Origin of the sequence: Synechococcus sp. MU1625, assembly GCF_020514205.1 — a bacterium.
In the GTDB taxonomy this organism is placed as follows: Bacteria; Cyanobacteriota; Cyanobacteriia; order PCC-6307; family Cyanobiaceae; genus Parasynechococcus.
Genome location: NZ_VTLA01000009.1, coordinates 1 through 55156 on the forward strand (window position 1 = coordinate 1; position 55156 = coordinate 55156).

At 59.9% G+C, this 55156-nt stretch carries 61 protein-coding genes (1 of these 61 cut by a window edge); 25 read left to right on the forward strand and 36 right to left on the reverse strand.

Annotation, left to right across the window (positions count from 1 at the left end; translation table 11 throughout):
- Window positions 1–160: 160 nt before the first annotated feature.
- Window positions 161–1093, forward strand: coding sequence for a YihY/virulence factor BrkB family protein (locus tag FZX13_RS11555; RefSeq protein WP_226409688.1), 933 nt, complete (start codon window positions 161–163; stop codon window positions 1091–1093).
- Window positions 1094–1146: 53 nt separating this feature from the next.
- Window positions 1147–1503 (forward strand): hypothetical protein, encoded by a 357-nt coding sequence (locus tag FZX13_RS11560; RefSeq protein ID WP_226409689.1) that lies wholly within the window; start codon window positions 1147–1149, stop codon window positions 1501–1503.
- Here the strand turns inward: FZX13_RS11560 and FZX13_RS11565 are convergent.
- The 8 genes from FZX13_RS11565 to FZX13_RS11600 all read right to left on the reverse strand — a co-directional run bounded on the left by FZX13_RS11565 (window position 1473) and on the right by FZX13_RS11600 (window position 7187).
- Window positions 1473–1832, reverse strand: coding sequence for a DUF2834 domain-containing protein (locus FZX13_RS11565; RefSeq protein WP_226409690.1), 360 nt, complete (start codon window positions 1830–1832; stop codon window positions 1473–1475). The two genes, FZX13_RS11560 and FZX13_RS11565, sit on opposite strands and share 31 nt — an antisense overlap.
- Window positions 1825–2094, reverse strand: coding sequence for an exodeoxyribonuclease VII small subunit (gene xseB, locus FZX13_RS11570; protein WP_226409691.1), 270 nt, complete (start codon window positions 2092–2094; stop codon window positions 1825–1827). The genes FZX13_RS11565 and xseB overlap by 8 nt, the downstream gene beginning before the upstream one ends.
- The gene (gene xseA, locus FZX13_RS11575) at window positions 2094–3257 is read right to left on the reverse strand and encodes an exodeoxyribonuclease VII large subunit (protein WP_226409692.1); all 1164 of its coding nucleotides are present in this window, start codon (window positions 3255–3257) and stop codon (window positions 2094–2096) included. The genes xseB and xseA overlap by 1 nt, the downstream gene beginning before the upstream one ends.
- Window positions 3247–3423, reverse strand: coding sequence for a hypothetical protein (locus tag FZX13_RS11580; RefSeq protein ID WP_226409693.1), 177 nt, complete (start codon window positions 3421–3423; stop codon window positions 3247–3249). The genes xseA and FZX13_RS11580 overlap by 11 nt, the downstream gene beginning before the upstream one ends.
- A 111-nt stretch (window positions 3424–3534) precedes the next feature.
- Window positions 3535–3675 carry a chlorophyll a/b-binding protein gene (locus tag FZX13_RS11585; RefSeq protein WP_115022585.1) on the reverse strand — a complete coding sequence of 47 codons (141 nt, stop codon included), beginning with the start codon at window positions 3673–3675 and terminating at the stop codon, window positions 3535–3537.
- Between the two features lie 96 nt (window positions 3676–3771).
- Window positions 3772–6276 carry an ATP-dependent helicase HrpB gene (gene hrpB / locus FZX13_RS11590; protein ID WP_226409694.1) on the reverse strand — a complete coding sequence of 835 codons (2505 nt, stop codon included), beginning with the start codon at window positions 6274–6276 and terminating at the stop codon, window positions 3772–3774.
- Window positions 6277–6497: 221 nt separating this feature from the next.
- The gene (locus tag FZX13_RS11595) at window positions 6498–6881 is read right to left on the reverse strand and encodes a hypothetical protein (protein ID WP_115022581.1); all 384 of its coding nucleotides are present in this window, start codon (window positions 6879–6881) and stop codon (window positions 6498–6500) included.
- A 33-nt stretch (window positions 6882–6914) separates the two neighbouring features.
- Window positions 6915–7187, reverse strand: coding sequence for a DUF2973 domain-containing protein (locus FZX13_RS11600; protein WP_115022579.1), 273 nt, complete (start codon window positions 7185–7187; stop codon window positions 6915–6917).
- 140 nt (window positions 7188–7327) lie between these two features.
- Here FZX13_RS11600 and FZX13_RS11605 point away from each other — a divergent pair, with 140 nt between their 5' ends.
- Window positions 7328–8476 carry a trypsin-like peptidase domain-containing protein gene (locus FZX13_RS11605; RefSeq protein WP_226409695.1) on the forward strand — a complete coding sequence of 383 codons (1149 nt, stop codon included), beginning with the start codon at window positions 7328–7330 and terminating at the stop codon, window positions 8474–8476.
- 10 nt (window positions 8477–8486) lie between these two features.
- On the opposite strand, the gene FZX13_RS11610 is transcribed toward FZX13_RS11605, so the two are convergent.
- The gene (locus tag FZX13_RS11610; RefSeq protein ID WP_370630820.1) at window positions 8487–8669 is read right to left on the reverse strand and encodes a hypothetical protein; all 183 of its coding nucleotides are present in this window, start codon (window positions 8667–8669) and stop codon (window positions 8487–8489) included.
- A gap of 119 nt (window positions 8670–8788) precedes the next feature.
- Window positions 8789–10513, reverse strand: coding sequence for an ABC-F family ATP-binding cassette domain-containing protein (locus FZX13_RS11615; RefSeq protein WP_226409696.1), 1725 nt, complete (start codon window positions 10511–10513; stop codon window positions 8789–8791).
- A gap of 70 nt (window positions 10514–10583) precedes the next feature.
- Here FZX13_RS11615 and FZX13_RS11620 point away from each other — a divergent pair, with 70 nt between their 5' ends.
- Window positions 10584–10760, forward strand: a complete 177-nt coding sequence (locus FZX13_RS11620; RefSeq protein ID WP_226398652.1) for a hypothetical protein — start codon at window positions 10584–10586, stop codon at window positions 10758–10760.
- Here FZX13_RS11620 and FZX13_RS11625 read toward each other — a convergent pair.
- Together FZX13_RS11625 and FZX13_RS11630 are read right to left on the reverse strand one after the other, a co-directional pair.
- On the reverse strand, window positions 10738–10968 hold the full coding sequence (locus FZX13_RS11625; RefSeq protein WP_226409697.1) for a hypothetical protein: 231 nt from the start codon (window positions 10966–10968) through the stop codon (window positions 10738–10740). The genes FZX13_RS11620 and FZX13_RS11625 overlap by 23 nt on opposite strands.
- A 47-nt stretch (window positions 10969–11015) precedes the next feature.
- On the reverse strand, window positions 11016–11315 hold the full coding sequence (locus FZX13_RS11630) for a hypothetical protein (protein ID WP_226409698.1): 300 nt from the start codon (window positions 11313–11315) through the stop codon (window positions 11016–11018).
- 105 nt (window positions 11316–11420) lie between these two features.
- Between FZX13_RS11630 and FZX13_RS11635 the strand changes: the two genes are divergently transcribed.
- On the forward strand, window positions 11421–11714 hold the full coding sequence (locus FZX13_RS11635; RefSeq protein ID WP_226409699.1) for a hypothetical protein: 294 nt from the start codon (window positions 11421–11423) through the stop codon (window positions 11712–11714).
- Window positions 11715–11730: 16 nt separating this feature from the next.
- On the opposite strand, the gene FZX13_RS11640 is transcribed toward FZX13_RS11635, so the two are convergent.
- Genes FZX13_RS11640 through FZX13_RS11665 form a run of 6 tightly spaced genes read right to left on the reverse strand, consistent with a single transcriptional unit; the run spans window position 11731 to window position 19672 of the window.
- On the reverse strand, window positions 11731–12870 hold the full coding sequence (locus FZX13_RS11640) for an anhydro-N-acetylmuramic acid kinase (protein ID WP_226409700.1): 1140 nt from the start codon (window positions 12868–12870) through the stop codon (window positions 11731–11733).
- Between the two features lie 4 nt (window positions 12871–12874).
- Complete coding sequence (locus FZX13_RS11645; protein WP_115022567.1) at window positions 12875–13579, reverse strand: TrkA family potassium uptake protein; 705 nt, start codon at window positions 13577–13579, stop codon at window positions 12875–12877.
- A 24-nt stretch (window positions 13580–13603) separates the two neighbouring features.
- Window positions 13604–15019 carry a potassium transporter TrkG gene (locus FZX13_RS11650; protein WP_226409701.1) on the reverse strand — a complete coding sequence of 472 codons (1416 nt, stop codon included), beginning with the start codon at window positions 15017–15019 and terminating at the stop codon, window positions 13604–13606.
- A 29-nt stretch (window positions 15020–15048) separates the two neighbouring features.
- The gene (locus FZX13_RS11655; RefSeq protein WP_226409702.1) at window positions 15049–16866 is read right to left on the reverse strand and encodes an SLC13 family permease; all 1818 of its coding nucleotides are present in this window, start codon (window positions 16864–16866) and stop codon (window positions 15049–15051) included.
- The gene (hflX, locus tag FZX13_RS11660) at window positions 16854–18530 is read right to left on the reverse strand and encodes a GTPase HflX (protein WP_226409703.1); all 1677 of its coding nucleotides are present in this window, start codon (window positions 18528–18530) and stop codon (window positions 16854–16856) included. The genes FZX13_RS11655 and hflX overlap by 13 nt, the downstream gene beginning before the upstream one ends.
- The gene (locus tag FZX13_RS11665) at window positions 18527–19672 is read right to left on the reverse strand and encodes an NAD(P)/FAD-dependent oxidoreductase (protein WP_226409704.1); all 1146 of its coding nucleotides are present in this window, start codon (window positions 19670–19672) and stop codon (window positions 18527–18529) included. Before FZX13_RS11665 ends, hflX begins: the two co-directional genes overlap by 4 nt.
- A 67-nt stretch (window positions 19673–19739) precedes the next feature.
- On the opposite strand from FZX13_RS11665, the gene FZX13_RS11670 reads away from it, so the two are divergent.
- Together FZX13_RS11670 and FZX13_RS11675 are read left to right on the forward strand one after the other, a co-directional pair.
- The gene (locus tag FZX13_RS11670; RefSeq protein ID WP_115022657.1) at window positions 19740–20507 is read left to right on the forward strand and encodes a phosphoadenylyl-sulfate reductase; all 768 of its coding nucleotides are present in this window, start codon (window positions 19740–19742) and stop codon (window positions 20505–20507) included.
- The gene (locus FZX13_RS11675) at window positions 20508–21233 is read left to right on the forward strand and encodes a type III pantothenate kinase (protein ID WP_226409705.1); all 726 of its coding nucleotides are present in this window, start codon (window positions 20508–20510) and stop codon (window positions 21231–21233) included.
- Here FZX13_RS11675 and bcp read toward each other — a convergent pair.
- Entirely contained in the window at window positions 21211–21678 is a 468-nt protein-coding gene (bcp, locus tag FZX13_RS11680; protein WP_226409706.1) for a thioredoxin-dependent thiol peroxidase, read from the reverse strand. The genes FZX13_RS11675 and bcp overlap by 23 nt on opposite strands.
- Window positions 21679–21786: 108 nt before the next feature.
- Between bcp and FZX13_RS11685 the strand changes: the two genes are divergently transcribed.
- Window positions 21787–22284, forward strand: a complete 498-nt coding sequence (locus FZX13_RS11685) for a thymidylate synthase (protein WP_226409707.1) — start codon at window positions 21787–21789, stop codon at window positions 22282–22284.
- A 162-nt stretch (window positions 22285–22446) separates the two neighbouring features.
- Entirely contained in the window at window positions 22447–23109 is a 663-nt protein-coding gene (locus FZX13_RS11690) for an alpha/beta hydrolase (protein WP_226409708.1), read from the forward strand.
- 48 nt (window positions 23110–23157) lie between these two features.
- Here FZX13_RS11690 and FZX13_RS11695 read toward each other — a convergent pair whose 3' ends face one another.
- Window positions 23158–25323: an AAA family ATPase gene (locus tag FZX13_RS11695; RefSeq protein WP_226409709.1), complete on the reverse strand. Its 2166-nt coding sequence runs from the start codon at window positions 25321–25323 to the stop codon at window positions 23158–23160.
- A 156-nt stretch (window positions 25324–25479) separates the two neighbouring features.
- Here FZX13_RS11695 and FZX13_RS11700 point away from each other — a divergent pair, with 156 nt between their 5' ends.
- Genes FZX13_RS11700 through FZX13_RS11710 form a run of 3 tightly spaced genes read left to right on the forward strand, consistent with a single transcriptional unit; the run spans window position 25480 to window position 30287 of the window.
- A complete protein-coding gene (locus FZX13_RS11700; protein ID WP_166017711.1) occupies window positions 25480–26553 on the forward strand; it encodes an efflux RND transporter periplasmic adaptor subunit in 1074 nt (357 codons plus the stop codon).
- A 9-nt stretch (window positions 26554–26562) separates the two neighbouring features.
- Window positions 26563–29994: an efflux RND transporter permease subunit gene (locus FZX13_RS11705; RefSeq protein WP_226409710.1), complete on the forward strand. Its 3432-nt coding sequence runs from the start codon at window positions 26563–26565 to the stop codon at window positions 29992–29994.
- Entirely contained in the window at window positions 29994–30287 is a 294-nt protein-coding gene (locus FZX13_RS11710) for a hypothetical protein (protein ID WP_115022550.1), read from the forward strand. The genes FZX13_RS11705 and FZX13_RS11710 overlap by 1 nt, the downstream gene beginning before the upstream one ends.
- Window positions 30288–30359: 72 nt before the next feature.
- Here FZX13_RS11710 and FZX13_RS11715 read toward each other — a convergent pair whose 3' ends face one another.
- Window positions 30360–32018 (reverse strand): alpha-D-glucose phosphate-specific phosphoglucomutase, encoded by a 1659-nt coding sequence (locus tag FZX13_RS11715; protein WP_226409711.1) that lies wholly within the window; start codon window positions 32016–32018, stop codon window positions 30360–30362.
- A gap of 112 nt (window positions 32019–32130) precedes the next feature.
- On the opposite strand from FZX13_RS11715, the gene FZX13_RS11720 reads away from it, so the two are divergent.
- Both FZX13_RS11720 and FZX13_RS11725 read left to right on the forward strand, forming a co-directional pair.
- Entirely contained in the window at window positions 32131–32481 is a 351-nt protein-coding gene (locus FZX13_RS11720; protein ID WP_226409712.1) for a hypothetical protein, read from the forward strand.
- Window positions 32481–32738, forward strand: a complete 258-nt coding sequence (locus tag FZX13_RS11725) for a hypothetical protein (RefSeq protein ID WP_226409713.1) — start codon at window positions 32481–32483, stop codon at window positions 32736–32738. The genes FZX13_RS11720 and FZX13_RS11725 overlap by 1 nt, the downstream gene beginning before the upstream one ends.
- Before the next feature lie 13 nt (window positions 32739–32751).
- Here FZX13_RS11725 and FZX13_RS11730 read toward each other — a convergent pair whose 3' ends face one another.
- The 11 genes from FZX13_RS11730 to FZX13_RS11780 form a co-directional block, all read right to left on the reverse strand.
- The gene (locus FZX13_RS11730) at window positions 32752–33123 is read right to left on the reverse strand and encodes a hypothetical protein (RefSeq protein WP_226409714.1); all 372 of its coding nucleotides are present in this window, start codon (window positions 33121–33123) and stop codon (window positions 32752–32754) included.
- 200 nt (window positions 33124–33323) lie between these two features.
- Window positions 33324–35366: a methyltransferase domain-containing protein gene (locus FZX13_RS11735; RefSeq protein ID WP_226409715.1), complete on the reverse strand. Its 2043-nt coding sequence runs from the start codon at window positions 35364–35366 to the stop codon at window positions 33324–33326.
- A 166-nt stretch (window positions 35367–35532) separates the two neighbouring features.
- Window positions 35533–35916 (reverse strand): hypothetical protein, encoded by a 384-nt coding sequence (locus tag FZX13_RS11740; RefSeq protein WP_226409716.1) that lies wholly within the window; start codon window positions 35914–35916, stop codon window positions 35533–35535.
- Complete coding sequence (locus FZX13_RS11745) at window positions 35903–36679, reverse strand: hypothetical protein (RefSeq protein WP_226409717.1); 777 nt, start codon at window positions 36677–36679, stop codon at window positions 35903–35905. Before FZX13_RS11745 ends, FZX13_RS11740 begins: the two co-directional genes overlap by 14 nt.
- A 32-nt stretch (window positions 36680–36711) precedes the next feature.
- A complete protein-coding gene (locus FZX13_RS11750) occupies window positions 36712–38112 on the reverse strand; it encodes a phospholipase D-like domain-containing protein (protein ID WP_226409718.1) in 1401 nt (466 codons plus the stop codon).
- Between the two features lie 39 nt (window positions 38113–38151).
- Window positions 38152–38358 (reverse strand): hypothetical protein, encoded by a 207-nt coding sequence (locus tag FZX13_RS11755; protein ID WP_226409719.1) that lies wholly within the window; start codon window positions 38356–38358, stop codon window positions 38152–38154.
- Entirely contained in the window at window positions 38349–39428 is a 1080-nt protein-coding gene (locus tag FZX13_RS11760) for a DUF4912 domain-containing protein (protein WP_166017719.1), read from the reverse strand. The genes FZX13_RS11755 and FZX13_RS11760 overlap by 10 nt, the downstream gene beginning before the upstream one ends.
- Before the next feature lie 184 nt (window positions 39429–39612).
- Complete coding sequence (locus FZX13_RS11765) at window positions 39613–40383, reverse strand: phycobilisome rod-core linker polypeptide (RefSeq protein ID WP_370586228.1); 771 nt, start codon at window positions 40381–40383, stop codon at window positions 39613–39615.
- 108 nt (window positions 40384–40491) lie between these two features.
- A complete protein-coding gene (locus tag FZX13_RS11770; protein WP_226409720.1) occupies window positions 40492–41091 on the reverse strand; it encodes a phycobiliprotein lyase in 600 nt (199 codons plus the stop codon).
- Window positions 41092–41171: 80 nt separating this feature from the next.
- Window positions 41172–41510, reverse strand: coding sequence for a hypothetical protein (locus tag FZX13_RS11775; RefSeq protein ID WP_226409721.1), 339 nt, complete (start codon window positions 41508–41510; stop codon window positions 41172–41174).
- Complete coding sequence (locus FZX13_RS11780) at window positions 41510–42154, reverse strand: metalloregulator ArsR/SmtB family transcription factor (RefSeq protein ID WP_226409722.1); 645 nt, start codon at window positions 42152–42154, stop codon at window positions 41510–41512. Before FZX13_RS11780 ends, FZX13_RS11775 begins: the two co-directional genes overlap by 1 nt.
- Window positions 42155–42312: 158 nt before the next feature.
- Here FZX13_RS11780 and FZX13_RS11785 point away from each other — a divergent pair, with 158 nt between their 5' ends.
- Genes FZX13_RS11785 through FZX13_RS11805 form a run of 5 tightly spaced genes read left to right on the forward strand, consistent with a single transcriptional unit; the run spans window position 42313 to window position 47403 of the window.
- Window positions 42313–42669, forward strand: a complete 357-nt coding sequence (locus FZX13_RS11785; RefSeq protein ID WP_115022527.1) for a ferredoxin-thioredoxin reductase catalytic domain-containing protein — start codon at window positions 42313–42315, stop codon at window positions 42667–42669.
- 5 nt (window positions 42670–42674) lie between these two features.
- On the forward strand, window positions 42675–44114 hold the full coding sequence (gene sufB / locus FZX13_RS11790; RefSeq protein WP_226409723.1) for a Fe-S cluster assembly protein SufB: 1440 nt from the start codon (window positions 42675–42677) through the stop codon (window positions 44112–44114).
- A 42-nt stretch (window positions 44115–44156) separates the two neighbouring features.
- Window positions 44157–44945 (forward strand): Fe-S cluster assembly ATPase SufC, encoded by a 789-nt coding sequence (gene sufC / locus FZX13_RS11795; RefSeq protein ID WP_226409724.1) that lies wholly within the window; start codon window positions 44157–44159, stop codon window positions 44943–44945.
- 2 nt (window positions 44946–44947) lie between these two features.
- Entirely contained in the window at window positions 44948–46126 is a 1179-nt protein-coding gene (gene sufD / locus FZX13_RS11800) for a Fe-S cluster assembly protein SufD (protein ID WP_226409725.1), read from the forward strand.
- Window positions 46123–47403 carry a SufS family cysteine desulfurase gene (locus tag FZX13_RS11805; protein WP_226409726.1) on the forward strand — a complete coding sequence of 427 codons (1281 nt, stop codon included), beginning with the start codon at window positions 46123–46125 and terminating at the stop codon, window positions 47401–47403. Before sufD ends, FZX13_RS11805 begins: the two co-directional genes overlap by 4 nt.
- A 6-nt stretch (window positions 47404–47409) precedes the next feature.
- Here the strand turns inward: FZX13_RS11805 and FZX13_RS11810 are convergent, their stop codons facing one another.
- From FZX13_RS11810 to FZX13_RS11820, 3 genes are all read right to left on the reverse strand, one after another.
- Window positions 47410–47583 (reverse strand): hypothetical protein, encoded by a 174-nt coding sequence (locus FZX13_RS11810; RefSeq protein ID WP_226409727.1) that lies wholly within the window; start codon window positions 47581–47583, stop codon window positions 47410–47412.
- 142 nt (window positions 47584–47725) lie between these two features.
- Window positions 47726–48064 carry an MscL family protein gene (locus FZX13_RS11815; RefSeq protein WP_226409728.1) on the reverse strand — a complete coding sequence of 113 codons (339 nt, stop codon included), beginning with the start codon at window positions 48062–48064 and terminating at the stop codon, window positions 47726–47728.
- A 94-nt stretch (window positions 48065–48158) separates the two neighbouring features.
- On the reverse strand, window positions 48159–50072 hold the full coding sequence (locus tag FZX13_RS11820; RefSeq protein WP_226409729.1) for a prolyl oligopeptidase family serine peptidase: 1914 nt from the start codon (window positions 50070–50072) through the stop codon (window positions 48159–48161).
- A 49-nt stretch (window positions 50073–50121) separates the two neighbouring features.
- Between FZX13_RS11820 and def the strand changes: the two genes are divergently transcribed.
- From def to FZX13_RS11840, 4 genes are all read left to right on the forward strand, one after another.
- Complete coding sequence (gene def / locus FZX13_RS11825; RefSeq protein ID WP_226398629.1) at window positions 50122–50727, forward strand: peptide deformylase; 606 nt, start codon at window positions 50122–50124, stop codon at window positions 50725–50727.
- Between the two features lie 3 nt (window positions 50728–50730).
- Window positions 50731–50928 carry a hypothetical protein gene (locus FZX13_RS11830; protein ID WP_115022517.1) on the forward strand — a complete coding sequence of 66 codons (198 nt, stop codon included), beginning with the start codon at window positions 50731–50733 and terminating at the stop codon, window positions 50926–50928.
- A gap of 50 nt (window positions 50929–50978) precedes the next feature.
- On the forward strand, window positions 50979–51542 hold the full coding sequence (locus FZX13_RS11835) for a DUF3747 domain-containing protein (protein ID WP_226398628.1): 564 nt from the start codon (window positions 50979–50981) through the stop codon (window positions 51540–51542).
- An 85-nt stretch (window positions 51543–51627) separates the two neighbouring features.
- Window positions 51628–51777: a hypothetical protein gene (locus FZX13_RS11840; protein WP_186570651.1), complete on the forward strand. Its 150-nt coding sequence runs from the start codon at window positions 51628–51630 to the stop codon at window positions 51775–51777.
- On the opposite strand, the gene FZX13_RS11845 is transcribed toward FZX13_RS11840, so the two are convergent.
- Entirely contained in the window at window positions 51771–53318 is a 1548-nt protein-coding gene (locus FZX13_RS11845) for a YifB family Mg chelatase-like AAA ATPase (protein WP_226409730.1), read from the reverse strand. The two genes, FZX13_RS11840 and FZX13_RS11845, sit on opposite strands and share 7 nt — an antisense overlap.
- A 75-nt stretch (window positions 53319–53393) precedes the next feature.
- Here FZX13_RS11845 and FZX13_RS11850 point away from each other — a divergent pair, with 75 nt between their 5' ends.
- Window positions 53394–53735, forward strand: coding sequence for a histidine triad nucleotide-binding protein (locus FZX13_RS11850; RefSeq protein WP_115022512.1), 342 nt, complete (start codon window positions 53394–53396; stop codon window positions 53733–53735).
- 55 nt (window positions 53736–53790) lie between these two features.
- On the forward strand, window positions 53791–55156 hold the 5' portion of the coding sequence (locus tag FZX13_RS11855; RefSeq protein WP_226409731.1) for an ABC transporter ATP-binding protein/permease. 611 nt of this gene lie beyond the right edge of the window; the window shows 1366 of its 1977 coding nt (coding positions 1–1366); its start codon is at window positions 53791–53793; its stop codon lies beyond the right edge, outside the window.

The following is a 55156-nucleotide window of genomic DNA, read 5'->3' on the forward strand; positions in this document are numbered from 1 at the left end:
AGCCCCCTGAGAAAATAGCTCGATGCCAGGTAAAACATTCTCTTAATAGGTTGATGATTGGCTGATTGTTGTAGCAATCACCATTGCCAACCATGAAAAAGCCACCTCGATTGAGGTGGCTTTTTTGTTGTAAGGTTTTAGAAGTCTTCTGAGCGAATCTGTGTCTAGACGTTCGCTTGTTCGACAGTTGGGTGGGCGGATATGGAATGCCTGTCAGCGCTGGAACAACGCTGAATGTGTGGATTTGAGTGCTGCTTTTGCTTATTTCGTCCTTCAGTCTTTTTTCCCGCTGCTGCTCATCGCTTTGTCTGTGGCGGCCAGAGTGTTTGGTGAAACAGATAGTTTGGATAATGTTTTGGCGTCAGTTACCCAAGTCCTCCCACCTTCCGCAACCAATCTGGTGGATTCCACCCTGCGTGGGTTGGTGAATCAGGGATTTGGTGCAGGAATTCTTGGCGTTATTGTTTTGCTTCTCACTGCAAGTAATGCCTATTTAACATTGCAGCGCGGAGCTGATCGCCTTTGGTCAGATATTCTCCCGGAACCGGCAATTAACCTGCCTTGGTGGCAGCAAGTGGTGCAGTTCTGCAAAACGCGTGTTGAAGCTTTTTTGACCGTCTTTGTTATATCGATTCTGATCGTCTTTCAGCAATTGGCTCTCAGCGTCAGGCAGCTTCCCGAAGACATCCTTGGTGTTCTGAATGGTTTTATTCCTGGGTTGATGGCTCTTGTACGATCCAGTCCCATTCTTCCCCTTGGACGAATTCTTGTTCCAGCATTGATCTTGTCTTTGATGGCTCTGCTGCTGCAGATGGCCTTGCCCAGTCGCCGTGTTCCAAGAGCACCCTTGATCCCTGGCTCGTTGTTGATTGGCTTTGGGTTGGCATTACTCAACAAAATTTTGAGCTTGAGTATCGTTTCTCTTGGTAATCGATATCAGGCTTATGGCGTGATCGGTGGTGTTTTGGTTTTAACGCTTTGGGTTTGGTTGGTCGGTGTCATTCTTTATTTTGGCCAGTGTTTGAGTGTGGAATTAGCTGCAGTTCGTCTTGCTAAGCCTCGGCTCGGAGAACCGAACACCCTGACGCCTTGAACTTCGATACCCCTCTGCGAAGCTGATCCAACGGACCATTTCCGTTGAGGCAAATGAATCGACCGCCAGCAGTGTTGTGGATTGCAGTTGTCTTGCTGTTGCTGGTGCCAACAGCGGCTGGTCGTCTGTTGCTCGATCTCGCAGGCGGTCTGCTGCTCACGCTCTTGGCGCTGCCGTTGATCCTGTCCGGTCTGGGCTGGATTGGCTGGAAGCTGTTGCAGTCGAGAATGATCACCTGCACTGCTTGTGGGGCTACTGGTCTGAAGGGCGCTGGCGTTTGCTCGTTTTGCGGGACGCCTTATCCCAACGCTGCGGACAACACTGGAGTTTCAGCTGCCCAGTCCACACCCGCGAGGGATCTCACGATTGATGTGATCGCTCAGGACGTCGATGTCGATTCCGATTCCTGAGCCTGCAGCTGCCGTTCCCGAAGGAACAGAAAGAAGGGTGCAGCACAGGCAAAGGCAACGCCAAAGCTCAGAGGAATGGCCAGCCACCAGCCTTTGATCTTCTGGCGTGGACCCTCCACGCAGATCCACAGGGTGACCGCACTGGCCCCCACCAGCAGGTCGGCGCTCAAGGAGCGTGAGGCCGCTGTGCTGTTCGCATCGGCGATGAACCGAGCCAAATCGAAGGCCTGACCGCCACCTTCAGCAATGAACTCCAGATTGGCTTTCCACGGCAGGATCGCCCCCGCAAGTGAAAGGAGGAGATAGATCCAGGGCAGTGCCTTACGCATTGTTCGTGGGTTCAAGGGTTGTGGGGTCGAGTTCGACAATCGACTGTTCGACGCTGTCGAGCAGGGTCTGGCAACGGCTCAGGTAAATCTCACCGTGGAGAACCCGTTGCTGCAATTCCGCCAGGGGCACACTGTCGTTCTGCAGCTCAGCGAGCAGCAGATCAAGGGCCTGGATGGCTTCTTCATAGTTGAGGCCAGCGGCATCGCTGCGCCAGCCTTCCATGCGATCGCGTAACTCTTTGCTGGGTTGGCGCTTGCTCATCAGGAGGTGGTTTTTGGGGAACTGCGTTGGATCTGATCGACCCGGGCGTCAAGCGTTCCGTCGCTCATCCGAATGCTGAGCTGATCTCCGATCTTGACGGATTGAAGGTCCGGGATGGCATCGCCGGAAGCATTGCTGACCAGGGCGAGGCCCCGTTTCAGCCAGCGTTCTGGAGACAGCGCTTTGAGCAATAGTTGTTTCTGCGCCAGGTCCTGGCGATGGCGCCTGATCCGCTCGAGAGGAGATTGTTGCTGCAACAAAAGGGTCCGATCCTGAAGCCTTTGACGTTCGCGAAGGATTCGCCCCAGCAGTGCGTCCCTCAATCGGCTTTGGCGTTGTACAAGCCCCTGGCGTGCAGCATCGCGGTCGGGCAGGAGCGCCACAATTGCAGCCGTGGGGGTGGCTGCCCGATGGTCTGCAACCAGATCTGCGACGGTCAGATCGTCTTCGTGGCCGAGGCCCGTCACCACAGGTACGGGGTAGCGCGCCAGCACGCGGCAGAGCGCTTCGTCATCGAATACCGCCAGATCCTCCCGGCTTCCGCCGCCGCGCGCCAGCACCAGGGCTTGAATCCCTAGCTCAACCGATCGTTCGGCCAGCCCCTCCAGCGTGCTGACAATCTTGGAGGCCACTGCTCCCTGCACTGGAATCGGCACCACGATGAGTTGCGTCAGCGGCCAGCGTTCAGCGGCGGTGCGCAGCATGTCAGCCAGGGCGGAACTGGGCACACTTGTGAGCACCGCAATGGTTGAAGGTTGGCTCGGTAGCCGCCGCTCACGGCTGGGGTCAATCACTCCCTGCTCTTCCAGCAGCTGACGCACCCGTTCAAAGTCCCTCAGAACGGTGCTCAGGCTTGGGCGGATGTCCAGCACCTGAACGGTGAGGCTGGCCCTCGCTGTCCAGAAATTCAGCTTGCCCACCACAGTGACGCCGTCACCGTCCTTGGGTTTGTAGCTCAGCTGGGCCAGTTTCGAAGCCCACACCACGCCCGAAATGCTGGCGGTGCCGTCGGTGAGGGTCAGCCAGAGGTGGCCTTTCTTGAGTTGAGGCCGCGAGACTGTTGCCTCTAACAGAAAACGCGGCGCAAAGCCCCGTTCCAGCAGGCTTCCGATGGCTGTGTTCAGTTCAGCAACGGAGTAAGTCGGAAGGCGATCAACGCTCAAGGCGGCTGTAGGCGTAACCCCAGTAGATGCAGACAATGGCCGAAATGCTGGTTACGAGAATGCCCCAGTGCTGGTGAATCTGAGTGGCGCCGATCGTGCAGATCACCAAGGCGCTGCTGAGCAGCCTTGATCCATCGCGTCTGTTCTGAACGTAAAGCGGTGCCAACGACTGTCTCAGTGGAATGCATCCACTCTGATGCATCAGCGATGGCCGATACCGAGGCAACAAAAAACCCCCCGGTGAGTCGAGGGGTTCTCTGGGTCCGCGGTGCGGAAATCAGCCGAGGCCGATCTGGGACAGGATGCCCTGGCCGGTCAGGAGCTCGGTGCCGAGACCGATCACGATGCCCATCATGGCCAGACGACCATTCCAGGTTTCAGCGAAGTTGACGAAGCCGAAGCGTGCGTTGTCAGACATGGGGAAGGACCGATTTGGTTTGGTAACAATGTAACAAAGGTTGGAGTTTTGTTGCGTGTGCTAACGGCTACAGGAAGGGGGATCCATTTCCATTGTTTACGCCTGCCCTCCGCTTGACCTGCGTTTCGTGCGGGCGGTCGGCAGTGCCTGGCGGGGGTCGTCGGGCCAGGGGTGCTTGGGGTAGCGCCCTCGCATCTCGCGGCGCACGTCCTGATAGCTGCCTTGCCAGAAGCCTTTGAGATCCCGAGTGCGTTGCAGGGGACGACCTGCCGGTGAGAGCAGTTCCAGGGTGACGGGGATGCGACCATCCAGCACGTGGGGCCCGTCGTTACATCCGAACATCTCCTGCAATTTCACGGCAAGGATGACCTCGTCCCCTGTGTAAAGCAGTGTGGCCTGCCGGCCGGCTGGGATCGGGACGCGACGCGGCAAAAGCGCATCCAGCTGTTGTCTGAGGCTCCAGTCCAGATCGCCCCAGAGCGCTTCTTCCAGTGCTGCTGTGCTGATGTCGCCCCAACCCAGGCAGCCCTCCAGGGTTGGACCAAGCCAGGTGTCAGCCTGCTCCAGCAGCGTCGTGAGATCCCTGGCCGGCCATGGGCTGCCCACCTGCTGATGCATCCATTCCAGCCGTTGGCGCAGCTGGTGGGTGCTATCCGTCCAGGGCAGTGCGTCAAGGCTGGAGTTCTTCTGCAGCTGTTCGATGAGCAGGCTCCGGCATAGCGGCGCTGCTGGCGAAGGTTGTGGCGTGCGGCGCACCACCAATTCACCCAGTTTCAGCAGTCGTTCTGCGCGGATCCTCTGGCGTTCAGGATCCCAGCTGACTAAGTCCTGCCAATGGCCGTCTTGCTCAGCGATGGTCAGCAGGGTGCTCTGGCTCAGGGCCACTGCCATCTGGATGCGGGTGTCTCTGTCGCCCATGTCGACCCTGGCGATAGCCAGGGCCGGGCTCCCCTGAAGCGGATCCCAGGGAAGCAGCACGGCGCCGCGTCCCTGGCGCAACTGATAGCGACCGGTCTGGTCCGGTCGCTCTTGCGCTAGCCATTCCGGAAAGGCCGCCAGGATCAGATCGCCGGCGCTGACGGACGATCCCTGGTTCTGGGGTGACGGGCCAAGTCGCTTCAGTTGGCGGCGGAGCTGCTGGCTGAGCGTTCGCAGTGATGGATGGCGCTGGATGCTGTTGAGTCGGGCCTCGAGATCGCTACCGATTTGGCGGCGATCGAAGGGATCCCTTTCGCTGAGAATTGCCGCCAAATCACACCCCAGCTGGGGGGCGCCCTGTTCATGGGCCTCCAGCAGCAGCATGCCGAGACGGGGGTGAACGCCTAGGCCGCTGATCAATCGTCCCCGCTTGCTGATGCGGCCGTCTTGCTCCAGCAGGCCGAGCTGTTGCAGTCCGCGCTGTCCTTCCTGCATGGCGGCTGCAGGTGGTGGGTCCAGCCATGGCAGTAATTCGCCTAGTCCAGCGCCCCACTGGGCCAGTTCCATCAATACAGGTTGGGGATCCGCCAGCAGCAGTTCGGGAGGGTGGAACTGTGGTCGTCGCTGTTGCTCCGCGGGTGACCAGAGGCGGATGCAGCTGCCTGGGCACTGTCGGCCGGCTCGGCCCCTGCGCTGCTCGGCGCTGGCCAGGCTGGAGGCTGTCGTCTCCAGGCCTTCCATTTGGGTGTTGGGGTCGTAGCGCAGTTGACGGCTGAGGCCGCTGTCAATCACCAGCCGCACACCATCGATTGTGAGGGAGCTTTCGGCAATGGCACTGGCCAGGATGATGCTGCCGTCCTGGTTCGGATTGCAGCGCTGGAGGGCTGAACTTTGCTGTTGCAGTGGGAGTTGCCCATGCAGCACTTGAATGCGCCAGTTCTGTAGAGCCGCTGCTTCGGTCAGGGTCTGCCTGCAGCGTTCAATCTCCGCCAGTCCAGGCAGGAAGACCAGTACACCGCTTCCCTGAGGTTGCTCGAGGGCATGGTGCTCAATGGCGCGTAACACCTGTCGAGGCAGGGGTTCGTCCGGTCGTGGCGATTGGTGATGGGTCTCCACCGGATAACAGCGGCCTGGACTTTCCAGCACTGTCGCTTCGGGCAGGCGTTCTCTCAGGTCGGACAGATCCAGCGTGGCGGACATCAACATCAACGCCAGGTCTGGATTCAGCAGCGGACGCGCTTCGCGCAGCAGCGCGAGGGCCAGATCCGCATCACGCCCCCTCTCATGAAATTCATCGAAAATCACGCAGCCCACCCCATCCAGTGAGGGGTCGCTCTGCAGGCGCCTCAGGAAGAGGCCGTCGGTGATCACCTCCACCTGGGTGCGGCTGGATCGTTGCTGTTCCCCGCGTACCGCATAGCCGATGCGGGCACCCACGTCTTCTCCCAGACTCGTGGCGAGGCGGGCGGCGGCGGCCTTGGTGGCCAGCCGCCGCGGCTCAATCATCCAGATTTTTTGCTTCCCTGCGAAGACCCCCGGCCCTTCCGTCAGGGCCCCGATCAGCGCTAAGGGAACCCGTGTGGTCTTACCTGCCCCGGGTGGCGCCTGCAGCAGAACTGTTTGTCCCGGGCGAACTTCAGAGCAGATCCGCGCCAGCAGGGCGTCGATCGGGAACTGGCTCAAACCGGTGCTGCCGCTCGATTCATGGGACGAGATTCATCAGGCCCAACAGAAGCAGGCTGCTGATGGCGCCAACAGCGGCCAGCAGCCGCACAAGCGGGCCGATGGAAACAACAAGGGAGGCCATGAAGACTTTCTTAAAGGCCGAATTGATTCCGGTCTAGCCCCTTGGTTTTCGCCTCGCTGCATTCATTCGCACGCCTTTACAGAACCCCCGTGCTTGATCAGCGCACGTGGCGTGTTCCATCAACGGGGTGGTATTCCTCTCCAGTGAGCTCCTCAAACACGATCGCCGGGAGGCCGGTCTCGAACATGGTCTGCAGCGCTTCCTTGAGATAAGGGTTCCAGCCTCCGGTGCTCACCTGGCCGTGGCGCACGGTCCAGTCCCAGGTGCCCTGAAGGTCGCGGGGGATCCTGCCTTCCCGGTCACGGCGGGCGACCAGATCAAGAGATTCGACAAGTCCCACGGTGATGGGGTCCTTTCCGTAAGCGGGAGTCAGGCTCAATTCCAAGCGAACCGGATCTTCTTTCATCAGCCGAAGCCGAAACCGGGGGGGCAGCTTGATGCCCTTGATGACCGCGGCAACGATGCGTGTTCTCTGATCCACTCAGGCGACCCCTGTCGACTCCAAGCGCCCAATTTATTCAGTGCCGGGTCCAGCGGCCGTCGAGGTCTCGTCATCGTCACCGCCGAAGCGCACCGTCAGCAGGTCTTCTTCTGTAATGCGTCCCTCGCTGTCCAGCAGTTCTGGGTGGATGGTGACCTGGCCAGTGCGGTCGATGGGATCGCTGCTAGGGCCACTGCTGATCGGACCACTGGCAGCACGAAAACCCTTGCTCATGACGCGGAAGGCCTGCCAGAGCAGGGCCACAAACAATGCGCCGTAGAGCAGCGGAAACAGTGAACCGAGCATGACCCTCCACCCAACTGAATCTCTTCATTCTCACGCTATCGGGATCTCGGTTGCACGCGGTCACAGCTTTGACATCGCTGGTGGCTTTTTTTGCGTCTGCTCTGCGTAGCGTCCAGTCAGCCGATCGCCCTGCAGCTGTGATGACCTCTCAGTCCCGCTCGCTCGTTGCCTCCGCTCTGGCAGGAGGGTTGTTGTTGGCCGGTGTTGGATCGATCCCGTTCATCGTTGGCCCTCAGGAGGCTGAGGCGCGGCCAGCGATCCGTCGCGACTCGTTTGTGACCGCCGCTGTCAAGCGCAGTGGTGCAGCTGTGGTCACTCTGGAGACAGCTCGGACCGTGAATCAGTCCGGTGCTGCGGGGGTGCCGCCAGCCCTGATGCGGGACCCCCTGTTTCGCCATTTCTTTGGCATTCCACGCTCCACAGCACCGCGCTCCACAGCACCGCGCGCCAGGGTTCAGCGCGGCCAGGGGAGTGGGGTCATTTTCGATGCCAAGGGTCTGCTCCTGACCAATGCCCATGTGGTGGAGGGGGCGGATCAACTCACCGTGGGGCTTTCCGATGGGAGAAGGGTGCCTGCCCGGGTGGTGGGCAAAGACAGCCTTACGGATCTCGCGGTGGTGCGTCTGGAGGGGGCTGGACCCTGGCCAGTCGCTGATTTAGGCGATTCTGATCGGCTCAGCGTTGGCGACTGGGCGATTGCCGTTGGCAACCCCTTTGGCCTGGAGAGCACAGTGACATTAGGAATCATCAGCAACCTCAACCGCAACGTTGCTCAGCTCGGGATTTCGGGCAAGCGTCTGGATCTGATTCAGACCGACGCGGCGATCAATCCTGGTAATTCGGGCGGGGCGCTCCTCAATGCCGACGGGGAGGTGATCGGGATCAACACCCTGGTCCGATCAGGACCAGGGGCGGGTCTTGGTTTTGCCATTCCCAGCAATCGCGCCCGTGCCATTGCGGAACAGCTGGTGACCCGCGGCAAGGCCCGTCATCCGGTGATCGGCATTCGTCTTTCTCCAGTGCCTCGGCCCACGCCGACATCCCAGGTGCCCTCAGGAGCGGTCATTCGCTCTGTCCAGCCTGGGGGGCCAGCGGACCGCGCCGGGCTCAAGGTGGATGACGTGATCACGAGTTTTGATGGCAAGGCTGTTGCTGACCCTGCAGCCGTGGTCAGTGCCATCGATCGCCGCGGTGTGGGAGCCACGGTTGTGTTGGGGGTGCGTCGCGGCGAGGACCAGGTCAGGATCGAAGTCAAGCCGGTCGATCTGTCGGCCTTGCCCTCAAGCTGAAGTCTTGGCGTCAGACGTCGTCGGAGTCCCTTAGTTGTTCCACGCATTGGGTGATGCATTCGCCGTCGTCGAGCGAACAGGTGGTGATGCACTGGAAATAGGTTTCCACGGCGTCCCAGGTCTGCTCATGGGTTTCCGCGCCTTGGGCTGATGAACCGCCAACGGGTTCGGTGTTGCCGGGGCCGGAAACCATTCTCATCGGGGCTGGGGATCAGTTTTGTCAGCCTATGCAGACGAAAACACAAGGTAAAGAGAAATAAGTCTTCCTGCCTAAGGGTGTGTGAAGTTTTCGGTTAGGTGGCTCGATGCTCGTCAAGCCGCCTTTTTGCGCCGGGCATCTCGAGCTTTCTGCTTTTCCTTGTTGGCTTTCCGCTTGGCCTCTCGCTCCATGGCCAGTTCTTTCTCCTTGGCTTCAGCCCTTTCCTCCTCTTTTTTCTCGAGGTAGTAGTTGTAATCCCCCCGGTACATCACCAGTTCACCCTCCCGCAGTTCGACGATCCGGTTGGCCACGCGGGAGATGAAATAGCGGTCGTGGGAGACCAGTAGCGCGGCTCCTTCGTAGGCCATTAAGGCGTCCTCGAGCATCTGCTTGGCCGGGATATCGAGGTGATTGGTGGGCTCATCCAAGACCAGAAGATTGCAGGGGGTCAGCAGCATTAGCGCCAGTGCCAGGCGGGCTTTCTCGCCACCGCTGAGCTTCCCGACCTCCTTGAACACCGAGTCGTTGCTGAAGCAGAAACTGCCCAGCAGCGAACGAACCTGGGTCTGGGTCCAATCGGGGACCGCTTCGTACATCGTGTCAATCACGGTCTTGGAGAGATCCAGAGCTTCGGCTTGGTTCTGTTCGAAGTAGCCCGCAATGACGTTGTGCTCCCCCAGTCGGGCACTGCCTTCATCGGGAGGTTCCACCCCCATGACCAGGCGCAGCAGGGTGGACTTACCCGCACCGTTGGGACCAACGAAGGCGATGCGGTCGCCCCGTTCCACCTCCAGTTCAGCCCCCAGAAACAGGATCTTGTCTCCATAGCTGTGGGTGACGTTGTCGATCAGGGCAACCTGTGCCCCTGAGCGCGGAGCGGGCGGGAACTGGAAACTCGGCCCTGCCACAGATTCGATTGGTGCCTCCACCCGTTCCACCTTGTCCAGTTGCTTCTCACGGCTTTTGGCCTGGGTGCTGCGGGTAGCGCTGGCGCGAAAACGATCGATATAGGCCTGTTGGGTGGCGATGTCTTTCTGCTGGCGTTCGAAGGCCGCCTGCGTGGCCTCCCGTTCCATTTGTTTCTGCTCCAGGTGGGCGGTGTAGTTCCCCAGATAGCTGCGGGACACGCCCCTTTCGGTGGAGACAATTTGATTGCAGACCCGGTCGAGGAAGGTGCGGTCGTGGCTGATGACGACGAGGGCAGCGCTCTGCTCCAGCAGGTAGTTTTCAAGCCACTGGATGGTCTCGACATCCAGATGGTTGGTCGGTTCATCTAGCAGCAGCAGATCCGGCTCCTGAAGCAAAATTTTCCCCAGGGCGATCCGCATCTGCCAGCCCCCGGAATAGTCCTTCACCTGCAGCTCAGCGCCCTCAGGGGTAAAGCCGATCGTGGGCAGGAGCTTGTCGATCCGGGCGTCGAGTTCATAGCCATGCAGTGCTTCGAAACGGCTCTGCAGCTGTCCCAGTTGTTGGATCAGCTGATCCAGATGATCGGGATCTTCAGCAGCGCGTTCCGACGCCATCGCCTCTTCCACCTGCTGTTGGCGGTTCATCACTTCGGCGGCTTCACCAAAGGCTTGGAACAGCTCCTGGCGCACTGTGCGCTCCAGATCCACATCGAATTCCTGTTGGAGATAGGCGATGCGGGGTTCTCCCTGACGCACCACTTGGCCGCTGGTCGGTTCCTCGTGTCCGGCGATCAGACGCATCTGGGTGGATTTGCCGGCGCCGTTCACCCCCACCAGTCCGATCCGGTCTCCGGGTTTCACCTCCCAGGTCACCGCGCGAAGCACTTCCCCAGTGGGATAGATCTTGCTGACGTTTTCGAGTCGCAGCACCGGCGGAAGGCGTCCTTCCCCCCATCATCCCTGTCGGCACACTGGTGAAGGTTTCCGGAGGGTGCTCGCCATGCTGAAACTGGAGCAGCTGGCCGCTCTTGTGGTGGCCGCAGGCCTGGCGATCGTGAGTTACGTGCTGTTCTTTAGTTGGGCCGGTGGTGGCGGCTACGAACGCCGGCAGCGCGTCGAGCCCCAGGCTTTATTGAAGTCCGTCTCGCCCAACTTCAAAGACCGCCCCTCGCTTTAACCACCCAGCGGTTGCTGTCTTCATCGTTCAGGCTTGCCAGATGCTCGCGCACCTCTTGGGCTGTCACCGGCAGGCCCAGTTCGTCGCCCAGATTGCAGATGCTGTCCATGGCGCCGTTGGGGTCCTGGAGGGCTTGGCGGAACAGCGCCTGCGTCTGCGCAGGATTGCTGCTGATGCGGGCGTACAGCGATGCGGCGTTGGAAGACATCGCGGTTTGAGCAACTGTTCAAACGCTATTCAGGACCGAAGACCTTGTCAGGCGGCCTGTTCGATGCCGTCATCGTGCTGCCCAAGGGCAGAAGCGTCCTCCATGCTGCGGGCATCCATGCACAGCACCTTGCGCAATTGGGCGTAGTTAGCTGCCTGAGTGTTGCGCCCTTCCTGCGAGGCACCGTATTCAGCCCGCTGGAGCACATGGTGCAGGTGGGTCAGCAGGTAGGTGCTGATCACCGCTGACACCAGAACATCGCTGTTTTCGGCGCTGCGACGGGAGCGTCGCGACCGACTGCGTGATCCGGCAGGGCTGCGACGGGAGCGAGATGTGGCTTGTGTCATGGGGTTCTCCGAGGAGGACCAATGCCCCCACCATAGTCATGGATACTACCCTTGACCACCTCTGTACACTTTTCACTAACTGAGCCTCTTTCTGGGGATCCGGTCGTGCCCACCCGTCAGACCTCATCCAGTGGGAAGCCCAAGTCCCCAAGAATTCAGGTGGTTCTGCCTGAGGATCTTTGTGAACGCTTGACCGCTATGGCCGAGCTGGAATCCCGCACGGTGAGCAACATGGCGCGGGTGCTGATCCAGCAAGGGGTGCAGCGCCACGAGCAAGCTCTGGAGGCGTCTGCTCCCACCCCAACCCGCGAGGAACGCTTGCGGTCGGCTCTGGAATCGCAACAGCCCCGCCGTCTGCGGGGAGCCCCACGGCGCTTGCGCCTGCATCGGCCTGGCTAGGCCTAGGCCGCTCCGATCAGGCTGGATTCACCCGAACGCCCAGCACGGTCTCGCGACTGGCCCCTGTCACCGCAGGCACATTGCCGGGGTGATTCCGCTCGTGCCACCAGGCCAGCAGCGCGAAGACCAGGGCCTCTCTCGCCTCTGCCGGTACCCCGAGAGTGCTGCTCTCATCCACCTGGGCACCACGGCAGCGCCGGCGCAACTCGTTGATCAACACCGGGTTTTGGCTTCCACCTCCAGCGGTGATCAGTTCGATCGGTGCGATGCCGCGTGTCTGGCGCAGATGGTCCAGATCCTGGGCGACGATGGCTGCGGAGAAGGCCGTCAGGGTCGCGATGGTGTCGGCCTCTGAGGCTCCATCGAGCTGATCCAGCCGTCGGTTGAGGTCCTCCCGCCCGAAGCACTCCCTTCCGGTGGATTTCGGCGGTGCCATCTGGAAATACTCCTCCTGGAGCCAGAGCTGGATCCGGACCTCATCCGCTTGGCCCTGCGCTGCCATCGCTCCTCCCTTGTCGAAGCTTTTGGCCCCAGCGGTGAAGTGGCGTATGCCGAGGTCGATCAGGCTGTTCGCTGGTCCGCAGTCCCATCCCAAGACCGAGGCGTGGCGGTCCACGCCACTGCATGGGGGGATCAGGGTGAGGTTGGCAATTCCGCCCAGGTTCAGCAGCGCCCGCCAGCCCTCGGTGCTCCCCAAAAGCGCCGCATCCGCCCGAGGAACGAGGGGGGCTCCTTGCCCACCGAGGACCAGATCAGCGGCGCGGAAGTCATGGATCACAGGCCGTTGGAGCAGATGGGCCAGTAGCGGCGCCTGCAGCATTTGCCAGCTCGAACCCCGCGTCTCCTGGGCCGGCGGGCGATGCCAGACGGTCTGACCATGGCAGCCGATCACCTCGGCTTTCCCTTCGGGATCGCATGCCATCACTGCGTTTGCCTGCGCTTCTGTGATCGTTTCCGCCAGCTCCAGCAAGAGGGATGCGGGCATTGCTTCTCCCTGGCCGGCGGCCACCACCTGCTGCTGCAGCTGGGGCGGATAGGGCTGATGGTGGTGGCGAAGCAATGACCACTGCGGACGTTGGGCAGGGCCGTCGAAGCACGCCAGCACGGCATCAACACCGTCGGCACTGGTCCCGCTCATCAGCCCGAGGCAGTGCATTGGCTCAGATTTTCGGCAGGCGTTGCAGGTCGTCCACCAGCCCCATGACCACCAGAAGGTGACCCTCCTCGAGCACATGGGATGCCGGTGGGTTCACCATCAAGCTGCTTTGCGGCCCGGCCGCCAGCACATTGACCCGGAAGTTCTTGCGCAGATTCAGATCTCGGAGCGACCGCCCCACAAACGGTTCTGGAACCTTGATCTCCTCTATGCAGTGCTGTTCATCCAGGGCCAAGCGCTCCATCAAGTTGGGGCGTACCAGTTCAAGACCCAGGCGCTCTCCCTGCATTCGCGAGGGGAAGATCACCCTGTCGGCTCCAACCCGTTTCAGCATTTTTTCGTGGAGGTCGCTCGTTGCCCTGGCGATCACCTGGCGCACCCGGCTTCCCTCACTGTCTTTGGCGATCAACGTCGCGGTGATGCTGGCTTCGATCGGTTCACTGATCGCCACCACCACAGTGCCCATCTCGAGCACGCCAGCCTCCCGTAGAGCTTCTTCGTCGGTGCAGTCGACAACGCGGGCTTCCACGCTGGGCTCCACCTGACGCAGTTCATCGACCGCCCTCTCCGAGCGGTCCACGGCCAGAACGTCGGCTCCGTTCTGGAGCAGTTCCCGGCAAACGGCGATGCCGAAACGGCCGACGCCGATGATCGCGAAGCCGAGACGATCGCTGCCCTGGATCGGGCTCCACTGCCACCACTCCTTCATCGCTTTATCCCCCACTGATAGTCCTCAGACATACAGATCCTCGCTGGGATAACCGATCCGATTCTGGCGATTCATCTGAATTTGTTCCTGGGTCATCGCTTCCCAGATCGCACTCAATAGAAGCAGGATTCCCAGTCGTCCTACAAACATTCCCACCATCAGAACAGCCTGGCCGAAACGGGGCAGTTCAACGGTTACCCCGAGATCCAGCCCCACCGTGGCAAAGGCGGAGACGCAGGTGAACAGCATTTCCATGAACGTGAACGAATCCTTGCCGTTCAAATTGCTGGCGATGCTGACCAGCAGAGCCATGGTCATCACAAACAGCAGTGAGCCCACTGTGATGCCCACGGCCCGCAGCACCACCTTGTCGCTGATGGTCCGGTTGCGGATCACCACGGCCTCACGGCCTCGCAGGGTGGATCGCGTGGCCGCCATCAAAGCGGCCACGGTGGTGGTCTTGATTCCTCCACCGGTGCCGCCGGGACTGGCCCCAATGAACATCAGCACCATCAGCAACAGCAGGCTGGATTCGGTGACGTTCTCGAGCGAGAGCGGAACGGTGGTGAAGCCGGCCGTGCGAGCCGTGACGGATTCGAATAGAGCCGTCAGCCAACGCTCAGGCAAGGGCATGCCCGCGAAGATTTCGCCCTGGTTCAACCATTCCGTAAGGGCTAAACCGCCCGCCCCGAAGGCGATGAGCAGCAAGGTGGTGCGGAGCACCAGGCGGGAGTGCAGGCTTAGTCGACGACGTCCTCGCCCTCTTCGTAGGAGCTGCGTGCTCAGATCGCTGGTCACCCGCCAACCCAGGCCACCGGTCACGATCAAAAGCATCATGACGGCATTCACCACACCATTGCTGCGGTAGCGCTCGAGGCTGTCGGCCCAGAGCCCAAAACCCGCGTTGTTGTAGGCCGAGATGCTGTGGAACACCGCGGCCCATAGACGTTCGCTGTTGTTGGGAATGTCGTCGAATCCGAAGTGGTAGAGGATCACGGCGCCCATCAGGATCACCAGCGTCGCCGTCAGGGCAATGCCACGAAAGGTGCGTCCCACGCCTCCTACGCCGAATTCGTCGAGGGCCTGGCCCCGGTCCAGGCGCCGACGCAAAGCTGTTCCTTGCACCACAAATCCCTGCAGAAATGTTGTGATGGCCATCAGGCCAAGGCCCCCCGCCAGGATCATTAAGGCCAGAACCGCCTGGCCGAAGGTCGTCAGGTCTGCGCCGATGTCGATGATCGAGAGCCCCGTCACGGTGATGGCGGACGTGGCTGTGAACAGAGCTTCCCAAAGCCCCACGCTGCTCGAGGAGCACAGCGGAGTGGCCAGAAGCAGCGTGCCGATCAGCACCACCAGCAAACCGGTCACCACGGTGAACTGGGGAACCGTGAGCCGACGATGCCAGCCCTGGCTGCGTTCGATGGCTCTTCCGATCGGCACAGGCGCGTGCGAGATCTGACCAGTGTTGTTCAGGATCCGCCGTAATGCCAGAGGATCAAGGCCGGCACCAGAAGGGTCATGATCACCGTCAGGCCAAGTCCATACCGTGTGACATCCAGAAAGCGATAACGGCCCGGACCGAACACCATCAAGTTCGTCTGATATCCAACAGGGGTAAGAAAGGACTGGCTGGCTCCAAACAGCACCGTGATGAGCAGTGCAGTGGGAGAGAGCTGCAGGGAGGGAGCCAGTTGCACTGCCACGGGCGCCAATAGGGCGACCGAGGCGGCATTGCTCATCACCTGGGTTAACAGTGTTGTGCCGATGAAGATCACCATCAGTGCCGAGTAGCTCGGCCAGCCCGCCAGCCCCTGCTGGAGCACCAGGGCTAGGGCGTCGGCCAGGCCCGTGTTCTGCATGGCAACGCTGAAACTAGTCAGTGATCCCAGCAGCAGAATCACGTCCAGGCGGATCGAGCGCTGCAGTTCTCCGAGGCGTAAGCAGCCGGTGGCGACCACGCTCACCATGGCCAACAGCACAGCGGCCACCAGGGGGATCGGGGTCAGACTTGGCAGCAGCAGCATGGCGAGGGCGATGCTGACCGCCACGGGCTTGCGTCGCACTGTGGGGAGGTCGTCTTCCAGTCGATCCAGGACCAACAGGTCATTGCTGGCCTGCAGGCCACGGATGGAGTCGATCGGTGCCTGCAGCAGCAGCACATCGCCTTCCCGCAGGATGACTTGCCCCAGCCGTTCTTGGACGGTCTCCTGGCCGCGGCGCAGGGCGAGAACAGTGGCGTTGTGGCGCTGCCGGAACCGCAGTTCCCGCAGACTGGCACCGGCCAGGGTGGAGCCAGCAGGCAATAAAACCTCCACGGTTTTCTGTCCACTGGCCTCTTCGGTGTTCAGGCTGAAACCAGCGTTCTGACCTTGGGTTGTGAGCTGAATCGTGTGATCCTGCTGGAGCCGCAGCAGATCAAGGCGGGTGACCCGCAACAGCAGATGATCGCCGGCTTCAAGACGACGGTCGGCTAGGGGGGGCAGGAGTCGCTCTCCACCGCGCTGCAGTTCCAGCACGTCAACGTCGAAACGACGTTGCAATCGACTGTTCAGGAGAGAGCTGCCCACCAGTTCCGACTCGGGTGGGATGCGCACTTCCGTGCAGTAGCTGCTGGTCTTGGGGCCGCCGACGAGGTCGTCCGTGCTGGCACCTCGGTCCGGCAGCAGCACCCTTGGAGCCAACACCAGATAAATCGCCCCTGCCAGCCAGACCGGCAGGCTGATCAGGGTGAAGCTGAACAGATCCAGAGAGCCATAGCCCAGTTGCTGGCTGATGTCGCTCACCAGCAGATTCACAGAGCTGCCCAGCAGGGTGAGGGTGCCCCCCAGAACCGTGGAAAACGACAACGGCAGGAGCACCCGGGATGGGGAAATACCGCGCCGCTGGCACCAGCCCTCGACCACGGGAAGCAGGGATGCCACCACTGGAGTATTCGGAACCACTCCCGAAACCGGGGCGATGACGAAGGCCATCAGGGCGATCAGGCGGCGCGAGGAACGGATCCGTTCTGATGCGATCAGGGCCCGCAGTCGGTCCAGCGCACCGCTTTTGAAGAGTGCTGCGGAGACAGGAAACAGTCCCAACAGGGTGATCAGTGCAGGACTGCCGAATCCCGCCAGGGCCTCCTGTGGGTTGAGCACCCCAGTGGCGATTAACAAGCTCAGGCTCAGCAATCCTGTGAGCTCCGGTGCAATCACCCCGGTGATGAACAACACCACCGCCAGCCCCAGCACGGCCAGCGTGATCAACGCTTGAGGGTTCTGAAGAGCGTTGCTCAGCTCTGCCATGGCGGCGAGTCGCCGGTCGTCAATTGCGGGGATTCTGCCCTGGGATCAAAAAATTGCTCGCGCATCCACTGCTGCAGGCCTTGCAGCCCATCCCCCCGCACGGCTGAGAGGAACAGTGCATCGGGCTCCCGCTGATGAATCGCTTCGATGGCGGTTGCCTCGCAACGGTCGATCTGATTGGCGATCACCCTGCGCAGGGCGGTGCTGCCGAGGTCATCGAGCAAGCGATGCACGGTGTCCAGGTGGCCTTGCCAGTCGGGGTCAGCCAGGTCCAGCACCAGCAACAACACATCCGCGTCCAGTGCCTCCTCCAGCGTTGCGCGGAAGGCTTCCACCAGTGGGGCGGGGAGATCGCGAATGAAGCCCACTGTGTCGGTGAGCAGCAGCCGTTGGGGGCGTGCCCCAGGACAGGGGAGGTCGAGTTTGCGCGTGGTGGGGTCCAGCGTGGCGAACAACTTGTTCTCCGCCAGCACGCAATCGCTCGCCCGTTTGCCACACAAGGCATTGAGCAGGCTGGACTTGCCTGCGTTGGTGTAACCGACCAGGGCCACCCGCGGCAGACCACGCCGCTGATCCCGCAGTCGGCTGCGGTGGGATTGGAGCTGGCGCTGATCCCGCAGCAGCCGTTCGATGCGTCGGCTGATGGCCCGACGGTCTTTTTCCAGTTGTGTTTCCCCTGGCCCGCGCGTGCCGATGCCGCCGCCCTGACGCGACAAACTGCTGCCTCGTCCCAGCAGGCGTGGCAGCCGGTATCGCAGTTGGGCTAGTTCCACCTGGAGGCGCCCTGCAGCACTGCCGGCCCGCTGGGCAAAGATGTCGAGGATCAGCTCACTGCGGTCAGAGACCGGGCAGCTCAGCAGTCGTTCCAGATTGCGGGCCTGCACTGGAGTCAGCTCCCGGTCTGTGATCACCAGTGAGGCCTGGCAACGACGGATCTCGAGAGCGGCTTCCTGAAGTTTTCCGGAGCCCCAGACCGTCTGGGGATTGGCTTGGCCCCGACGCTGGCTGGTCAGAGCCACGGGCTGGGCTCCGGCACTGCGCACCAGCCCCTCCAGTTCAGCTAAATCACGCTGGTCGCGCTGCCCATCCCCGCTGGTGAGCGTGAGCAGGAGCACCCGCTCCTCTCCAGTGGCGGCTTGGATGGTTGAGGCTTGGGGTTCGTCTGGTGTGAGGGAGCAAAGGTCCCGCAGGTCGCCCTGTTCGAACTCTCTCCACCCATCGGGCTGCAGTGGATCAGGAATTAAGAGTTCTGCCTGGCGCCCGCCATCGGCTGAGGGGCACGGCGCAAAGCGCAGCCAGTGCCTCGGGGCGATGTCGAGAGCGACAACAGCGTCGCGGGGATCCTGGTGCAGCCCTTTGCGGGCGAAGGGGCAGCTGATCAGCCGCCATCCTCCGCTGCTCCGCCTCGGTGTTGCTGGCAGGTGCTGCAGCGGTGAATCGCTGCCGGTGAGGGGGCCCAACCAGAGCAGACGGCAGAGGCCACGGCCGTCGAGCACCAGATGCAGGGGCATCTCGAGATCCAGAACCAGATCCGCCAGTCGTTCGAGGCTCAGCAGATCGGCCCCGCAGCCCTCCGGATGACGACGATGACTCAGGCGCTCCAGCTGACGTTGCTGGCTGGGGCGCAGACCGCGGCAGCGCCCTCCCAGGTGGGATTGCTTCAACGGCTCAGCAACCAGGCGCCGGCGGAGCGCAGTCCCAGGGACAGTCCAGGAAGACGGGTCAGGTACGTGGCCCGTCGCAACTGAAATGCCAGGGGGCCGGCAAGGGTGAATCCCATGCCAGTCAGTGTGGCGTCGCCGACCCCGAGGCTGAGCATTTCGCCACGATCCTCAAACTGGAAGGGTTGCGGTTCCTCCCCCATCCGCAGGCTTGCGATGGCTGCGGCAGTGGCATCCCCCTGCTGCATGGCCACTTGTGCACTGGCAGGCCATGGGCTGTCAGGCCGTGCTGAGAGATCCCCCAGAGCAAACGTGTTGGCGCTTCCCACCAGGCGCAGGTCAGCGTTGACGGCCAGACGTCCTCTCTCCAGCACTGGTGTAGGCGAGATGGCTGGGATGGAGGGTCTACTCCCTGCAGTCCAGATCAATCCCGCATGACGTAGAACCACGCCATCCGCCAGAACGGCACTGCTGGACTTCACTTCGCTCACGCTCGTGTTCAGCTGCACCACGACCCCTTTGCGTTCCAGCGCTGCCTGGGCTTTCTCCCGATTGAACGCCGTGCTGCTGGGCAGGATTTCATCGCCCATTTCCACCAAGCGGATGCTGGCGGCCCCTTCGATCAGATCCGCGAGCTTGCACGCCAGTTCCACTCCTGTGGGTCCAGCTCCAACGATGATCAGCCCTGCGTCTCCATCACGCTGCTTGAGCTGAGTGTTGAGCCATTGCTTCAGCCGGCCTACATCGCTGAGATCACGGAAACCAGAGCTGTGCTCCTGCACGCCGGGGATGCCGAAATCATTGACTTTCGAGCCTGTCGCCAGCACCAGTTGGGCCCAGCCCAATCGGTCTCCCGAATCGAGTTCGATGGTTTGGCTGGTTTGATCGATGCGAACAACGGTGTTTTGGATCCAGCAGATGCTGTTATTGAGCAGCTGGTCATAACGGGGGGCCACCTCCCAGGTTTGAAGTTCATCGCTGAGTAGTTCGTACAGCAGCGGTTGAAACAGAAACCGATCCCGCGGTTCGATCAGAACGATGGGGCAGCCGGGCTGCCGACGCTGAAGTGCAAGAGCTGTGAACAGTCCTCCGAATCCACCACCAACGATCACCACGGCATCCGACGTGGACGAGGGTGAACGCATGAAAGAAACCGCTGGTTTGAGAACGATAGGAAGCACAGCCGGTCCCACGACAGGGGAGGATGGCGTGATGACGGAGGCCCCCGACGCAATGGTGCCCATGGCGGTGCAAAACGACTTGCGCGATGGGCGCAAGCTGCTTGAGACCATGGAGCCGCAGGAGCGTCTGGCCTGGGGGCTGGATCAATTCGGCGACCGATTTGCTCTGACGACCAGTTTTGGCATTCAGTCGGCTGTGCTCCTGCACATGCTGAGCACACTTCCCGGAGGTGACGCTGTTCCGGTGATCTGGATTGATACCGGTTATTTGCCCCCGGAGACTTACTCCTACGCCCACCAACTCACCGATCAACTCAAGATTCGTCTGGTGGTTCGTCAGAGCGAGATGTCCCCGGCTCGAATGGAGGCCCTGCATGGTCAGCTCTGGGAGTCTGGCCGTGTCGAAGACCTGGAGACCTATCACCGGATCCGCAAGGTAGAACCTCTGGAGCAAGCGCTCAATGACCTCCATACGCGCTGCTGGGCCAGCGGCGTGCGGCGTGGTCAGACCGATCACCGTCGCTCGATGACGGCCTTGGACCCGATTCGGGAGCGCTGGTCATTGAGACCACTCCTCGAGTGGACCCAGCGCGATGTCTACTACTACATGCAATCAAACAATCTCCCTCAGCATCCATTGTTCGAGCAGGGCTATTCCACAGTGGGGGATTGGCATTCCAGTGGCCCTGATGTGGGAGATCTGAGTGGCCGCGACACCCGATTTGGTGGGCTAAAGCAGGAGTGTGGAATTCATCTGCCCCAGGACGCTGTTGAAGGGTTGATGGGTGAAGGCATCTGAGTGAAGGCGTTGGAACGGAGTGGCGGCCGCGTTCTGCTGATTGGCAATAGTCGCTGGCATTGGGCCCAGCGGACTGAACAGGGCGTTCGCATTGATCACGGTGATCCAGACCCTGGTCGAATCGGCACAGATCCTCCGATCTGGGCAGCGGTGGGGGTGGTGCCCGAGCCGCTCAGGCACCACCAGCACCTGCGCATTCGTCTGGAGGATGTTCCTTTGCCGAAGGCACCTCCTTGGTTGGGTGTGGATCGAGCGCTCGGGGCATGGATGGCCTGGCGCCGCAGTCAGGAGCAGCAGCTCGACTGTTCCAGGGGGCTGCTTTTGGTGGATGCAGGCACCGTGTTGAGCCTCACCAAGGTGGGTGCGGATGGCTGTTTTGGTGGAGGGCAGTTGCTACCGGGATATCGCCTGCAGCTCAGGGCCATGGCGGAGGGAACTGTTGGACTTCCATCAACGCTGGAGCGTTATCAAGAGGCCTTCCCAGAAGACATCTTTCCCCAAGAAACGGTGGCGGCCATGCAGCAGGGTGTGTTGCAAGGGTTGCTGGCTGCCATCGCAGTGGCCCAGCAGCACTCGCAAGGGTTGCTTTGGATCTGCGGTGGTGACGCTGAGCTGATCAAGACGCACTGGGCCTGTGCAACGGAATTGCTGCAGGTGGAGACCGATCTTCAGTTGCAGGCTCTGTTGGATCTGGCCGCAGGCATCAGCTCAGTTCGAGATCGCTGATCAATGTGTCAGCCATGGTGGCCGCTTTGACCTTGAAATAAATCCGTTCGATTTTTCCGGCTTCATCAATCAAAAAGGTGTGGCGCATCATTCCCATGTATTCGCGCCCCATGAATTTTTTCAGCCCATAGCTTTCGTAGAGACTGGCTACCGCACAGGGCTCTACATCGGTGAGCAGCGTGAAGGGGAGCTCGTGTTTGTTGATGAATTTGCTGTGGGATGTGGCTCCGTCCTTGCTGATGCCCAGAACGGTGATGTTGTTGGCCTTCAGTTGATCCCAGCGATCGCGGAAGTTGCAGGCTTCCTTGGTGCACCCAGGGGTGTCGTCCTTGGGATAGAAATACAAAACAACCTTCTTTCCACGCAGTGAAGTAAGGCTGACGGGTTCACCGTTCTGATTGGGAAGGCTGAAGTCGGGGGCGGCGTCGCCGATTTGCAGGCTCACAGACTGTGCTTTGGCAGTGGCGGCAGCGTACGGCGTTCAGGACAAACCCGGTTCAGGACAAGATTGTTTGTGGTACCTACGTTGCAACCAACCTGCAGTTGTTGGGCCATGGTGTCGCGGACTCGGGTGGACCAAATCGGACGTTCCCTGGCTGCTCTAGGTCTCTTGGCGATGGGGGTGAGTGCACTTGTCGCACCGCGTCACGGTCTCTCGTTGGATCAATCCGCTCCACGGCCGTCGGAGGCGAATTTGAGCCGGCAGCTGTTGCAGCGCGAAATCACCTTGCATCGACGCAGTGAAGCTGAAACCCTGCTGATGGATTTCACCCGTGCGCAGATGACGCGCCATTACTGGGGTGAATTCGCACGCTCTCTGCAGGATCTCGGTCTGTCTGCTGGACCGCAGCTGGTGGCAACGGTCGATCGCGATGCCGTTCGGACCCGGCTGTGGATTCAGCCGCATCACGGCACGGAGGCTTACCTGGCCGAGGTGGAGCGCTGGGACGGTCGCCTGCGGATGCGCCACTGCCGTGCTGACCGGGATGGCGTGGGTCTGGTGCACGAAAACCGCTGCCCGGATGGCTGGCAAAGGATTCACTTGAATTGATGGGCGATTTCTGCTTTCTTTTGGCTTGAAGAAGGTACAAATCGAGCGGAAATATTGAGTCTCGCGAGACTCCTTTGCGAAAAGTCAATTGTCGTCGTGATGGAAGCCTTTCAGGGGGCTCGGGTTTATTGGCGGTTTTTCTTTCGGGAGCTATTTTTTCTAATGACGTGCTCCTTTTCGTCCGTGTTTTCTCGTCTCGCCGCTGGCCTTCTGGCCGGTGCCTCCCTCGCCGCTCTGGCAGTTCCTGCTGAAGCAGGCACCAAGCGTCCCGTCCGCTGGAACACCGGCGGTGCTGTGTGGACCACCACCTCTTCTGAGTTCAAGACTTTCCTGACCACCGGTGAAGTCACCGACCGTGCTCTGGACGCAGGCATCAACAACTCCGGTTGGACTGCTGACGAAATCCAGGAAGGCATGACCAAGACCTATGCCGTCGACATCGTCGGTGTGTCCCGCTTCCTGTATTCCGACGACGGCGTCAAGTTCCTGAAGGATCAGACCCGCTCTTACTTCCCTTACTGGAAGATGAAGTCCACCTCTGTGGTGGCCCTGCGCTCCGCGATCATCGCCGACTCCATCGACGGTGAAATCTCCTCTGCCGGCATCATGGCTGAGCTGCCCGTGGACTTCCGCCTGGCTGACACCTGCGGCACCTACGACGGCATCCAGAACGTCTGTGCCCCCGACAAGTGCGAAGGCGACGCCCAGTGCACCTCCCTGCTGTCCTGGTACGTCTTCCTGCCCGCTTGCGTGCAGGCCAACTCCGTGCTGCCCGAGCCCGCTGCTCGTCCCGCTTACGTCGCTCCTGCCCGTCCCCTCTGGTGATCAGGCCCTGAGCCCAGTGCTCTTGCCCCGGCTCCGGCCGGGGTTTTTTTATGGCGTGATTCGGTTGCCTTTGATCAGTTGATGGCGCATCGGCAGCCGTAGACCGCCGTCGCCAAGGCCGTTCAACGACCGGCGCAATTCTGCAAGCACCTCTGTTTTGATTGCTCCCATGGCCTGCCGGTAAGGCGACCCCTCGGCCAGCCATCGGTCTGCAAGATCTGTGCTCCCCGGCAGGGTCAGATGTTCCAGCCAAGCGTCACAACGAAGCTGCCAGCCTGCGTTTGCCAAGAGCTCTTCAGGGCGCTGCTGGAGCTCGAGCCAGCGTTGTTCCTGCTCCACAAGAGGGCTCAAGAGCTCCGCTGCGCCTCCGCTCTGTCGGAGAGCACCGGCCGGACCCAGTTCTGCACGGCTCAGCAGCAGCCGCAACCCCGTCGTCGGTTGGGCATGCCGGTTGATCCCCTCCAACAGCGTTGTCCAGTTCGGTGCTTGCAGGTCAGCTGCAGCGAGCCTTCCGCCGATCCAGTCGAAGGCTTGGCTTGCGGGCAGGGCATCGAGGTTGCCAGTCAGCAGTTGAGGTCGATGCTCCGGTTCGAGCAGATTCAGCTGTGCGTCCAATCGGTTGCGGTCCGCTTCGTTGTCGCACAGCACGGTCACGCCACCTTCTGGGGCGGCCCGCAAGGGATCGATGGCCCAAAGCAGCGACCGCATCCCCACCAGCAGCACCCGATCCCTGCGGGTCCAGGGGATGTCGCGCCAGAGCCGCTCGCGCAGGCGCTGAAGGCGTTCCCCCTCTTGGCCGAGTTGGCGTTGCACCCAGCGGTCCACACCGGGACGGTCGGGCCCGCTGCTGAGCAGCAAGGGCTGGTCGGCTGCCAGTTCCGCGGCCGCGGCGAGTTGGGCTGCCCGGCGTTCTGCCATCCTTTCTCGCCGTTCCCCCTCCCATCCCAGTTGGCCGGGTTGCCAGAACACCTCCCCTTGCAGTGCAGAGGGGAGGTATTGCTGTTCCACCCAGTGTTCGGCATAGGCGTGGGGGTAGCGGTAGCCCGCGCCGTCGCCAAAGGCCGCTCCGTCTCGGTTGGCATCGCGCAAGTGCCCGGGCACGTCCTGCTGACGGGCGGCGCGGACCGTTTTCAGGGCATCAAAGAAGCCCAGAACGCTGTTGCTCTTTTCGGTACCCGCCAGGTAAAGGGCGGCCTGGGCTAGCGGATACAGCCCTTCCGGCAGTCCCACCCGTTCGAAGGCAGCGGCACAGGCTTCCACCACAACAATGGCCTGCGGGTCGGCCAGGCCGATGTCTTCCCCCGCCGCGATCAGCATCCGGCGGAAAATGAAGCGCGGGTTCTCGCCGGCCTCCACCATCCGCGCCAGCCAGAACATCGCCGCATCGGCATCTGAGCCCCGCAGCGATTTGATGAAGGCGCTGATGGTGTCGTAGTGGGCATCGCCGTGCTTGTCGTAGAGGACCGCCCGCTGCTGGATCGATTCCTCGGCGATGGCCAGATTGATCTGAATCACCCCCTCGCCATCGGGCTCCGAACTTTCCACCGCCAGTTCAAGGGCATTGAGAAGGCTGCGGGCGTCACCACCCGCCACGTCCACGAGGTGGTCGGCGGCATCGCTGCTGATGACGATTGACCGGTCGCCGTAGCCCCGTTCCCCATCAGCAAGGGCGCGTTGCAGCAGCCGCTGTAAATCCTCCGGCTCCAGTGGCAACAGACGGAACAGCCGTGAGCGGCTGACCAGCGCCTTGTTGACTTCGAAATAGGGGTTCTCCGTGGTGGCACCGATCAGGGTGACGGTTCCGTTCTCCACCCATGGCAACAGCGCATCCTGCTGGGCACTGTTGAAGCGGTGCACCTCATCGATGAACAGGATCGTGCGCAATCCATGCCGTTCCAGCCGTTGGCGTGCAGCATCCACCGCGATCCGCAGGTCTTTCACGCCTGCGAGAACGGCATTGAGGCTGCTGAAGTGAGCGCGGGTGTGGTTGGCAATGATCCGCGCCAGGGTGGTTTTGCCGACCCCTGGCGGTCCATGCAGGATCAGGTTGCCAACCCGATCGGCCTTGATGGCGCGACGCAGTAGCCGTCCGTCCGCCAAGATCCCGCTCTGGCCCTCAAATTCCTCCAGCGTGCGAGGGCGCATCCGGTCAGCCAGGGGGGCCAGCTGCCGCCGTTGCTGCTCACCGTGAAAAGCGAAGAGGTCCTGACCCAACGGACAATCAGCGTTGACCCAGTGTCCCTGACGTTCTCACTCGGCGCTGGAACTGGTCCGAATCGAACGTTTTTGGGCGTGTCGGTTCCCAGAGGTGCAAACCCTGTGCGGCCAGGCTCTCAGGAACGCTGCATAATCCGAGAAAGCCTTTTTGCCGTGCGTCATCCGCAGCGACTCCTGCTCACCCTCGCCGCCCTGATCACGGTCAGTTCCTGCAAGAGCGAAGCACCGAAGCCGCCGCCGCCGAAGGTGCAGGCCGTTTCGACCCAGATGGCTGAATTCACTGAGGGTGTCGACACCGTCAGCACGCTGGAGGCCAGCAATCTTGTCGAGCTCGCCGCCCAGTCGGGAGGTCGAATCCTTGAGTTGAAGATTCGCCAGGGTGATGAAGTCGAAGCCGGTGAATTGCTGGTGGTGCTTGATCAAGTCGAGAAAAAGGCCAAAGCCGAAACCGCTAGAGCCAACTACGAGCGCTACAAATATTTGACTGAGACAGGAGCTGCATCACAGAAGGAATTGGATCGTTATCGCACCCAGTACATCTCGGCGAAGGCCGAGCTTGATTACAACAACCTGACTTCCCCTTCTGCTGGCACGGTCGCTGATGTGAACGTGAAGGTTGGCGATGTGATTCAGCAAGGCCAGGTGTTCACCAGCCTGGTGCAAAACAACGAACTCGAAGCACGGGTCGAGGTGCCCGCAGTCTTCTCCTCTCGTCTGGCCCTTGGGCAGCCGGTACTGCTCAGTGCGCCGGGTAGTTACGACTTGCTTGCCACCGGAGAGGTGGGCTCGATCGACCCCCGGGTCAACAAGCAGACCCAGGGATTGCTGGTGAAGGCGGTCTTCCCCAATGAGGATGGAAAACTGCGGGATGGTCAACGCCTTCGCACCCGGGTTCAGATCAAGGCCGAGGAAGAACTTGCCGTTCCTTTTGCAGCCGTTACCCAGACGTCAGGCCAGAGCTTCGTGTTCCGCCTCGGCACGTTTGAGGAGCTCAAAGAGAACCCCGGTAAGGCAGATATTGAAACCCTGGAGAAGGGAATCAAGGCCGGCAAGCTGCCCGCCGATGCCAAGTTCGCCCTGCAAACACCGGTCACGGTGGGCGAATTGGAGAACCAGCTCTACCCGATCACCAAAGGCCTTGAAGCCAACCAGATGGTGGTCACCACCAATCTGCTCAACCTGAAACACGGCATGCCCGTGCAGGTGCAACCCGCCAAGGCGAACTGAGGTTGAACGATGTCTGCATCCAATAACTTCATTACCAGGCCGGTTCTCAGCACGGTCTGCAGCCTTTTGATCGTGATCGTCGGTTTGATCGCAATTCCGATCCTGCCGATCGAAAACCTTCCAGACATTGCTCCACCAACGGTGAAGGTGCAGTCCACCTACGTGGGCGCCGATGCGGTTGCTGTTGAGCAAGGGGTGACCTCCGTTCTCGAGCAGCAGATCAACGGGGTAGAGAACATGGACTTCATCACCTCCAACAGCTCGTCGGACGGTGTGAGTTCGATCTCGGTGTCGTTTGCAAGCGGCACTGACGGCAACATCAACCAGGTGAACGTGCAGAACCGCGTCTCCCTGGCGGAGCCGCAGTTGCCCGAGGAGGTGCGCAAGTCGGGTGTGACGGTCAACAAGGCCTCCAACTCGATCCTGCTCGTCTACAACTTCGTCAACGAAGACCCCTCCAAGACCGAATACTCGGTGGAGACGATCAGTGGATATCTCGATAAGAACCTCACCGACAACGTCAAGCGGGTGAAGGGCGTCGGCGACGTCACCTACTTCGGCAACAGAAAGATCGCCTTCCGGCTCTGGCTTGATCCAGAGAAACTGACGGCTAACAACCTGTCGGCCACCGATGTGGTCAATCAGCTGCAAAGTCAGAACCGCCTGGTTCCTGCCGGCCAGATCGGCGGTGCTCCGGCTCCTGAAGGCCAGGAGTTCACCTTTACCGTTCAGCTGCAGGGTCGCCTGACTAGCACCCAGGAATTCGAGAACATCATTCTGAGAACCACCGACGCCGGTGGTCTGGTGCGGCTCAAGGATGTAGGCCGGGTGGAGCTCGGGGGTGAGACCTACGGCATCGATGCCATGGATCTCAATGGCACGCCTTCGGTGGGTATCGCCATCTACCAGCTCTCCGGCAGTAACGCCATTGAGGTCTCCAACGGCGTCAAGGACGTGCTGGGCGAGTTTGAGAAAACCCTGCCTGTCGGCCTCGGGGTGCAGAAGATCTACGACACCACCGACTTCATCAACCAGTCGATCAAAGGTGTGACCAACTCCCTGCGGGATGCGGTGATTCTGGTGGTGCTGATTCTGTTCCTGTTCCTTCAGAACTGGAAGGCAACGCTCGTTCCCGCCATTGCGATTCCAGTGGCGTTGATCGGCACCTTCGCTTTGGTGCTGGCCTTCGGCTTCTCTCTCAACCAGCTGACCCTGTTTGGTCTGGTGCTGGCCACCGGTCTGGTGGTGGACGACGCCATCACGGTGGTGGAAGACACCTCGGCCAAGAAAGCGGAGGGCATGACCTCCGTGCAGGCGGCCATGGAAACCATGGATGAGCTGTTCGGTGCTGTGATCGCCACGTCTCTGGTGAAGATGGCGGTGTTCCTGCCGGTGCTGTTTTTCCCCGGTGCCACCGGCACGATCTACAAGCAGTTCGCGGCCACGATTCTCTTTTCGATTGGTATTTCCACCTTCAACGCGTTGACGTTCTCGCCGATGCTCTCGGCCCTGCTCCTGTCCCGCGAAACCAAGGAGCTCAGCCGCAATCAGTACGCCACGGCCGGTGTTGTTCTTGGTTTCATTTACGGCCTGCTCAGTGCTGGCAATGGAGCCGCCGCCGCCCTGATCCCTACGGTGATCGGTGCTGTGATCGGCTTCATCGCCGGCAAGATCACCGGCCTGCCGCTGCGTCTTCCCTTCACCGCGGGTGGTGCTGCAGTGGGCGTGATCACCACCGGGGTGATCTTCACCAATCCGATCCCTGTGGTGTTGTTCACCGCCATCGGTGGTGGTGTCGGCTACTTCGTTCCCCTTATCTTCACCAACTTCAATCGCCTCTACGGTGGCTTTGAGAAGCGCTACGCCACGATCCTCGATGGCGTGCTCAAAGCGCGCCCGATCGTGATGGCGGCTCTGGCTGCCGGCATCCTGCTCACCGGTTTTGCCTTCACCCGCATTCCCGGTGGTTTTGTGCCGATTGAAGACCAGGGCTATGCCATCGGTTTCGTGCAGGCTCCTGATGGGGTCTCCAACGCGAAAACCCTGGAGATCAACCGCCAGGTGGCCGAAGTGATGCGCTCGGAGGAAGACATCTCATCGGCTGCTCTGTTCAGTGGCGCCAGCCTCGATGGCAACGCCCCCAACAAGGGTTTGTTCTTCATCGGGATGAAGCATTGGGATGAACGTCCCGGTAATGACCACACCGTGGGTGCTGTGGTGAAGCGTCTCAACGCCAAGTTGTATGGCGCGATTGATGGCGGTCGGGTGTTTGTGGTTGAGCCACCATCGATCCCCGGCTACGGCACCGGTGGCGGCTTCGAGTTCCAGCTGCTTGATCAGAGCAGCGGCGTGTATTCGCTGAATGAGTTTTTCGGGTCTGCCCAGCAGATCATTCAGACGGCCAACACCGATCCCGTCCTCAATCAGGTCTACTCATTGTTCTCGCCGCAGGCGCCGCAATACAAAATCGATGTCGACCGGGAGCAGATGGCCTCCCTCGGTGTCGACTTCGGTTCAGCGATGTCGACCTTCAGCGTCAACTTCGGTGGTCGCTATGTGAACGACACCTTCCAGGAAGGAAAGGTGCGGCGGGTCTATGTGCAGGCGGATGAGGTGAGCCGAGCCACCCCACAGCGGTTGTCTGCCATCTACGTCGCCAATGCGAAGGGTGAACAGATTCCTCTCTCGGAATTTTTCACCGTGAAGCAAACGGTGGGCCCGAGCGTCATTCCTCACTTCAACCTCTATCGCTCGATCAAGATTGACGGCACCCCCAAGGAGGGCAATAGCTCGGGTCAGGCGATCGGGGCGATGAAGCAGATCTTCAACACGGGCACTTATCAAGGTCTCGGCTTCGACTGGACCGGTATCTCCCGAGAGGAAGTGAAGGCCGGATCCCTGGCCGTTGTGATCTTCGCCCTGGGCATCCTGGCTGTGTTCCTGGTGCTCTCCGCCCAGTACGAGAGCTACACCGATCCGATCATCATCTTGCTGACGGTGCCCACGGCCCTGCTGGGAGCTCTTGTGTTTCTTGGGGCGGCCGGTCAGGTGCTCAACATTTATGCCCAGGTGGGACTGGTGATGTTGATTGGTCTTGCGGGCGGCAACGCGATTCTCATCGTCGACCTGGCCAATCAGAAGATGGGAGAAGGGGCCTCGGCGCTCGAAGCTGCCACGTTCTCGGCCAAGTCGCGCTTGCGGCCCATTCTGATGACGGCGATTTCCTCCCTCACCGGTTTCTTGCCCTTGATGTTGGCGAGTGGTGCTGGTGCCCAGAGCCAGTCGTCCCTGGGTTTGGTGGTGTTCGGTGGCTTGCTGGTGGCAACCTTCCTGTCCACCTTGGTGGTTCCTGTCTTTTACGTGGTGATGAAGACCCTGCTGGGACAAGCCGATGCCAAGCCGCCTGAGGATGGCGCTACGCCCACTCCGCAACCAAGCTGATGTCTGAGCCGAAGCCTGAGGTGAATCAGCGCAAGCCCTTCAGTGGCATGCGCGTTTTGATTGCTGTGGCCATTGGCGCTGGCCTTGGTTTGGCTGTTGCCTATTTCCTCAAGGTGTTGATCGACAACAGCCCGGCCGAGATCGATGTTGGCCGCTTGCGTCTCTTCTATCTGATGGTGATCACCTCAGGAGGCTTGGGTGGGTTTGCCATCGAGTCGATGCGTCAGTTGCAGGAACAAGCCACCGATCCGGCGTATCGCCACTACAACTCTCACCGTGGTCGTCGTCGCTGAGGAATCAACAAGAGCCATAAAAAAAGCCACCCACTAGGTGGCTTTTTTTGTTCTCGGTTTGGTCCAGCCGCTTCAGGTAATCACGGTGGGGGCATCCATCCCCGTGCGTTGCTTGATCTCCGCCAGGTTGTTGATCGCACTGATCATGTCGGCGAGGGCGACCTGGGGGTTCTGGTTGAGGTTGCCAGTGCTGGGCACATAGCTCTCCAGGTAGATCCTGATCGTGGCTCCTTTGGTGCCTGTGCCAGACAGACGCACCACCACGCGGCTGCCGTCGTCCAACAGGATGCGCAGGCCCTGACCCGTGGTCACGGAACCATCCACGGGGTCGGTGTAGCTGAAGTTGTCCGCTTCGCTGATGACGCGTCCGGCAAAGGATTGGCCGATCAGGCTCGGCAACATGGCCTCCAGGCGGTCGTAGAGACCGTGGGCGGCGTCGCTGGCAACGGCTTCGTAGTCGTGACGCGAGTAGTAGTGGCGCCCGAAGCGATTCCAGTGTTCCGCCATGATCTCGGCGACGCTGCAGCGGCGTTCGGCCAGGATCTGCAGCCAGAAGAGCACGGCCCAGAGCCCGTCTTTTTCGCGGACGTGGTTGCTGCCAGTGCCGAAGCTCTCTTCACCACAAAGGGTGATCTTGCCGGCGTCCAGAAGGTTGCCGAAGAATTTCCAGCCGGTGGGGGTTTCGAAGCAGTCAATGCCCAGCTCTTTGGCCACCACGTCCACGGCAGCGCTTGTGGGCATGGAGCGGGCCACACCGGCCAGGCCGTTGGCATAGGCCGGAGCTGATGTGGCGTTGGCTGTGAGTACGGCGAGACTGTCGCTGGGGTTCACAAAGCAGCGCTGGCCCAGAATCATGTTGCGATCGCCATCGCCGTCGCAGGCGGCGCCGAAGCGGTAGTCGTCACTTTCGAGCAGCAGTTCAGCCAGCTCGTGGGCGTAGGTGAGGTTGGGGTCGGGGTGACCGTTGCCGAAGTCTTCCAGGGGTGTGCCGTTGCGCACGCTCCCCGCCGGTGCGCCCAGAAGCCCTTCGAACAAGCGGGTGGCATAGGGCCCGGTGACGGCATGCATGGCGTCAAAGGCCAGCGGGAAGTCGCTGCGGATCAGATCGCGGATTTGATCGAAGTTGAACAGCTCCTGCATCAGCGTGACGAAATCGTCGACGCCGTCGATCACCTCCACCTGCATGGCGCCGATGCTGTGCAGACCGGGTGCATCCAGGGGGATCGCTGAGGCCTCAACGATCGAGTATTGCTCCAGGGTCTTGGTGCACTCGTAGACCGCATCGGTGAAGGAGGCGGGGGTGGGTCCACCGTTGGCGCCGTTGACCTTCACTCCGAAATCGCCGTTCGGACCGCCGGGGTTGTGGCTTGCCGAAAGAATGATGCCGCCGATGGCCTGGCGCTGCCGGATCAGGTTGGAAGCTGCAGGTGTGGAAAGGATGCCGCCGGTGGTGACGATCACCTTGCTCAGGCCATGGGCTGCGCCCATCCGCAGAATCACATCAATGGCCCGGCGGTTGCCGTAACGGCCGTCTCCCCCCAGCACCAGGGTTCCCCCTTGCACGCCCGGCAGAGTGCGAAATGACGCCTCGATGAAGCTCTCCAGGTAATGAGGCTCCTCGAACTGGCTGCTGCTCTTACGCAGGCCTGAGGTCCCTGGCTTCTGGTCGGTGAAGGGGGCGTCCAGGCGCACTTGGTGTTGGGTCGGTTCTGCAGGGGCCGAGGTGGTCATCACGTCGGATGGGGAGCTTTATGCGGAACCTAAACATGGAAATCCATTGGCGATGCCATGGGCGTGACCAGTTGAGATCGCTACCCTTTGCCTCGCAACAATGCCGACGACCATGCATCGCCTTCTGCTGCTGTTGATCGTCGGCACTGCATGGGCGTGCCCCTCCGTGGGCGCATCCCAGAGTTGGAAGCGGGCCCAGCCTTTGCCTGAGGCGTCTCAAGATGCAGTCACGGCAGCCAATGCTGTAATCAACCAGTCAGGTTCGGAAGAATGCCTGCGCGGCAAGCTTTCCAACGCCATCGTGCGGCTCTCCAACAGTTGTGATGTCTCAGGCCACTCCTCCAAGGCGTGTGAGTTGGCCTCCGAACTAGCCGGTCAGGAAAGCGAACTCAGCATGGGCGAGATGCTCGCTACATCAGAGACGTTGCTTGATTTGCTCGACGAATCGGCGATATCCGACTGATGGCCTCTGTTTCTTCGAAGGACGTCCACCATCCCGGTTCCAAGCCTCTAGAAGCTAATCAGCAAAGTCTTCTGGAGTCGTTCCGCAAAAAGGTGGACTCCCGAATCTCAAGGCACGGTCTCACTGCTGCCGACGTGCAGATTTTTGTCGACGAGATCAAGAAGCACCCCGACGTGAGTTTGGCGCTCCTAGATGCCATTCGAAGAGAAGTAGCCACGTTGATGCAAGGTCAGCGGTTCAGCTTTGACTTTGATTGAGCCTTGAACAGGCTTAGGCCTGACGTGCTTTGGGCTTTTCCTTTTTCTTGACCGGTTCGGCACAGACCTTTGGGATGCGCCGTGCTGTGTTGGTGATGGCGTCTTTGCGTCGGAAGTCATTGCTGCTGGCGACCTTGGCTTCATCCATCAACGTCCACAGCACGTCTTTGCAAAGCCCAGGCAGCCTTTGGCTGTCCATCAGAGGGTCAGCAAGCTCGCGAACGCGCGCGCAGGCTTCCGTTGAGTTTTCGCGGGAACAGGCGTAGGCAGCATGTTCGATCCCTCTCAACTGGTCCTTGCTGGGCCAGGGCTCATAGGGCTCTGCCGCAATTGCGGGGCTGGCCATGGCGAGGAGCAGCAGGATGCGTGTGATCTTGGATGTCATGGGACTAGTTTGGCGTGCTTTTACGCAGTTGAAGCCAATCAATATTTTGGAAGATCAATCAGCGAAGTAGTTGATGATGTCTTGGTGATGAAAACCTTCGCTCGATCCACTTTCGTTGGGGAGCAGATTGTTTTTTGCCTGTTGATGACGACAGAGCCTTTTTGATGTTTGATTGCTTTGGTATTCATTGGTGAAAGTATCTACAACGGCTTGTAGGCCCAGAATTGATACATGCTTTGGAAGGTTGATGGATTGTCCTCCTCGAATTCTCCCCAGTTGCTGAGTGAGGTGACATTGCTGTCTTCTGGATAGCACCGTTGGTAAGCAGTCTTGATGGATTTCGGAAGCATGAATCCACAAAACACTAATTTTTCGGCTTCTAAAAGTTTTTCCAGAGTCTCGGTGGTGAACTGATGCTCCTGAACGTGAAAGCAAAGGTCGCGACACTCGGAGAGTGAATAGAAGTCATTCGCAAGAATGGATAGATCTTTTAGCTCGTGCTGATCGTCGTCAAAGACTTGCTTACGAAAATCTCTGATGCCTTCTGGTGTGCTTTGAATGCTCAGTTTTTGGATTAGCTCTCGTGCTGCTGAGACTTTCTGTCTGGCAAGTTTGCTGTACAGGCCAATCTTGATATAGCCGCCTGGTTTGAGCTTGCTGTTGAGTGCTGCCAGCCCCTTAGCGGGGTCTTGCATGTGATGCAGGACTCCGCTGCACTCAATCACGTCATAGACATCCTGAAGCTGATTGGCGTCCAGAATGTCGAGTTGTTGGAGCCGAATATTGTTCATTTGGTACGCCTGTGATTTCCTGGCTGCGTAAGCCAGGCTGTTCTTGCTGATGTCTATGGCAGTGATTTGTGCATTTTTATAGCGGCTGGCATTGATGATTTGGTTTCCCGTTCCGCATCCGGCGATCAGAATATTGGGGTTGGAGTTGGGTGATGAGAGCTCATTCGTGAATAAGGGGTTTGAAATTGTTGTTTCGAGGGATATGAACTCAGTCGTTGATTTTGCAAAAAGGGGTTGAGTGTGGTCTGCATATTGGTATCGGGGGTAAGGATTTTCTTCGTACATTTGCTGGACTGCAAGTGAGACCGTATCGGTTATTTTTTGACCCATGCTGAGCTGGGACTTGATGGCCGTCTCTTCCTCGGAGTCTTTGTACTGAGTTTCAATAAAAGCTCTACTTTCATCACTGCTGATGGGGTAATTATTTAAGTCTTCTGCTTGAGTGGTGATGCTATGGATGGGTGTATAGCAGCCAATGATGGGTAAGTATTGGTTGAATGTCTCTTTGCTTTTTCTAATTTCGCTGATCAGATGCTTGACCCATTGTTGTTCTTCATCTGATTGCCAATAGACGTACTCGTTGAGGAAGCATTGTGTCGCTAGTGCCTCGAGGAGAGGTTTAAATTTTTTGGGTATGGCGCCATTCTGTTTGATATGAACCAGAAATTCCTTCCTTAGGTGAGTGAGGAATGCTTCAATCTCGTGATGGGGCGGGATCATTAGTGTCAGAGATTTTCTGAATCTCCATTCAGAGGCAAGCTCATGAAAGGCCTGATTGTGATCTGAAATGATGGGATTTGACTGAGCAGCTGTTTGGATCTGTTTAAGGTATTGTTGAATGAACAGTGGGCATAGCTTGCGGTGGGACAAGTCATCGCGATTGAGCAGCATTTCGTAGGCTTTCCTGGCTGAATTTTCATTCGCCGCGCTGATCTTGATACTGCTGGCAAGGCTTTTAAGATTCTGCCCTGCTTCGATATTGGTTGCATCAAGCTCGATGGATGCGATGGTGGCTGCTAGGGCTTGATCTGTCTCTCCAAGGTCCCGATAAATACCGCCCAAATTCATCTGTATGGTCGATGACTTTTGATCGAGCTCAAGTGCCTTTAAGGTGTATCTAAGTGCTTGATCAAGCTCGCCAGTCTCTCGGTATAGATTTCCAATGTTGCTAAAAATTTTTGAGTCGTCTGGCTCGTGTTCTGAAGCTTGCTCGTAATATTTAAGGGCTTCTTGTATTCTTCCACTGTTTTTGCATATGATTCCAAGATTGCAATAAACGGCGGGATCAGATGTTCCTGCGGCGATCATTTTTTTGTAAATCGATTCGGCCTCTCTGAGTCGACCTTTTTGGTGCGAAAAAATGGCTTGGTTGAACCATTTTTGAAAATTTAGCTGCGGCTTTCTTGAGGATTTATTTGCCTTCCCTTTTGCTGGCCCGCCAAATCCTGTCACTTGCTGCTATCAAGCTTGTTATAGCTTAAGCCTAAGCCTAAGCCTAAGCCTAAGGCCAAGGGATTCAGCGTCTTTTCACCTCTTCTCCGCGTTGGTTTCGTTGTTGATGCAAGTGCGTGGATCATTCCTGTGAGTGGTTTTGGTGGAAAGGTTTCAGAAGTAGATGTTAATCCTTGGCTCCCATATCTTCTGCCCATTCGATCGCACCTAGGTGAGCGCCAAGAGACACTAGTGCCACAATAATGGCGATGACGTAGTTGGCACCGTCTTGCCCAATTGCTTCTCCGATGTGAAACCCAGCAACTGCCCAGGCTGCGGTCATGGCGAGGCAGAACAAGATATTCAGGATAGGAGTGACCATGACGATCATTCCTCCGAGGAAGATCCCTCCTCCCCACCACCAGCTCTGCATTCCAACTCCAAATGCAACGGCAATGAGGAGGACTTCAACGATGACAAGGGATGAGGCGTCGTCATTGAATTGGGCTTGGATGAATCCTGCCCTTGTGTTTCGGATTCTCATTATTGGTTTTGAATCAGTTTGTAGCACAGAAGTTCTCGTATCTCTGAGCAATGTCGTCACCCATCTCTGCTACTTTCTGGCGGTCTCCTTCGCAATAGCATTCTCTGTTGTTTCGGTAAACACTATTCATTGCTTCTCCGTAGGATCCGCTAAGTGAATCTGCTCTTTCCCATACAGGTGCGCATCGTTCGGTCAGGCTGGTGATTGTTTTTGTCTCCTTGCGTTCAGTCTCTGTGTCTTCTGATTTTTGCTCTGTCTCATCTTTTTCTTGTGATGAGTTCACTCGGGCTGTTGGTTCGACTCCAACCCAGCGGTTTTCGGAGAAGATCCAGAATTTGCATCGTGACAAACCGATGCCCATTTCTTCTGATGTGATTACTCCCCGTACGGCGACACGCATGTTTTTCCTGAGCTCGCGTACTGCGTCTGATGATCTTGGCTTCGAGCAACTCACAGATGAGAAACTGTATTCCCCGCCTCTGATGGTGATGCTGATGTTTTTCTCATCAAACATAGAGTCGTCAATGCTGCCGATATATCCTCTGAGCTCAATGGGCTGATTCATATATTTGTTCTCTGCCATCACGGAGTTGGCTTCGAACTCCTCAGCAATTGCTTCGACGCCAAGACTCGCGATTGGTTGATCAAGGTCGAGAGTTCTGATTCTGTTTTGTTCAGCTTCCTCTGCTGCTTGCTCGGCTTGGTACTCTTCAGCGATCTCTCGAAGTTCTGCGCAGCCTGCTGTGAGCAGCAATGAGCCTGCGGTGAGGATGCCCAGAACAGCTTTCATGACCTCGGGATTAGCTGGTACGGGAATTTAGGTCAGTCCTTCCTCACGCCGTCCCCACATCGGATCTTTTGACGGTCGAGTTTGCGTTGGATGTGTGGTGTGATCCCGAGTTCTGCTCCATCCCAGAGGCGATCCATCTCACGGGTGAAGTGTTGGGCGAGTTGGGGTGAGTGGATCACCAGCAGGGTTTCGTCGTTGGTGTGAGCGGCTGAGGGCGACCAATTGAAGCTCCCAGTGATCACGGTGCGGTTATCGATCACGGCGAACTTGTGGTGCAGCTTGTCACCACGGGCGAGGCGTGGGGTGCCGATGCCTTTCAGGCCCTGATCCAGGGGCGCATTGCCAGATTCCACCTTGCAGGTGTGATCCGGAAGGGTGACTCCCAGCAGATCGAGCACTTCTGAAAAGGGGCGGCTCGCAAAGCCAGGATCCGCAATCAGGCGGATCTCATCACCTTCTTCGATCTTGTCCCGCAGCACGTTGGTTAATTGCTGAGCTGAGAACACAAACAGGGCCATGTCGATGCTCTGCTTTGCACGCCTCAGTTGTTTAGCCAGCTGGTTGAGCCCGTGCTCCTGGTTCCTTTTGGGATGAGGTGAGAACAGCACGTCCACCTGGGTGTTGCCGACCCGCACCGTTTGCGTGCCCTCGCTTGCTTTTTGCAGGCCAAAGCGACTGTCCGGATTACCGCCGGGGCCGTCCCCCCACATTTGGGTGAACTGCTTGCGGAACACGGATGCCAGCTCAAGGCTGTTGAACCGAAGCAGGTGATTCACATTGCCGCGGCTGGATGGCTGGCCCGCATCCCCATGCACACCGGAACTGGTGAAATTGGCGCTTCCGGTGATCACCGATGTTTGGTCGATTACCAGAAACTTGTGGTGCATCAGGCCGCTCCCACTGCTGCCGTCTTCGGTGTCGTCAAGCAGTGGAATCTGCGCGGCCTGGAGTAATGCAACGGCATCACCGCGGAAGGCCTCTTCAGGGCTTGTTGTGCCATCCCCATCGCTATCGGCCAGGCGGTTCAACTGATGCCAGCGGTGTCGCTCTCGCTGGTTCAATCGGCTGGGTCGTTGTTCGCTCCAGGAGGCGCTGTAGTTGTTTTCAAGGATCACCTGAACAAGAACGCCGCGATGTTTTGCTGCGATCAGTGCTACGGCAATCCTTGGCAGGCTGATCTCTTGAACAGCCACGAGCACCTCCTGGTTGGCGGCATCAATGGATGAAATCAGCCATTGCTCCAGGTCGTCACCATTACGCCAGGCCCCAGTCAGGGGTGATCTGTAGCGCGATGTGGCGTTGTGGTTGAAGACCACATCGATCTTGTTGGGCAGTGCAAGAGCCGCTGGGCTTTCGCCCACGACCGACCCTGCCTGGCTGCAGCCACTGCAGAGAAGAGCCGCTGCCATCAATGCCAGCTTGCACTTCAGCATCTCGATCAAGTCTGAGCCTTAACCAGAGTTCCCCTGGTTTCAGTGGGGCATCTCCGATGTCTTCAGCATCGCAACAAACCAGATTCCGCTCAGAACGAGGGCCACGCCAACACCTGCTCCGATACCCACCCGTGCCATCACCAAAGGCACGACCAATGGAAAAACCATCGCCCCCGCGAGGGGGGTGATGGCCACGAACCAGCGCAGGGAGGCTGGAGCTTTGGGATCAGAAGGATTCAGAACCACTCGGCGCGAGCTTCGCTGGCGGGGTTGCTGTTGTCTTCAGGGGTCTCACGCTTGAAATTGAGCGTGATGTTGCGCTTCTGCTCTCCATCAGAGGCTGTGGCCTCGATGGCATACATCTGTTCGCCATCCCGGAAGGGCACCTGAATCCGGAAGGTGCCATCGGTGGAGAGAGGAACCTCCTCTCCTCCGATGGTGAGGCGGGCCGAAGGGTCGGTGGCGCCGTACACGATCAGTTCGGCGTCGGCGACCAGCCAGAAGGAGCGTTGGCGAGGTGCCACGCCACCCAGGCCGGATTCGTTGCGGCCGCTGGCCCACAGGCCAACACCAGAGTCGTTCAACCCGGTGCTTTCGCCAGAGGTATCGAAACCTTCCTGGAATTCTTCAGAGCCGACCCGGCGCCGGCGGAATTGAACAGTCGCGCTTTGGTAGAGCCGCTCGTGCAGACCACTGTTGCTCGACTCACTTGGTGAGACGGGAGTCGTCGTCGTTGCTGGTGCTGCTGGGGCAGCATCGAGGCTGAAGGGAACGAACTGGTCAAGAATCTGTTCGCTGGGGTGGAGAGCAGGCACGCGCGCCACCGAAGAGAAGGCCAAAGACATCCAGGTCGTGCCGATGCGGTAGCCCAGTTCGACCCGGTAATCCCGGTCGCAGAGAGGTACAGGCAAATACCACTCGGTGCTGTGGCTGTCGACCGGCACTTCCTGGAGAGTATGTGGATGTGCGTTGCCGTCCTGCATGCCGGTGACGTCGGACAGGCGGAGGCAAAGACGGCTGGCTCCATCCTTCTGGGCAACCTTGCGATCGGCTTCCGAGATTTCCCAGAACACGTAGGCCCATTGGGGATCACGGGGTAGAAACACAACGCGGGTATCGCTCGTGCTCACGGCCGGTGCGTTGAGCTCCGCTTCGATGGCTTTCAGGTCTCCCCCACGTTTTTGCTGACGCTGGGCAACTTCGTCGACAAGAGTCTCTTTGCTCTTGCGGCTGTAGAGCGGCACGCCCAGATCACTGGCGATCTGACGCAGTTGACGAAGGGTGAGACGTGCCAGTGATGACAGTGTTTGAGACACGCCTAAAAACTCCAGGTTTCGTTTGGGATCATTGTGATCCGAAAAATTCCTTTTCGAGCCGGCAATGGCCCAAGGGTCAGTGGATCCTGACCACTTGTTGGGCTCCGATCCCGGGGATCACTGTCTCTCACACAAAAAAAGCGGGGCTTCAGCCCCGCTTTTTTGATTGTGCTTGGCTCCGGACTCAGCGGCCGAGGGTGCGATAAGGAACCTTTGCCAGGTAGTCGATGTCGGCACTGGTGCTCCCACCGACCCGACGTGGACTGCCGATTTCGCTGACCCAGGCCATGTAGTCCGAAGGAGAACCACCCTTCCGGATCTTTGCGCGTTCCGGCAATTTCTTGGCAGGCCCACCGGTGAAGATGAGCTGAGGGAAGCCCAGGATTCCGCGGTAGTACTCGTCGTAGCGAGGGGTGGTGATGTTGAAGGGAGTGTCACCGAGCTCGCGGCCGGGAAGCACACGGTTCCGCTGGTACGGAACAGTGTCGTAGCCGAAGGTGTCAAGGTATTCAGTGCTGTCGAGGAGAACGTCAACCAGGCCCTCGAGGCCCTTGGTCGCAATCACGATCGACCAAGACAGCTCCTCGCCTTTCCCGTTGACTTTGCGACCAAGGATCCGTTCGCAAAGGTGGCGGACAACTTTGTAGTTGCTGTTGAAGCCGTAGAAGGTGCGCTTGAAGGTGTCGGAGAGCACCAGGCCGCGGATGAAATCACGAACGGTGATTTGGCCATCCTTGAGCTGGGACTCAAGGTTGACGTCCCGATCTGTCTCGAAGGCGTGGAAAAAGATTTGGCGGTAGCCGCTCTCGACCACCGTGTCGAAGTTGTCCCGGTCGTCGGCAATCTCAATGGAGTAGGCCCTCGATCCTTCCTCGGAGCCAACGCGAATGTTTGGAACACCACTCCTGAGGGAGTTTTGGGTGATCGGTGCGTACTCCAGAAGAGGAATGGCCACGCGAGCTACAGCATCCACTGTTCGGGATCGTAGAAGTGCTCGGTCTTGCCCCCTTCAGCAGGTGTTGCAGCGATTACATGCCGTAATACTTCTTCTAAGTATTTCTGCTTACCAGCCGAACGGGGCGAGGCCGGCTGCGCTGATGGAAGTTTGAGCGTTATGACTGGACTCCGGCGCGTCATCCAGCTGCCGGGTTTCCATGCAGAAGGAGGCGTTGTTGGAGAGCCCCTGAACCGTGCTAGTGCGCAGCCGCAGGTTCGGACCCGCGAACCAGAAGCGCTCCAGGGAGCTCATCATTTCGTAATCGGTGGTGAGGATCAGGCCGTTTTCCTCGTCCATGCGGAACTGGCCCGCCACCGGTGCTTTTTCGGCATAGCCGCGATCCCGCAGCAAGAGTCCGCGTCGCCCCGTCTCGTCCTCGGGGATCAGTCCGAACATGGTCTGGTCCTCGTGGGATTCACCGGCGCGGTCCCAGGCCATTGATCCGCTCCAGCGCACCCAGCAGCCGCCGACGATTCGCTCAACGCTCTCGTTGTTGCGCTCGGCGATCTCCGCGAGTCGCTCGTCTCCCTTCAGTAGTTCCTCCACGACGATGAAGGAGGCTCCGGCTTCGGCTCGGCGATGCAGCAGATGATGCTGGCTGCGCTGCGAGGTCCACCGACCACAGCTCAGGCGAAAGAAGCTGAGGGCGTCAGAGATATCAAGCATCGCCCGCGTTAAACAGATGAATTGATGATGGCAGCTCGACGGCGTTATCCATGACAGCCATGACAGCCATGACAGCCATGTCAGCCACGGCAGCGGGCTTCGGCGGCGTTGATTAGATCGTCGAGGGTCAGTGCCAGGGGTGGCTTGCCCAGTTCAATCGCCAGCTGATCGAGCTGGTCGGCGGCAGCCCTGAGCTGCTGGAGCAGGGTTTCGAGAAAGGCGGGGTCGTCCGCGACGACGGGTTGCTGCCTGCACCAGAGACGCTGTTGGTCTTCGTCGGGGATCGCTCCTGTGGCCTCGCGTCCTGCCATCGCCTGAAAGCTGTCCAGGCAATGGCTCAGAACCCGCAGGTGATGCCGATCCAGCTGGGGCAGCAAGGTGGCATCGATCTGCTCAATCGTCGCCCGGTCGATGGCCATCAGCCCTGGGCAAGCGGAGTGATCCGGAAGCCGCAGGCGTGACCGCCCTCGAGCCGCCAATGCACGCGTTCGACTCGACAGTCCGGCACGGTCTGCCGAATCAGCAGTAACTCTTGGTCGCAGACCGCAGGAAATTCCTCGGCGATGCGTTGCACTGAACAATGGGCTTCTTCGAGTCGCCAGCTGACGCCGTCGTCATCTCTGCTGCAAACGGTGACGTAGCCCTCGTCGCGCCGCAGCCGTGCCAGATGTTCGAGGCGAGCCTCAAGGGAGGCATCGCCCAGGCTTTCTCGGTATTGGCTGGCTTTCGACTCGGCCTGCTGGTTCAGCAGCTGACGCACGGTCGCTTCGGGGAGATGGCTGCGCATCGAATCCAGTAGCCCCAGGGCGAAGCGGTCACTGCCGTCTGGAAACTGGGCCCGACCCTGGTCGGTAAGACACCAGCGGTTACTGGGACGCCCGGGGCCGCTGGAGTTGCTGCTGGAGCACACCAAGCCACTTTCGGCAAGAGAGCGCAGGTGCCGGCGCATGGCCTGCACGGAAATGCCCACGGTGCCGGCCAGATTGCCAGCATCTTCCTCTCCGCGCTCCATTAGCAGGGAGAGCACGGCGTCGCGGGTGCTGGCAGGGGCCGAGGCGCTCATGAAGAAGCGAAACCTTCCCACACGATGCCATCGAATTGCCTCGGAATGTCGGCCGGGTTGCGGGTCACAATGGGAAGCCCGCTGACCGGAGGCCTGTTGGCCTAGGCTTCCGATAAGGAAACCGCGGGGTTTCGTAATTCGCCGCTCCCTCCACTTCTATGTCCGACGCCCCTCAAGAGCCGACAGCAGAAAGTCTGGAGGTGATCCGCAAGTTCGCTCAAACCTACGCGCAGCGGACAGGCACCTATTTCTGTGCTGATCCCAGTGTCACCGCTGTTGTTCTGAAAGGTCTCGCGCGTCACAAGGACGACCTGGGAGGCGCTCTGTGCCCCTGCCGGCACTACGACGACAAAGAGGCCGAGGTCTCCCAGGCCTTTTGGAACTGTCCCTGTGTTCCTATGCGTGAACGCAAGGAATGCCACTGCATGCTCTTCCTCACTGAGGACAATCCTTTCGCCTGCCCTGACAAGACGCAATCCATCTCCACTGAAACGATTAACGCCACCGTCGGCTGAACGGAATGACCAGTACCTCCACACGGGATCTCGTCAGTCAGCCGTACAAGTACGGCTTCGTCACCGAGATCGAGACCGACAAAATCGCCAAGGGTCTCAGTGAAGAGGTCGTTCGCCTGATCTCTGCCAAGAAGGAGGAGCCGGATTTTCTGCTGCAGTTCCGGCTCAAGGCGTTTCGCCACTGGCTCACCCTGGAGGAGCCTGATTGGGCTGCCCTCGGTTATCCCGAGATCGACTATCAAGACATCGTTTATTACGCGGCGCCCAAGCAGCAGGACAAGAAGGCCAGCCTTGATGAGGTGGATCCGAAGCTCCTGGAGACCTTCGACAAGCTCGGTATCCCGTTGAGCGAACAGAAGCGCCTCAGCAATGTCGCTGTGGATGCTGTTTTCGACAGCGTGTCGATCGCCACCACCTACAAAGAGAAGCTGGCGGAACACGGCGTGGTGTTCTGTTCTTTCAGTGAAGCGGTGAAAGAGCACCCCGAGCTGATCGAGCGTTACCTCGGCACTGTTGTCTCCAGCAACGACAACTACTTCGCCGCCCTGAACTCAGCGGTGTTCAGCGACGGATCCTTTGTTTTCATCCCGAAGGGGGTGGAGTGCCCGATGGAGTTGTCCACCTATTTCAGGATCAATTCCGGGGACACCGGTCAGTTCGAGCGGACCCTGATCGTGGCCGAAGAAGGTGCCTCGGTGAGTTACCTCGAGGGCTGCACCGCCCCGATGTTTGACACCAACCAGCTCCACGCTGCGGTGGTTGAACTGGTGACCCTTGAGGATGCCTCCATCAAGTACTCCACGGTTCAGAACTGGTATGCCGGCGATGAAAACGGTGTGGGCGGGATCTACAACTTCGTGACCAAGCGCGGCCAGTGCCGTGGTGATCGCAGCCGCATCAGCTGGACCCAGGTGGAGACCGGTTCGGCCATCACATGGAAGTACCCCAGCTGTGTGCTCCAGGGTGCTGATTCAGTAGGTGAGTTCTATTCCGTTGCACTCACCAACAACTGCCAGCAGGCCGATACCGGCACGAAGATGGTCCATGTCGGACCGCGCACCCGCTCCACGATCGTGAGCAAAGGCATCAGCGCCGGACGCTCCAGCAACAGCTACCGAGGCCTTGTGCAAATGGGGCCCAATGCCAAGGGAGCTCGTAACTATAGCCAGTGCGATTCGATGCTGATTGGCGATCAGGCTGCTGCGAATACGTACCCCTACATCCGTTCTCAGCAGCCGCAGGCGGCCATCGAGCACGAGGCCAGCACCTGTCGCATCTCTGAAGACCAGCTCTTCTATCTCCAGAGCCGTGGCATTGGTTTTGAAGAAGCCGTCTCAATGATGGTCAGTGGCTTCTGCCGCGACGTCTTCAACCAGCTGCCCATGGAGTTCGCTGCTGAGGCTGACAAATTGTTGGCCCTCAAACTCGAGGGATCCGTGGGCTGATCCCTGTCTCCACCTTGTCTCTGTTTTTCAACGCCTCCTTCCGTGATTCGCCCTGACGCTGAGCTGCTGCTCGACATCCAAGACCTGCATGCCTCCGTCGAGGACAAGCCCATCCTTAAGGGGGTGAATCTGCAGGTGCGGGCTGGTGAGATCCATGCCGTGATGGGCCGCAACGGCAGTGGCAAGAGCACGCTCTCCAAGGTGTTGGCTGGGCATCCGGCGTATCGAGTCACGGGCGGCACCGTTCGCTACCGCGGTCAGGATCTGTTTGAGCTGGATCCTGAGGAACGGGCCCGGCTGGGGGTGTTTCTCGGATTTCAGTACCCGGTTGAGATCCCCGGCGTCAGCAACCTGGAGTTCCTGCGGGTGTCCACCAATGCTCGGCGGGAGAAACAGGGGGAGGAGGAGCTCGACACGTTTGCCTTTGAGGATCACGTGCACGACAAGCTCAAGGTGGTGCAGATGGACCCCGCCTTCTTGGAGCGGAGTGTGAATGAAGGGTTCTCCGGTGGTGAGAAAAAGCGCAACGAGATCCTGCAGATGGCGCTACTTGAGCCTGTGGTGGCGATTCTCGATGAAACCGATTCGGGTCTCGATATCGACGCCCTGCGCATCGTTGCCGGTGGAGTGAACCAATTGGCGACGGAAGACAACGCCACGCTGTTGATCACTCACTATCAGCGTCTTCTTGATGAGATCACCCCGGACTATGTCCATGTGATGGCTGCGGGCCAGATCCTGCGCACTGGCGGACGGGAACTGGCCCTTGAGCTGGAGCAAACCGGATACGACTGGGTGGATCAGGAGCTGGCCACCCAGGGGGCTGCTTGATCATGGGGAGCAGTGTGCTGGCGCCGGTGCAGGAGCGCGGTCGCGCCGCGTTGGAGCACCTCGGTCTGCCCAGCCGCAGGGAAGAGTCCTGGCGGCTCACCGACCTCAAGCGTCTTGCGGCTGTGTCGGCGTTGCCGACCAGTGCGTCGAAGATTTCAGCACCACTGCCGCCCAGCTTGGAGGGGGTGACCCGTCTGGTGCTCAACGGTTCTGAGGATCCCTTGGCAGGGCAGCTCCTCCCGGAGGGGATCACGGTTCTCAATGCTGATGAGCTGAAGCAGGCCCTCGGCCACACCCTTGATTGCTGCGGTTGCGCCCAGGCCTGGCCGGTGGAGTTCAACCATGCCAAAGCGCAGCAGATCCTGGCCCTCAGGGTGCGGGGGAGCGTGGGTTCGCTGGAACTGGTCCTCGCGGCGGGTGCCGGGTTGAACGCCACCCGGGTGCTACTTCTGCTCGAGGAAAAGGCGGAGCTTGAGTTGCTGCAGGTGTTGTTGGCGGAGGGTGCGTCCGCCCACAGCCACGTGCTGGAAGTGCATTTGGGGCAGGAGGCGCAACTGCGGCATGGGGTGCTGGCCACGGCTGATGGCGCTTCGTCGTTGATGGCGCATCTGGCGGTTGAGCAGGAGCCCCGCAGCTCCTACGCCCTCACCTCGGTCGTTCAGGGCTGGAGCTTTGGACGGGTGGAGCCCCGGGTGGTGCAGGTGGATGGACAAGCGCAGACCGTGCTCAAGGGCTTGGCGGTGACAGGCGCCGAACAGCAACTGGCTACCCATACCGCGGTGCGTTTCGACGGGCCTGAAGGGGAGTTGGATCAGTTGCAGAAATGCCTGGCCGGTGGCCAATCCCACGCGATTTTCAACGGTGCCATCAGTGTTCCCCGCGATGCCCAGCGCACCAATGCGGCGCAGTTGAGCCGCAACCTGCTGCTGTCTGATCGCGCCCGGGTCGACACCAAGCCCGAGCTGGAAATCGTGGCGGACGATGTGCGCTGCGCCCACGGCGCCACCGTGTCTCAGCTCCAGGACGATCAGTTGTTTTATCTCCAGAGTCGTGGGATCGCCGCGGCGGAGGCGACCGCGCTGCTGTTGCGCGGGGCCTGCCAGGAGGTGATCGAGCAGCTGCCTGCTGCTGCGCAGGCCTGGCGTCCCCTGGAGCGCGTCATGGGCAGCCTTGCTCCATGACAATCACCGCAAAAGCACGATTTGGTGCGGATTTCGTGGATTTATCCTCTCGACATCGTTCCGACTTCCCGATTCTTGAGCAGCTGGCTCCCGATGGCCGGCCGCTGATTTATCTCGATCACGCCGCCACCAGTCAGAAGCCCCGTCAGGTGCTGGAGGCGCTGCAGCAGTACTACAGCTGCGACAACGCCAATGTGCATCGCGGCGCCCACCAGCTCAGTGCCCGCGCCACCGATGCTTTTGAGGCAGCCCGCAGCACGACTGCGGCCTTCGTGGGTGCCGCCACTTCCCGGGAGATCGTCTTTACCCGCAATGCCAGTGAAGCGATCAACCTCGTGGCGCGCACTTGGGGTGATGCCAACCTGAAGGAGGGGGACGAAATTCTCCTCACCGTGATGGAGCACCACAGCAATCTGGTGCCATGGCAGCTCCTGGCCCAGCGCACCGGTTGTGTGCTGCGGCATGTCGGCATCACCGAAGCCGGTGAGCTGGATTTGGAGGATTTCCAGGCCCAGCTCAGCCAGCGCACCCGGCTGGTGAGCCTGGTGCACATCAGCAATGCACTCGGCTGCTGCAATCCCCTTGATCAGGTGATCCCGGCGGCCCATGCCGTTGGCGCCTGCGTGCTGGTTGATGCATGCCAGAGCCTGGCCCACAAGCCGATTGATGTGGCAGCGATGGAGGCCGACTTTCTTGTCGGCTCGTCCCACAAGCTCTGCGGGCCCACCGGCATGGGCTTTCTTTGGGCGCGGGAGTCTCTGCTGGAGGCGATGCCTCCCTTTTTGGGTGGTGGAGAGATGATCCAGGACGTCTTCCTGGATCACAGCACCTGGGCGGTGCTGCCCCACAAGTTCGAAGCTGGAACCCCTGCCATTGGAGAAGCGGTGGGCATGGGTGCCGCAATTCGCTATCTGCAGGCAGTTGGTCTGGAGGCGATTCAGGCCTGGGAGGCTCAGCTCACCCGGCATCTGTTCAACAGGCTGCAGGCCATTGATGGTGTGCGGGTCTTGGGGCCGACGCCGGATCAGCAGCCTGACCGCGGTGCCCTCGCCACATTCCTGGTTGATGGCGTGCATGCCAATGACATTGCCGCGCTGATTGATGCGTCCGGGATCTGTATTCGCAGTGGTCACCACTGCTGTCAGCCCTTGCACCGTTTGTATGACGTCACGGCTTCAGCCCGGGCCAGCCTGAGCTTCACCAGCACCTTTGAAGAGATCGACCGCTTCAGCGAGGAGCTCGCCTCCACGGTCGCCTTCCTGCGCGAACACAGCTGAGCCGGCTCAGGCGGCCAGCTGCTGATCGTTCGAAATGCTTTCGCGTTGCTCCAGGGGGACGACGTTGTCGCTTTGGATGGCGTACTGCACCCAGCGGTAAGACCGCACGCCGGCACGGGGTGCTGCGTTGATCGGTTCAGGGCTGGCGTAGCTGTTGCCGCGATAACGCAAGATCCGCATTAATACTCAGGAAGCTTTGCTAACCATCTCAGACCCGCTGCAGTCTCATCCGTTCCATGGGGCACAGGTTGAACGTTCCTGTTGGTTGCTCGCTTAAGCGATCACATTTGCTGAACCCGGTTGTGTGGGTTGTAACCATCTGCTAGCTCAGTCCTGATTCTTCGGTGGATGCTGAGGTTTGCCGCTCAATCCGTTTGATCGCCTTGAGGATGAGGAACAGCATCCAGGCCACCAAGAGGGCTTCGATGATGGTGTCCACTAGCTTCCCAATCTCGATTGCGCCGCCGAAATAGTCAATTTTCAAATCTTCGAAGCTGCCCTTGGGAACCAAGGGGTTCAGGAGTGGCATCAAGAGGTCTTTGGTGACTGAATCAACGATTCTTGTGAATTGTTGCCCCACGATGAATGCAATCGCGACCGTCAGAGCACTGCCCTTGGTGAAGAAGAATTCGATAAATTCTCGGCGCCAACGTTGAAACATGGTCTGAATATTGATGTCTTTTGAGCCTATGGGAAGTTTGTTTTTGTTGCTTATTTGTCTCGATCTGTTGTGATTAGATGATGGCCTCTGGCCTTCACTTCCGCTGCTCCGTTAGGCCCAATTGACGTCGGAAAAAGGCTTCGGTTTCTTCGAGTACCTGGATCTGGGTGCTCTGGTTGCGGAAGCCATGGCCTTCGTCGTCGAAGAGCCGCACCTCCACCGGTATGCCGTTGCTGCGCAGGGCTTCGGCCATGCGCTCGGTCTGTTCCGGAGGCACCACCTTGTCTTTTAACCCCTGGAAGAACAGCACCGGACAGCGGATTTGATCCGCATGTAGCAGGGGCGATCGCTTCTCATAGAGATGACGTTCCGTTGGCCATGCCCCCACCAGACCATCGCAGTAGCGCGCCTCAAACCGGTGGGTGTCTTCGGCCATGGCGGTGAGATCACACACCGCATAGCGGCAGGCACCGGCCTGGAACACATCGGTAAAACACAGAGCCGCCAGGGTGGTGAACCCGCCAGCACTCCCACCTTCGATGGCGATCTTGTCGGGATCAGCGCGACCGGAGTCGATCAAGGCCCGGGCTGCTGCGGCGCAGTCGGCCACATCCACCACCCCCCAGCCACCGTTCAGCCGCTCCCGGTAATCCCGGCCGAACCCCGTTGAGCCGCCGTAATTCACATCCACCACGCCCCAGCCACGGGAGGTCCAGTACTGGATCGCCAGGCTGAGGCCGCGGCGGGCCATGGCCGTTGGTCCGCTGTGGCTTTTCACCAGCAGTGGGGCTGCCCCTGGTGGTTTGCCGCTGGGGGGGTAGTACCAGGCATGGGTGCGTTCCCCTTGGTGGCCGTTGAACCACAGCGGTTCGGCCACGCTGATCTCTTCTGCCGCCAAGGGTGCTGGTATGGCAGGGCTGTGGCTCCAGAGGGCGGTCGCCGGTCGCAGGTCGAGTTCCAGCAGTCCGGCCACGCTGGTGCCGTTGCTGGCCACGGCCACGGCGCGGCCGTGGCAGGCATTCAATCCCGCCAGATCATCAAAGGGCTGCGGCAACGGCTGCACGCTTCCATCCAGACTGAGCCGTTGCAATGACCAGGCCCCGCGGCTGCACACGGCTGCAATCAGCTGTTCGCCATCCCAAGCCGTGGTGCTCATCCCATAGATCCATTGGGGCATGGCTGTTTCAGCGGCCATCGGCCAGGGCCTTTCCCAGTCGGCATCGGCGCTGGGTTGGAGCATCAGATTCCACCAACCCGTGCTGTCTTCCGCCACAAGCAACTGTCCGTCAGACAGCCACTGGGGTTGAAACACCGAGACGCCGTCGCCCCCGGCCAACTGACGGGGCTGGAGCAGCCCGCCCGTGTCGCTGAACCCCGCGCACCAGAGACTGCTGCTGTCCCAGGGCATGGCGGGTTGCTGCCATTCCACCCAGGCGAAGCGCTGGCCATCGGGGCTCAAGCAGCCATAGCCGGCAAAGTCCGCCGGTTGGTGCAGCAGCAACGGGGTCTGATCGGCCCCGCTCAACGCCAGGCTCACCAGCTCGTCACGGCCCTCGACTTCACGGATTCCGATCCAGCGCTGCCTGGGCAGATCGAGCACGCCATCCGCCAGCGCCCAGTCGCCCTCCCGGCTGAGCCGTTCGGCTGCTGCCAGGGGGGTGGGATGGTCTGTGTTGGTCTTTGGCAGGCGCCAGTCCTGACGCCAGACGCAGCCGCTGTCGATCCAGCTCAGGATCAGCCTGTCCTGCTCCACAGCAGTGGCGAGCACCCCGCCGCCGTAGTCATGCACGCGACTGCGCAGGTTGCTGGGGGCCGGCGTCAGCTCCAGAGGGTCCGCTTCGGAATCGCCGAAACGGCGAATCAAGGCTGTGGTGCGGCCCCGTTCCTGGGGACGTTGCTCCAGCCAGATCAGCCACACCGTTGCATCGGGTCCGCTGACCAGTACCGGTTCCTTGAGCCCCGGCAAACGGCCGACGGCATGCTGCGCGGATAACGGAACGGCTCCCATGGCGGCTGAATTAGGCCGCTTACCATGCTGAATCAACGCGGCGTTGGCCTTGGCAGGAAGCTTTGCAGAGTTGGCCCGTCAGGCCGACAAGTCGCGGGACACGATGCTGGTCCCCAAAACCGCCCTTGAAACTCCGCCGTTGGAGATTCACACCCTGGGCGATGAAGTCCTGCGAAAGTCGGCGCGTCGCATCGGCAAGGTGAATGAGCAGGTGCGGGAGCTAGCCCGCGACATGCTGCGCAGCATGTACACCGCTAAGGGCATCGGTCTGGCGGCACCTCAGGTGGGGATCCATCAGCAGCTGCTCGTGATTGATCTCGACTTGGAGAATGCGGCCACACCGCCTCTGGTGTTGATCAATCCGGAAATCAGTGCGGCCAGTGCCGGGCTCGATACCTATGAGGAGGGCTGCCTCAGCATTCCTGGGGTGTATCTCGATGTGGTGCGCCCAACGGCGATTGAAGTGAGCTTTCGCGATGAGATGGGTCGGCCCCGCAAGATGAAAGCCGATGGCTTGATGGCCCGCTGCATTCAGCATGAGATGGACCATCTCAATGGCGTGTTGTTCGTCGATCGCGTCACCGATGAAGACGGTCTGCAGAAAGAGCTCCAGGAGAAGGGCTTCGAGCGCCAACATGTTCGGAGCGTCGCCTGAGCCATGCCAATGAAACCCTTGGCCGGCGTTTTCCTGGCCCTTGCCTGTGTTCTTGGCATTGCCAGCACAGGTTGTGTCTTCGAACTGGCCTATGGCGATCCCGACCTCGGGGTCAAAGCCACCAGTTGGATCTTGGCCCTTGCGGCCCCCGCAACCGTTGGCACCCTGCTGGTCGCCATACGCCTCAATAAACCGGCCTGATCGGGGGCGACCGATTCAGGCATCACTTTTACGATCCGCTCAGTTCCTCCATGGACGTGATGGCACGCTTTCGAACCGTGGCTGCTGCTGGCCTAGCTCTCGCAGCGACCTCGGTACCAGTGGCCTTGGCCCAGGGCTCTCTGTTCACGGCGGTTCCCGTGGAGATGAGCAACTTTGTTCTGGTGTCGGCTCCCATCGGCCAGGGGCAACGCTCGCAGTTGAACATCTACGAACAGCGGACCACGAAACGCCCGTGTTTTGCTGTGGGTGCTGGCTCGCCGGCGATGGTGGATCCCCTGCTGTCCAAGTTTGATTTCACCGGGGTCTGCAACCGTTACATCGACGGCAACGGCTATTCCCTGCGCATCGGTGGTGATGACCTTGGCACCCGTTATCGGCTCAGCGTGGTGAACAGCGGCAGTGATATTGAGTTGCTGGCGACACCGACCCGGAATCCCTCCCAGCCAACCCTGCTCGTCGCCCGGGCCGGCGGGGCCGCCAGTGGCTTTGTTCAGCTGAAGCTTGAGCCGGGGTGGACCCTGAAGCGACGGGCCTACGGCAAGAAAAGCCTGGGCCATCTCTACGTCTATCGAGACAGTGCACCGACTCCCTGAGCTGAGAGGGGACAAAACCGGTCAAAACACCTGTTGTCGAGACCTGTCAGTGAATTCACACTGAAGGAAGACCCAGGAGGCTGTGATGAAATCGACAGTTGTTCAATGGTTCAACTGGTTTGGTGAAGCGATGACCCATGCGTTGGGGTCGCTCAACGACCGCCATCTCCAGCCCCCGCCGATCGGCACCCAGCCCTACCGGGATACACCGGACAAGCGGGCGCGCAACTACTGAGGTTCAGGTCCCCTCAGCAGATCGGTGCAGCGGTAGCAGCTCGCTTCCGCCACGGCATTGCGGTTAACAGATGACTGATCGTTCAGATCAGCAATGGTCCGTGCCACCCGCAACAGCTGAAGACTGCTGCGGGTGCTCAGACCGCGTTGTTGGATCAATTGTTCCCATAGATCCAGCGCCGCAGTCTCGATTGCTCCGCTCTGCCGCAGCGCTTTTGCCGACAGTCGGCCATTGCGGCAGCCGGCGGGATTGCGCCTCTGCATCCTCTGGCGGGCCCGTTGAATCCGTGTTGGGCTGCACCAAGACTCGGAGACTTTCGACGGGCCGTGAGGTTTCAGCACGTTCGTCATCTCCTTGGCTGAGCGCCGTTCGAGCCGCAGTTGTAGGTCGAGCCGATCCAGGAGCGGGCCTGAGAGCCGCTGCCAGTACCGCTGGCGCTGGCTGATGCTGCAGCGACAGCCATGGTCGCGATCGCCATGCCATCCGCAGGGGCAGGGATTGGTGGCTGCCACCAAGGTGATCAAGGCGGGGAAGACAGTGCTGTGCTGGGAGCGGCTGATCTGTACGGCGCCTTCCTCCAGGGGCTGCCGCAACTGATCCAGCACTGTTCGCGGAAATTCCGCTAGCTCATCGAGAAAGAGCACACCACCGTGGGCCAGGCTGAGTTCGCCGGGACGGGGCGAGCGTCCTCCCCCCAGCAAGGCGGCTGCGGAGCAACTGTGATGGGGCGATCGAAAGGGGCGTTGCTGCTGCAGTTGATCGATGTCATGGAGATGTCCGGCGATCGAATGGATGCGTGTGATGGTGAGTGCTTCCTTCCGGCTCAGGGGTGGCAGCAGGTGTGGCAAGTGATGGGCCAGGCGGGTCTTGCCGCAGCCGGGGGGACCCACCAGCAGGAGATGGTGGCCGCCTGCAGCGGAAAGGGCCAAGCCGCGTGAAGCCAGGCTTGTCTCAATGGATGGCAAGGGCTCCGGGTTGTTGATGCGGCCTGCTGCTCGGGAGCCGCTGCAACCGATGACGGGCCAGGGTTGCTCTCCTTTGAGTTGCAGAACCAGCTCCCGCAGGTTGGGCGCGGTGTGGATTGGCAGCCCCTCAATCAAGCTGGCTTCGCTGGCATTGGCGGGAGGGATCACCAGGGCTCGGGCCTGCTGCTGATGGGCCTGGTCGGCGAGGGCGATCACTCCGCGACAGGGCCTGAGGCTGCCGTCGAGACCCAATTCGCCAGCACACCAGAGGCCGTCCAGCTGAGGGCGGGCGAGCTGCCCGCTGGCCACCAACAGTGCCAAGGCAATCGGGAGATCAAAGGAGGGGCCTTCCTTGCGTAGATCGGCCGGAGCAAGGTTGATCACCACGCGAACCAGGGGGCCGCGGAAGCCGCTGTTGCGCAGGCCGGAGCGGACGCGCTCCCGCGACTCCTGAATGGCCTTGTCTGGCAGGCCCACCAGCTGGACGCCCGGCAGGCCTGGGGCGAGATCCACTTCCACCACCACAGGCCTGGCCTCCAGACCTTGTAGGGATGCACTGAGACAACGTGCCAGCATTCTGAAGTGGGTGACGCAGGAGATTCATGCCCTTGCTGTCACACCGGTATGGCTGTTCCTTCGTTCTCAAGGCCCATGGCAGACGACACGATCTTCGGCAAGATCCTTCGCGGCGAGATCCCGTGCGATGAGGTCTACAGCGATGAGCAGTGCCTGGCCTTTCGGGATGTCGCCCCCCAGGCACCGGTTCATGTGCTGGTGATTCCCCGCAAGCCGATCGAGAGCCTGCGCTCCGGTGCTGCAGAGGATGCTCCCCTGCTGGGCCATCTGCTGCTGGTCGCTGCTCGGGTCGCCAAACAGGAGGGGCTGGACGACTTCCGCACGGTGATCAACAGCGGTGCCGGTGCTGGCCAGACGGTGTTTCACCTTCATGTGCATGTGATCGGTGGGCGTTCTCTGGCCTGGCCCCCCGGCTGATGCTGACGGCGAAGCAGCGCAATGGCCGCCAGACTGAGCACAGTTCAGCAGTGGCATGACCCACCAGCTTCAGAACCTGCGGGATCAGGCCGCCAAGCTGCGTCGACTTTCGCAGCCCTACTTCTTTCCATACACCGAAGACAACGGTTGGCAGTTCATCGGACTTCTGGTGAGCCTGCTGTTCTGTGTGGCCGGGATCGTGCTGTTCCTGGTCACCGGGCTGATGAACGGCCTGTCCTGGCTGCTGCCGGAGTTGACCGGTCAGTACCTCGGTGGCGTCCAGTCCTCCCTGGCCATGCTCTGGTCCCGTGGATGGGGGACGGGCATCAGTGCCCTGTTCGTGCTGGGGGCTGTGGTGTTCGCCTCGGTGCGGGGCCAGCTGCGGCACCGCCGCTGGCTGCCTTGGCTGTTTCTCGGTTTGATTATCTTGATGCTGTTGAGTGTGAACGGCATCAATGCCGGCATCACATTCATCGCTAGGGATCTCACCAATGCGTTGATCTCCAAGGACGGGGATGCGTCCTACCGCAATCTCTGGGTTTATGGCGCCTGTTTTGCGGTTGCCCTGCCGATTCGCAGTCTGCAGTTTTATTTCACCCAGAAGCTGGGTCTGTTCTGGCGGGAATGGTTGTCGCTGAGTTTGGTGGACGACTACCTCCGGGATCGGGCGTATTACGTCCTCAACCCCAACGATGAGGCGGCCACCAACGTTGATAACCCTGATCAGCGCATTTCAGAGGATGTTCGTGATTTCACGGCTCAAGCCCTTGGCTTCGCACTCAATATCTTTGATTCGATTCTCACCTTTTCTCTCAATATCCTCATCCTTTATTCGGTGAGTGAGGGCTTGACCTTCGCTCTGTTGGCCTATGCCGCTGCTATTTCGGTCTTGATGATTGTTGCCGGTCGCAAGCTGGTGCGTTTGAACAATTTTCAGTTGCGTTTCGAAGCGGATTACCGCTACGGCCTTGTTCGGGTAAGGGATAACGCCGAATCGATTGCTTTCTATGCAGGTGAACAGCAGGAAGCCAAGGAGGTGACGCGTCGCTTGGCCACTGTTGTTGAGAACTTCAATCTTCTGATCGTCTGGGAGGTGTTGCTGCGTGTGCTGCAGCGTTCCAGCATCTATGCCAGTAATTTCATCCCTTATCTGATTCTTGCTGCGCCGATTCTGGCGGGTGAGATGGATTATGGCGGCTTCGCTCAGGCGAATGTTGCTTACAACCTGGTTGAGGGATCGCTCTTCTTCATTGTCTACAACATCGAAGCGCTGGCCCGATTCTCGGCATCAATTAACCGGCTGGAAGGTTTCCAGTCGAATATCTCGAACCTGGATCGTGAGGAGTGGAGTGATTTCGCTCCGCGGATTGTGCCGTCCGACCGTTTGGCGCTTCAAGGGGTCACGGTCAAAACACCGCGGA

Bases quoted from the DNA above. Each gene is read 5' to 3' on its own strand.
- FZX13_RS11610 (WP_370630820.1), bottom strand. From the start codon at position 8,669: ATGGTTTCCGGCCCCGGCAACACCGAACCCGTTGGCGGTTCATCAGCC.
- sufD (WP_226409725.1), top strand. From the start codon at position 44,948: ATGGGGAGCAGTGTGCTGGCGCCGGTGCAGGAGCGCGGTCGCGCCGCG.
- FZX13_RS11750 (WP_226409718.1), bottom strand. From the start codon at position 38,112: ATGCTGAAGTGCAAGCTGGCATTGATGGCAGCGGCTCTTCTCTGCAGT.
- FZX13_RS11620 (WP_226398652.1), top strand. From the start codon at position 10,584: ATGCTGAAACTGGAGCAGCTGGCCGCTCTTGTGGTGGCCGCAGGCCTG.
- FZX13_RS11645 (WP_115022567.1), bottom strand. From the start codon at position 13,579: ATGAAGGAGTGGTGGCAGTGGAGCCCGATCCAGGGCAGCGATCGTCTC.
- FZX13_RS11840 (WP_186570651.1), top strand. From the start codon at position 51,628: ATGAAATCGACAGTTGTTCAATGGTTCAACTGGTTTGGTGAAGCGATG.
- FZX13_RS11835 (WP_226398628.1), top strand. From the start codon at position 50,979: ATGGACGTGATGGCACGCTTTCGAACCGTGGCTGCTGCTGGCCTAGCT.
- xseB (WP_226409691.1), bottom strand. From the start codon at position 2,094: ATGAGCAAGCGCCAACCCAGCAAAGAGTTACGCGATCGCATGGAAGGC.
- FZX13_RS11845 (WP_226409730.1), bottom strand. From the start codon at position 53,318: ATGCTGGCACGTTGTCTCAGTGCATCCCTACAAGGTCTGGAGGCCAGG.
- FZX13_RS11640 (WP_226409700.1), bottom strand. From the start codon at position 12,870: ATGCACTGCCTCGGGCTGATGAGCGGGACCAGTGCCGACGGTGTTGAT.
- FZX13_RS11665 (WP_226409704.1), bottom strand. From the start codon at position 19,672: ATGCGTTCACCCTCGTCCACGTCGGATGCCGTGGTGATCGTTGGTGGT.
- FZX13_RS11730 (WP_226409714.1), bottom strand. From the start codon at position 33,123: ATGACATCCAAGATCACACGCATCCTGCTGCTCCTCGCCATGGCCAGC.
- FZX13_RS11705 (WP_226409710.1), top strand. From the start codon at position 26,563: ATGTCTGCATCCAATAACTTCATTACCAGGCCGGTTCTCAGCACGGTC.
- FZX13_RS11785 (WP_115022527.1), top strand. From the start codon at position 42,313: ATGTCCGACGCCCCTCAAGAGCCGACAGCAGAAAGTCTGGAGGTGATC.
- FZX13_RS11690 (WP_226409708.1), top strand. From the start codon at position 22,447: ATGACGTGCTCCTTTTCGTCCGTGTTTTCTCGTCTCGCCGCTGGCCTT.
- FZX13_RS11670 (WP_115022657.1), top strand. From the start codon at position 19,740: ATGACGGAGGCCCCCGACGCAATGGTGCCCATGGCGGTGCAAAACGAC.
- FZX13_RS11585 (WP_115022585.1), bottom strand. From the start codon at position 3,675: ATGTCTGACAACGCACGCTTCGGCTTCGTCAACTTCGCTGAAACCTGG.
- FZX13_RS11600 (WP_115022579.1), bottom strand. From the start codon at position 7,187: ATGCTCGGTTCACTGTTTCCGCTGCTCTACGGCGCATTGTTTGTGGCC.
- FZX13_RS11720 (WP_226409712.1), top strand. From the start codon at position 32,131: ATGCATCGCCTTCTGCTGCTGTTGATCGTCGGCACTGCATGGGCGTGC.
- FZX13_RS11725 (WP_226409713.1), top strand. From the start codon at position 32,481: ATGGCCTCTGTTTCTTCGAAGGACGTCCACCATCCCGGTTCCAAGCCT.
- sufB (WP_226409723.1), top strand. From the start codon at position 42,675: ATGACCAGTACCTCCACACGGGATCTCGTCAGTCAGCCGTACAAGTAC.
- FZX13_RS11715 (WP_226409711.1), bottom strand. From the start codon at position 32,018: ATGACCACCTCGGCCCCTGCAGAACCGACCCAACACCAAGTGCGCCTG.
- FZX13_RS11565 (WP_226409690.1), bottom strand. From the start codon at position 1,832: ATGCGTAAGGCACTGCCCTGGATCTATCTCCTCCTTTCACTTGCGGGG.
- FZX13_RS11630 (WP_226409698.1), bottom strand. From the start codon at position 11,315: ATGACACAAGCCACATCTCGCTCCCGTCGCAGCCCTGCCGGATCACGC.
- FZX13_RS11770 (WP_226409720.1), bottom strand. From the start codon at position 41,091: ATGCTTGATATCTCTGACGCCCTCAGCTTCTTTCGCCTGAGCTGTGGT.
- FZX13_RS11605 (WP_226409695.1), top strand. From the start codon at position 7,328: ATGACCTCTCAGTCCCGCTCGCTCGTTGCCTCCGCTCTGGCAGGAGGG.
- FZX13_RS11815 (WP_226409728.1), bottom strand. From the start codon at position 48,064: ATGTTTCAACGTTGGCGCCGAGAATTTATCGAATTCTTCTTCACCAAG.
- FZX13_RS11830 (WP_115022517.1), top strand. From the start codon at position 50,731: ATGCCAATGAAACCCTTGGCCGGCGTTTTCCTGGCCCTTGCCTGTGTT.
- FZX13_RS11625 (WP_226409697.1), bottom strand. From the start codon at position 10,968: ATGTCTTCCAACGCCGCATCGCTGTACGCCCGCATCAGCAGCAATCCT.
- FZX13_RS11745 (WP_226409717.1), bottom strand. From the start codon at position 36,679: ATGAAAGCTGTTCTGGGCATCCTCACCGCAGGCTCATTGCTGCTCACA.
- FZX13_RS11710 (WP_115022550.1), top strand. From the start codon at position 29,994: ATGTCTGAGCCGAAGCCTGAGGTGAATCAGCGCAAGCCCTTCAGTGGC.
- FZX13_RS11780 (WP_226409722.1), bottom strand. From the start codon at position 42,154: ATGAGCGCCTCGGCCCCTGCCAGCACCCGCGACGCCGTGCTCTCCCTG.
- FZX13_RS11820 (WP_226409729.1), bottom strand. From the start codon at position 50,072: ATGGGAGCCGTTCCGTTATCCGCGCAGCATGCCGTCGGCCGTTTGCCG.
- FZX13_RS11775 (WP_226409721.1), bottom strand. From the start codon at position 41,510: ATGGCCATCGACCGGGCGACGATTGAGCAGATCGATGCCACCTTGCTG.
- FZX13_RS11805 (WP_226409726.1), top strand. From the start codon at position 46,123: ATGACAATCACCGCAAAAGCACGATTTGGTGCGGATTTCGTGGATTTA.
- FZX13_RS11655 (WP_226409702.1), bottom strand. From the start codon at position 16,866: ATGGCAGAGCTGAGCAACGCTCTTCAGAACCCTCAAGCGTTGATCACG.
- FZX13_RS11685 (WP_226409707.1), top strand. From the start codon at position 21,787: ATGGTGTCGCGGACTCGGGTGGACCAAATCGGACGTTCCCTGGCTGCT.
- FZX13_RS11850 (WP_115022512.1), top strand. From the start codon at position 53,394: ATGGCAGACGACACGATCTTCGGCAAGATCCTTCGCGGCGAGATCCCG.
- FZX13_RS11810 (WP_226409727.1), bottom strand. From the start codon at position 47,583: ATGCGGATCTTGCGTTATCGCGGCAACAGCTACGCCAGCCCTGAACCG.
- FZX13_RS11560 (WP_226409689.1), top strand. From the start codon at position 1,147: ATGAATCGACCGCCAGCAGTGTTGTGGATTGCAGTTGTCTTGCTGTTG.